The sequence below is a fragment of the Hyphomonas sp. genome (assembly GCF_022844445.1).
In the GTDB taxonomy this organism is placed as follows: domain Bacteria; phylum Pseudomonadota; class Alphaproteobacteria; order Caulobacterales; family Hyphomonadaceae; genus Hyphomonas.
Map to the genome: position 1 here is coordinate 1 of NZ_JALHLS010000018.1, position 55,144 is coordinate 55,144.

Sequence of the window (55,144 nt, forward strand, 5' to 3'; positions counted from 1 at the left end):
TGTCGAGCTGATCAACCCGATCGCCATGGACAAGGGCCTGCGCTTCGCCATCCGCGAAGGCGGCCGCACCGTCGGCGCCGGCGTCGTGTCGGAAATCAAAAAATAAGCTGGAAACAGCTGAACCAAACAAAGGCCGCTTCCGAAAGGAGGCGGCCTTTTGCGTGGGGGCGTATGCAAAACTTGCCGCCCCGGCCGCCTATTCCATCCCCAGCCGCAACAAGCCTCTTAAAGATTATGCAGGGAAGCTTACGCCACACCGACCAAGCTTGAATCAGATAACAGGCGACCGGCCGGGCGCCTCCGCGTCCGGCCAAAGGTGCCGCGTCAAACTTCGCGCGCCCAGTCCCGAAGGTCGGCCACGAAAACATCGGGCACTTCCATCGCCGCGAAATGCCCGCCCTGTGAGAGCTCCGTCCAGCGTGTGATGTTGTAGGCCCGCTTCGCCCAGCTCTGCGGGGGCGCGAGGATGTATTCCTCGCCCGGATAGCTTGCAAACGCCGTCGGTGTTTCGCAGCGCTCGCCGTCGGGCAACGCATTGCCGCCCTCCTGGAACAGCGCGTTGTAGTACCAGACGCTTGTCGCGATCGCGTCATTGACGAGATAGATCATTACGTTCGTCAGGAGCTGGTCGCGCGTATAGACCTCCAGCAGGCTACGCGTCCTCAGGTCGCTCCAGCCGTTAAACTTTTCGAGAATCCACGCCGCCGTGCCCATCGGCGAGTCCATAAGCGCCATCGCCAGCGTCTGCGGCTTGGTCGCCTGTTGCATCAGGTAAGCGCCTTCCATCTGCATCATCATCTGCGAACGTTGCAGCCAAGCGGTTTCCTCCGGGCTCTGAGGAATGGCCGGCGTCGGCCGCATCGCCATCATGTTGAGGTGAATGCCCCGGCAGCCGCCCTTGCCGTCCACTGTGCCATGGTTTTTGCCGAGCCAGGATGTCACCATCGAGCCCCAGTCGCCGCCCTGCGCGAGATAGGCCGGATAACCGAGCACCTCCCGCATCAGCTTGTCCCATAGCTGCGCCGTCGCCCGCTGGCCCAGCGGCGAGACAGGCTTTCCGGAGAAGCCGTAGCCAGGCAGGGACGGTATCACGAGATCGAACGCATCCTCCGCTTTTCCTCCGTGCTCGGACGGAAAGGCGAGCGGCCCGATGGCCTGCCAGAATTCATACACGCTGCCCGGCCAGCCATGCGTGATCAGCAGCGGGCGCTTGCCCCTGGCTTCGCCAACAACGTGCACGAAATGGATCAGTTGATTGTCCACCTCCGCGGTGAACTGCGGCCAGCGGTTCAACTCCGCCTCGGCCTTGCGCCAGTCATAGCTGTCCAGCCAGTAGCGCTGAATGTCCTGCATCACCGGCGTCGACATGCCATAGGCAAAGCCCTGCTCGTTGGCCGGGGCGGGGAACCATCGGTACGCCTCCACCCGAGCACGGATGGCAGCGAGCTTTTCGTCGGGTATGTGAATTGTGAATGGTTTCGGCGCGGTCATGGCGGTTCCCTATTTTAAGGAACCCTACCTGACCCTGCGCGCCCGGGGGAGGTGGTGCCCTTGCGTCAGACCGAAAAACTGGTCCCGCAACCGCACCCCGAAGTCGCGTTCGGGTTCTTGATCTTGAAGGCCGCGCCGATCAGCTCGTTGGCGAAGTCGATTTCAGAGCCCTTCAGGAATTCGAGGCTCATCTCGTCAATCAGCACCCGCGCGCCGTCGCGCTCGACCACCAGGTCGTCTGCATTCGCCGACGGGGCGAAGTCGAACTTGTAGGAAAAGCCCGAACAGCCACCCCCTTCGACAGACACACGCAGGAAGGCCGCGCCGTCCTGTTTGGCGAGAATCGCATTAATCCGCTTCGCAGCCGAGGCTGTAAGGGTCACATCCGGTGTAGAAACGTCGGTCATGGGCAATAACATAAGGACGAAAACGGCCATGGAAAAGAGAGCCCCGTTCGCAACCCGCTTCGAGGAGACCCGCGGGCGCTTCGTCGAAGAGGCGCCTTCTGCGACCCGCACGCCGTTCCAGCGGGACCGGGACCGCATCATCCACGCCACTGCTTTTCGCCGCCTGAAGCAGAAAACCCAGGTTTTCGTGGCGCATGAGGGCGACCATTTCCGCACAAGGCTCACTCACTCACTGGAAGTCGCCCAGATTGCCCGCACGATTGCCCGCACGCTTGGCTTGGATGAAGACCTCGCTGAAACGCTCGCCCTCTGCCACGATCTTGGCCATCCCCCCTTCGGCCATGCCGGGGAGGACCAGCTGGATGCCTGCATGCAGCCGTATGACGGGTTTGACCACAACGCCCAGTCCCTGCGTATCGTTACGCGGCTGGAGCGGCGTTATCCGCAGTTCGACGGGCTGAACCTCAGCTGGGAAACGCTGGAAGGCCTCGTCAAGCACAACGGCCCGTTGCTAGGGCCCGATACGATGGTCAAGGACCTGCCAGCCGCCTTCCGGGACTATCCCCACCTCGAAGCCCTGGAGATCGACCAGTTCGCCGGGCCCGAGGCCCAGGTTGCCGCGCTGTCGGACGATATCGCCTACAACAATCACGACATCGACGACGGCATTGCCGCGGGCCTTTTCACGATCGAAGACCTGATGCAGCTGCCCGTGGTGGGTGACGTGTTCCGGGGCGTGAGGGTTGAATATCCTGCCATCGACGACCGGATGGTGACCTATGAGGCGGTCCGTCGCCTGATCGGCCTCTGGATCAACGATCTCGTCAACGAGACCCGCGCCCGGGTGAAACTGCACAGGCCGAAATCAGCGGCCGACGTCCGGGCAATGGACGGGCCGCTGATCGCCTTCTCCGAGGGGCTGGAGGCGCCCCAGCGGGCCCTGCGCACCTTCCTTTATGCGCGCATGTACAAGCATTACCGGGTCAACCGGATGCGCTCGAAGGCGAAGCGGGTGCTCGCTGACCTGTTCGATGTTTTCCTCGAGGAGCCCCAGACCCTGCCGCCGCCCTGGAACGGGGTGGCCCAGCCGGCGGAAAAGCCTCTGCGGGCCCGGATCGTCTGCGACTATATCGCCGGAATGACTGACACTTTTGCCCTCGAGGAACACCGCCGGCTGTTCGATTCCCGCACGCTCACTTGAGCCCCGGATCCCCGGTAAGGACGGGCAGAGGCGCCTGTCTTCAACGCTCGTTAAGGAAACGGGCCTACCTGTTAACTCCAAGAATCTGTTCAGGGAGCGAGCAATGGGCCGGAACAGCTCACAAGGGGAAGAATACGCCCCTTTTGACGATGATTATCGCGGCTTTGACGTGCGCGAGGAAGAAACCGCGCGCGGTCCGCTGATCCTTGCGCTCGCCATCGGCGTGCTGCTGATCTTCGGCGCGGTCGTCTGGAACACCTACCGGCAGGGTATCCGGCCTGAGGGCGAAGGCCTGCCCAGCGTTCTGGCCGAGGACGGGCCCATCAAGACGGCCCCCGCAGATGCGGGCGGCGCGACCGTCGCCAATACCGAAATCCGCTTCTTCGACGAGATGGACGCCTCCAGCCGCGACCAGACCACCGAGCTGCCGAAGCCCGTTATGGAGCTGGCCGGGGCAGGCGCCGTCAGCGACGGCGAGCCGACCAACCTGTTGCGCGGCCCGGTCGAGCCTGTGACCGAGCTTGACGGAACCATTGCGCCCCCGCCGCCGCCCTCGGGCGCGCCGCGCGAGGCAGCGCAGCCGACGGACACGGTTGCCGTCGCCGCTGAGCCCGTCGCCGTGCCGGAAGGCCCCCAGGGGCCGAAAGTGCGCTTCGCGTTCGCCAGTGGCGGCGAGTATCTGGTGCAGATTGCCGCGCTGCGCTCCGAGGAAGCTGCCGAGACCGCCTGGAAGCGGGTGACCGCTTCGGCGCCGGAACTTTACTACGGCGCCACGAAAATCATCCAGCGGGCCGACCTCGGCTCGGAGGGTGTATTTTACCGGTTGCGCGTCGGGGCCTTTGCCGACAGATCGGAGGCTTCGGCCTTCTGCGACGCGATCAAGGATGCCGGTGCCAACTGCATCGTGGTGAATGGATAGTGGTCAAAGCCTGCATTCTCAGCATATCCGGGCCGGAGCTGACTCCGGCTGAGGCGGCCCTTTTCCGGGCCGAAAATCCGTGGGGCGTGATCCTGATGGGTCGTTCCTGCGTGAGCCGGATGCAGGTGCGCAAGCTGGTGGCTGATATCTGGACCGCCACGGGCCGCGAGACGCTGATCTTCATCGATCAGGAAGGTGGCCGGGTTGCTCGTCTCAAGGCGCCGGAATGGCCTTTGTTCCCACGCGGGGCCGACTATGCGGCCATCTATGCCCGCGATCCCGAACTCGGCCGCGAGGCCACCTGGCTTGGCCACAGGCTGATCGCGGCTGAACTCGCGAGCCTCTCGATCCACGCCGATTGCGCGCCGGTTGTCGACCTGTCAGTTCCCGGCGCCCATGACATCATTGGAGACCGCGCCTTCGGCACCGATCCCGCCGCAATTGCAGACCTCGCCGCAGCCGCCCTGGCCGGCCTTGCTGCAGGCGGTGTGGCCGGCGTTATCAAACACATTCCCGGCCATGGCCGCGCCTTTGCCGACAGCCATTACGAACTGCCTCGAGTTACCGCTGGCAACAACGAACTCGCGAAGGACTTCGACGCCTTTACCCGCGTCGCGCATGCGCCGATGGCCATGACAGCGCACATTTCCTATGACGCCTACGATCCCGGCAGGGCGGCCACCGTCTCCCGCATCATGATTCAGGACGTCATCCGGGGCCGAATCGGGTTTGATGGCCTCCTGATGACGGATGATCTGGGCATGAAGGCCTTGGGGGGCACACTCACGCAGCGCGCCGATGCCTCGATCGCGGCCGGTTGCGACGTACTGCTGCATTGCTCGGGCTTCCTCAAAGACCCCGCCGAAATCCTCGCCGAGATGACCGAAGTGGCGCAGGCCGCGCCACACCTCGATGGCAAGGCTGAAGACCGCGCCGATGCTGCTGATGCGATCGCGCGCCGGTATGAACCGTTCGAGGCCGCGAAAGGCTGGCGCCGGTTTCACGAACTCTTCCCGCAAGCGGGGACGATGGCGTGAGCGGCGAGACGATCTCGATCGATGCCCTTTCGGCAGATGTCGCTGAAGCGGATGGCGTGAACCTCTTCTCGGTGGACGTGCCCGGCTATGAAGGCCCGCTCCACCTTTTGCTCGAACTCGCTCGCCGCCAAAAGGTGAACCTCTTACAGATTTCCATGTTGCAGCTCGCCGAGCAGTACATGGGCTTTATCGAGGATGCGCGCGCCAAGCGGATTGATCTGGCGGCGGACTATCTGCTGATGGCCTCATGGCTCGCCTTCATGAAGTCGCGCCTGCTGCTGCCGAAACCCGAAGCGTTGAACGAGGATGAGCCGAGCGGCGAGGAAATGGCCGCGCGGCTTGCCTTTCGCCTGAAGCGCCTCGACGCAATGCGTGCAGCAGTGCGCGAACTGGAAGCCGGGCCAGTGCTGAACAACGTCGTGTTCCTGCGCGGCGCGCCGGTGCAGCCGAAGGTCGTCAAGCTCACCGAGTATACCGCCACACTGTATGATCTCACCTCCGCCTTCGGTTTCATCCGTGATCGGAAGGAAAAGGAACGCCCGCACCGTATCGAGAAGCAGCCCGTCATGGCGCTGGAACAGGCGCGCCACACGTTGCGCGGTCTGCGCAAGCAGCTCGAGAATTGGTCAAGCCTCGACGATATCCGCACAGCTCTGTGCGAAAATACGCCAGAACTGCCGGGGCGCTCCGTTACGGCGAGCGTCTTCTCCGCCGCCCTTGAACTGACCCGCGATGGCGAGGTCGACATGCGCCAGGATGCGCACTTCGCCCCCATCTATCTTCGCAACGCGGTGCCCGCCGGGGAGGCCGCCGATGCAACCGTCTGAGATAGTGAAGATGACCCATGACATGGCCGATGAGCGGCGCACTGCAATGAGCCAGCTTTCGGACGCGCAGGCCCGTGCCGAGGCCGACCTGCTGGGCGGGCGCGATGCGCAGCTGGCCGAAGGCGTGCGCCGGGCGGAAGCCGTTCTGTTTGCCGCCGGCGAACCTCTGTCTGCGGAGCAGATCGCCGAAATACTGCCGCACGGCATCGAGGCGGGCGAAGTTTTGATGGCGCTGCGCGCGGTCTATTCCAAGCGCGGCGTGAACCTCGTGGAAGTTGCCGGAAAGTGGCGGTTCCAGACGGCGCAAGACCTGTCCTACCTCTTCGTCGAAGAGCGCCAGGTACAGAAGAAGCTTGGCCAGGCTGCGTTGGAGACGATGGCGATTATCGCCTATGGCCAGCCGGTGACGCGCGCGGAAATCGAAGCCGTGCGCGGCGTAGCGGTGGCAAAGTCGGTGATCGATACGCTGCTGGAAACCGGCTGGGTGCGCGTGCGCGGGCGCCGCAAGACGCCCGGCCTCCCGATTACCTATGGCACCACCGACAAGTTCCTCGAGCATTTCGGTATCGAAAGCCTCGACACGCTGCCCGGCAAGGCGGACCTTGAAGCCGAGGGGCTGCTGACGGACGTGATCCCGTCCGGCTTCCAGATGCCGGATGAAGAGGCGCTGTCAGAAGAAGACATGCTGATCGGCGACCTCGGCAATATCGAGGATGTCGAAGCTTTCGTCACCGACTTCATGGGAGATGAGGCTGTTGCTCCGCCGTCGGAGGAAGCCGCCGCCCCGGTGGCCGAAGCCACAGATTCGCAAGACAACGAAGCCGGGTCGGAGGGCGGCCTCAGCGTTTTCGCCTATACCCGCGCGCCCAGGCCGGAAGAAGACCCCGAAGCTTTCGACCGGGAAGCTATCCAGGCCGCTGTGCGCAAACTGCGCGGCGAGACGCGCATGCCGCAGCAGCCAATGCATACCTGGCGGGAAGACGAGTAGTCATCAGTTTGGAGTCTGGTGCGCATGACTTTTGACGCCCGCGGCCATCGAGAGTGATGCTGCGGCGGTGCAAGATCAAAGTCCAGGCGGTACGAACCTGAACCGCCGCGGCATGTCATAATCAGCGTACAGCTCATCTTCCCGTGTGCCGCCGCCGATATTGTGGATGTACATCGCGCGGCCGGTGAAGGCGTCATGGCCGGAGAAGATGGCGATATGGGGCAGGCGGCCGCCGAGTCGCATCGTGACGAGATCGCCGGGTTGCCAGTCGTCGCGCTCGCCGGGGGCGTCGCGTTCTAGGTTCTGGCGCTGGAAGAAGCGCTCAAGGTTGGGCACGCGGCGATGGTCGATGTTGCGGTCGGCGCGCGTCAGACCCCAGGTTTTCGGATAGCTTGCGAAGGAGGCGTTCATGTCGTCGTGGACGAGCACCTGAAGGTCGACATCGAACGCGTCGCGGTAGGCGCGGATCACGACGTCCGTACACACACCGGTTTCGCGCGGCACGTCGCCGCCCGGATAGGTCAGCGTCACATAGGCGGGATCGTAGCCGGTGGTGACGCCGATCTGCTTGCGGGCGGCCCGTACCAGTTTCTTCGTCCAGGTATTCTCCGCTTCGACCAGCGGCAGGGGCGGCAGCAGCGGCAGCCCGAGGGCGGAGATGAAGAACGACCGGCGTGTCCACATGGAGCGATAGAAGCGCGCCCTTGCGGCAGGATTTTGTCCGAAATCAGAAACCCCTGAACTCGGCGATTTCGTCGACCGGCGCGCGCTCCGCATAAAGGTTGTTCGCCTTGTCGGACTTGTCCGGCTTGCCGACGGCGAGGCCGCACCAGATCATTTCCGTCGGGCCAAGACCGAAATGGACCTTTAGCGTCGGACGCAGGATGCCCCAGCATTCCTGCATGCAGGTGCCCCAACCGCGCTCCTCGGCGAGCAGGGCGAGGGTCTGCAGGTACATGCCGGTGTGGCCCCACTGGCCATAGCCCATACGCTCATCGATGACGATGAACACGGCAAGCGGCGCGCCGAAGAAGCGGAAATTGTTGGCGAACCAGCGCATCCGGCCAGCGCGGTCTTCACGCGGGATTTCGAGTGCCTCATACAGCATCTCGCCGACGCGGCGGCGGCGGGCTTCATGGGGTTCCCAAAGGTCTTTCGGGTAGATCGGCCGGTCGGTCGGCTCGCCGGCCGGGTTGGTGGCCAGCTTCGCCTGTGCAATTTCGATGACCTTGTCCTTCTCGGCGCCGGTGACAACGATCACGCGCCAGGGCTGGGTGTTGCCACCGGAGGGGGCGCGCTGGGCGGCGGTCAGCCAGTCCCGGACCTCGCTGAGCGGCAGCGGATCGGGCAGGAAGCCCCGTGTGGAAATGCGCTGCGCAACGGCCTTGGATACGTCCATGAAAAAACCTCCCGACATCTCTGCCGGGAGGTTTAAGCCGGGAGGAAGGCTGTAACCAGTCCTTACTTCGGGTGAAGCACGACCGGCATCCAAGTGTAGCCGCGCACGAACGCGCCGGACGTGAAAGAGGGTTCGGCCAGCACTTCAATGTGCTCGTAGCGGGCCATCAGCTCTTCCCAGAGGATCTTCAGCTGCAGTTCGGCCAGGCGGTTGCCGACGCAGCGGTGGATGCCGAAACCGAAGGAGAGGTGCTGGCGGGCATTCTTGCGGTCGATGATATAGTCTTCCGGCTTGTCCCAGAAGGTCGTGTCGCGGTTGCCCGAGACGTACCACATGGCGACCTGCTCGCCTTTTTTGATCGTCTTGCCACGGATCGTCACGTCTTCCAGCGCGGTGCGGCGCATGAAGGAGAGCGGCGTCTGCCAGCGGATCGTTTCCGAAACCATATTGGGGATAAGTTCCGGATCGGCCTTCAGCTTCTTGTACTCTTCCGGGTATTTGTTCAGCGCGTAGACCGAGGCGGTCATCGTGTTGCGGCTGGTGTCATTGCCGCCGACGATCAGCAGGATCACGTTGCCGAGCAGTTCCATCGGCGTCATGTTTTTCGTCTTGTCGCCATGCGCGAGCAGGCTGATCAGGTCACCGGTTTCCGGCGCCGCGCCGCGTTCCTGGAAAAAGCCCATGAACGTGGTCAGGCACTGCATCATTTCCTGCTTCCACTGGACTTCACCGCCCGGGCAGATGTCAGGATTGTGCATGTTGGTGGCGATGTCCGACCAGCGGGTCAGCTCGCGGCGGCGTTCCTGAGGATAGCCGAACAGGGTAGCCAGCATCATGCCAGTGAGTTCGATAGAGACGCGGTCAACCCAGTCAAACGGCTCGCCGACTGGCAGGCCGTCGAGCACAGCCTGTGTGCGCGAGCGGATCAGCGGCTCGTATTCCTTCAGCATGTTCGGCGCGACGGCCGGCTGAACGGTCTTGCGCTGCTCGGAGTGACGCGGCTCGTCCATGGCGATGAACATCGGCATCTCGAAATCTTCCAGCGGCGGCCCGAGAGTGATGCCGCCATGCTCCCAGCTGGACGAGAAGCGCTTATGGTCCGTATCGACGGCCATGATGTCTTCGTAAAGGGTGACCGACCAGTAGGGTCCGACGAAGCTGTCCGGCGTGTAGTGGACCGGGTCTTCCTTGCGCAGGCGCTCGAGGCGGTCCCAGAACTTGCCCTGGCGCCACATTTCGGGGTCAACGACGTCGAGTGTCTCCAGCGGCAACTCGGAGGCGGGTCTCACCTCGCCGAAGGTCGGTGTATAGCCCGGGTGCATCGGTTCGCGAGGGGTGACTTTCGGCCGCTCGAGCGCGGGGTGATTCTCGAAGGAGAAGGTGTCGGCTGCCATGAAAGATCCTCCGGACTTTGGCCCGTCTGCGCGGGCAATTGAACGTTCGGGATATTATTTAGCACAGACGGATTCAGAAATCCATGACGCATGCGTCATTTTTGTGTGAACCAACGCATCAAGCCGGCAGGCGCTCGGATCGGGCGGCAATGAGGGCGCTGCGAAGGGCCTTGGCGAAGCTCTGGCGCTCCTCGACGGTGAGGAAGCGGCCGATCACCCAGGCGGTGCGGCCATGCTCGATTCGCAGCCAGCTGGCGGCGGTGGCGGGTTCGTCCAACTCGATGCGCGCGAAGGCGGTCGGCACCTCGGCCAGCTTCTGCCGGCCCTTGGCGTCGGTATGCTGCATCCGTATGTGCCGCGCGGTTACGGTAATCTGTGTCTCCTCCCGAAGTTTCCTGAAGGAAAGGCGGAAGGCGAGCCAGATGGCCAGCATGTCTAGCCCGAAGAAACCGAGGATCGGGGCCGCGCCCATCGACCAGAACATGAGGCCGGTCAGGAAGAAGACGACCGCCACGATAGCCATCCCAATGGCGAAGCCGCGCTCGCTGAGGGAGCGGTTGGGGGTCAGGCGGGCGTCGAGGTAGACGGTTTCGGCCGGCTCGGTCATGGCCTTCGAACTAGCATGCCCTTGCGCCGGAAAAAGGGCGCTCTATGCCTCACGGGATGGTCAAAGCAGCGCACCCGAAATCGAAATTCACCCGGGCGAAGGCGGGCGAGCTGTTCGCGGCGCTCGCCGCCGACCGGCCGGACCCGCGCACGGAGCTGGACTTCGTCAACCCCTTCACGCTGGTCGTCGCGGTCGCCCTCTCGGCGCAGGCGACTGACGTAGGGGTGAACAAGGCGACGAAGAAGCTGTTCGCGGTGGCCGACACGCCGGAGAAGATGCTGGCTTTAGGCGAGGAGGGCGTCGCCTCCTACATCAAGACGATCGGCCTCTGGCGCAACAAGGCGAAGAACGTCATCGCCCTCAGCCGCAAGATCCTCGAGGAATTCGGCGGCGAGGTGCCCCGCACGCGCGACGAGCTGACGACCCTGCCGGGTGTCGGTCGCAAGACGGCGAACGTGGTGATGAACGAGGCCTTCGGCGAGCCGACGATCGCCGTCGACACGCACATCTTCCGCGTCTCCAACCGGACCGGCATCGCGCCGGGAAAAACGCCGGATCATGTCGAGGCGGGGCTGGAACGGATCACGCCGCTGGAGTTCAAGAAAGGCGCACACCACTGGCTGATCCTGCACGGGCGCTATGTGTGCAAGGCACGCACGCCGGAATGCTGGCAGTGCGCCATCAGCCATCTGTGTGCGTACAAGCCGAAGACACCGGATCCGGCGACGGTTGGGAAGTTGGGGCCGAGGCGCGGCTCTAAACGCTGAGCCTTCTGGCGACACCCGCCGCCATCCGTTCACCCAGTTCCGGGCCTTCGATCGGATAGAGATAGGGCTCGATCACTTCAAGTTCCATCAGGAGCAGGCTACCGTCCGGGCCGCGGAGCATGTCGACCCGGCCGTAGAGCGGGGCTTCGTCCAGTGTGCCAATGATGGCGCGGGCGGCAGCGAGATCGTCCTTGGACGGCGTGATCTTCTCTTCGCGTCCGCCATAGGTGGACTGGATGCGATAGTCCCCTGGCTGGGCGCGCTTGACGAGGGCATGGCAGAACTCGCCGTCAATGAAGATGAAGGAGAGTTCCCCTTCGTCCTGGATCATCTTCAGGAAGGGCTGTGCCATCATCGGGTGGCGCATCTCCGGCACCGGCTCGCCGCGCTTCAGGCGGTGCTGGTCCTTGGCGCCGGCGCCAACCTGGCGCTTGAAGACGAGATCGTCCGCGCCGAGCGTGTCGAAGGCGGCCTTGGCGGTGGCTTCATCGGCGACGTCCAGCCACAGCGTCGGGATCAGCCTCGCACCCTTGGTTTCCAGTTCGCGCAGGTAGGTCTTTCGGGCGTTCCAGCGGACCAGGTCTGAACCGTTGAAGAGGCGCGTCTGGCCCTCGATCCGCTCCAGCGCGGCGAGGAACTCGTCCAGGCGGTCCCAGTAGTCCCATGTCGTGCCGATGATGACGGCGGCATAGCCGGCCCAGTCAGTCTTCGCATCGTCCCAGGCGACATCCACGACCCGGAAGCCGCGGGCCTCGAAGGGGCCGCTCAGGGCGTCCATCATGAAGTCGTGCTCGAAGGCATCCGTTCGGCGGATTGGCGAACCCGGCAGGGTCACGCGGCTGGCAAGATAGGCGATTTTCTTCATGGCGGGGGCTGTAATGAGGTCCGGGCCTTGTGTCCACGCCCCCCGTCTGGCAAGGCGCGATCCAGCAGCAGCGAGCAGGGATCAGGGCAGCATGAGCGGCGCGAAATACGATGTTGTGGGCCTCGGCAACGCGATTGTCGACGTGCTGGCGCCCTGCGATGACGCGTTTCTTGCCCGCCACGGGATCGCCAAGGATGCAATGAACCTGATTGAGGAGCCGCGCGCAAAGGAGCTCACGCGCCTCGCCCTGAACCCGGTGATCACCTCCGGCGGATCGGGCGCCAACACGATTGCGGGCCTTGCAAGCTTTGGCGCCTCGGCCGGATATATCGGTAAGATCGCGGACGATGAACTCGGCCACCAGTTCATGCGCGAAATGATGGCGACCGGCGTGCCTTTCCATACGCGCCCGCTGGCCGAAGGTCCGGCGACCGCGCGCTCAATCATTTTCGTCACGGATGACGGCCACCGCAGCATGAATACCTTCCTCGGCGCCTCGGTGCTGTTTTCACGCGACGACGTGGACGCCGAAATGGTCCGTGCCGGGAGCATCCTCTATCTGGAGGGCTACCTGTTCGACAAGGATGAGGCCAAGGCCGCGTTTGTGCATGCTGCCGAGATCGCCAAGGCGGCCGGCCGCAAGGTGGCCGTGACGATGTCCGACAGTTTCTGTGTGGACCGCCACCGGGCGAGTTTCCGCCAGCTGGTTCGCGGTTTTGCCGACATCGTTTTCGCCAACGAAGCGGAGCTGCTCTCGCTCTACGAGACGAGCGATTTCGATGCGGCCCTGAAGGCGCTGCAGGCAGACTGCGCCGTGGCGGCGGTGACGCGTAGCGCGAAGGGGTCGGTTGTCGTAGGAGACGGCGCCCCGATTGCGGTGGCGGCGGAGCCTGTAGCGCGCGTGATCGACACGACGGGTGCGGGCGACCAGTATGCGGCAGGCTTCCTCTACGGCGTCGCGCGCGGTTTGCCGCTCGTCACCTGCGCGAAGCTTGGCCACATCGCGGCGGCCGAAGTGATCGCGCATTATGGTCCCCGCCCGGAGCAATCCTACAAGGCGCTGGCAGAGAAGGCCGGCATTTTCGCTTAGGCGAGCGCCCGCTCCACATAGTCCAGACGGTCGTGCCCGAAGAAGAGGTCGCCGTCGACAAAGAAACTGGGCGCGCCGAAGATGCCGCGCTCGACCGCCTCGTCCGTGTTTGCCTTCAGTTTTTCCTTGTTGGCCGGGTCGCTCGCCATTGCGGCGATCTTTGCCGTGTCGAAGCCGTGCTTCTCGCAGAGCTTCGCGAGGTGCGCGGGATCGCCGAGATTCAGCGGTTCCGGCACGCTCCAGCTTTCGTTGAAACAGGCCTTGGCGAAGCGGCGCATCTCCGCGGTGTCGGCAAAGCCCATGGTGGCCCGCAGGGCGGCCAGCGTGTTCACCGGGAAGGCGGGGTTCATGTAAAAGGGGATGCCGACATGCTCGGCGCAGCGCTGGATGTCACGCGCCATGTATCGGCCCTTGGCGGGCACGGTGCCGGGCGGCTTGTTGCCCGTGGCCTGCATCACGCCGCCGAGGAACATCGGCCGCCAGCGCGCTTCGGCGCCAGTGCGCTTCTCGATAGCCTCGACCAGAGGCACGGCTAACGGCGCCGTTGCACTGGTATAATCGAAGAAGAATTCGAACGTCTTTGGCATGCCGGCCTCCCATAAAGTTTTGTTTTGGAACTTATTACAAACTGCGCTAGAACTGTCACTCATGAAATGGTCCGAACTTTCCGATAACTGGTGCCCGGTCGCGCGAACGCTGTCTGTCGTCGGCGACCGCTGGACGCTGCTGATCCTGCGCGACTGCTATCTCGGCAAATCGAAGTTTGAGGAATTTGCCGAATCGAGCGGCATGACGCGGCATATCCTGGCCGAGCGGCTGAAACGGCTGGTTGAGGAGGGGGTGCTGGAGCGGCGCCTCTATTCGGCAGCGCCCAAGCGCTATGACTATGTGCTGACCGAGAAGGGCGAGGAGCTGCGTCCGGCCCTCAGGATCATGAAGGACTGGGGCAAGAAGCACATGCCGGTGCGGCGGGAAGCGAAAGCTTAGCGGCAAAGACTACGCGTCCGGCGCTTAAACCCAGCATCATCTGGACAGACATCGAAATCCGGCGCTCAATGCCTGGAGATCGGGAGGAGCGCTGCGCGATGAATATGTCAGACTTTTCGAATTTCGATGGCCTCGGTCTTTCGGAGCTCGTGCGCACCCGCCAGGTCACACCCCTTGAACTTCTCGACGCCGCGATTGCGCGGATCGAACGCCACAACCCGTCGCTGAACGCCGTCGTACATACGGCTTTCGACGAAGCGCGCGAGACGGCGAAAGCCCCGCTCGCGCAAGGGCCCTTCACGGGTGTGCCTTTCCTGATCAAGGATCTCGGCCAGCGCGTCAAAGGCTGGCCGCGCACTTCGGCGAGTTTCTATGCCGAAGTCGCCGCCGATGCACAGGACAGTGAACTGGTGCGCCGATACCGCGCCGCCGGGCTTGTTCTCGCCGGAAAGACCAATACGCCGGAGTTCGGAATTCCGGGCGTCACCCAGTCTGCCCGCCTTGGTGCCTGCCGCAACCCTTGGAACCCGGAGCATGTCTCGGGCGGCTCGTCCGGCGGCGCCGCTGCGGCGGTCGCCTCGGGAATGGTGCCGATTGCGCATGCCAGTGACGGGCTTGGTTCGATCCGTATCCCGGCGGCCTGCTGCGGACTCGTCGGTATGAAGCCAACGCGCGACCGCAATCCGAATGGCGGCGAGGATACCGACCGCGCCATTGGCCTGTCGGTTGATCACGTCGTCTCGCGAACGGTCCGGGACAGCGCCGCCATGCTGGATGCCACGGGCTATCCCGAGCCCGCCAGTCCCTATGCCTATCCGTACAAGGAGCGTCCCTATCTGGAAGAGGTGAGCCGTTCACCCGGCAAGCTGAAGATTTTCTGGTCCGGTGCGACCCCGAGCGGGCGTCCGGTCGATCCGGAAGTCCAGTCCGCACTCGAACGCACCGCGGCCTTGCTCGCCCAGCTTGGCCACGACGTGCGCGAGCAGGCGATCGCGCTTGACTGGCGCCAGTTCTACCGGGCCCAGGCCATCGTTTCCGGTTCGAATTTCGCCGCCACCATGGCCCGCCTGGTCCAGGCGATTGGCCGCGAGCCCGCCGGCGATATCGGCCCGCTCGCCCGGCGCGGTTATGACCGGGGCCGCGAGATCACGGGTCAGCAGGCCATGTGGGCCTGGCAGCAGCTGCGCGTCATGAGCCGGCAAGTGATGGCTACATTTGAAGATTGCGACGTTCACCTCACGCCGGTCCTCGGTACGGCTGTCCCGCGGGTCGACTGGCTTGATCCGCTCGCCCTCGAGATCAAGGAATATGACAAGCGCTCCGCAAAGACGTATCCGTTCACGCCGCCTTACAACATCACCGGCCAGCCATCGCTTTCCCTGCCGCTCTGGCAGACGTCGGATGGCCTCCCGCTCGCCATGATGTTCTCCGGCCGGTATGGTGATGAAGCGACGCTCTACCGCCTCGCCGGACAGCTCGAGAAAGAATGTCCGTGGAAGGGCAGACAACCGGTTGTTTGGAATTGAGGGCTGCAGCGTCGCTGGAGCGGCATGATGCGACGTTGCCTCGCCGCGCGGCTGAAGTGGCTGGTGGATAAATGGGTGCTGCAGCGGCGCCTCTGTTCGGCCGCGCCGAAGCGCTATGCGTTGTGCTGACCGAGAAGCGCGAGGCGAAGGCCTGAGGGCGCCGCTGCGATTGAATTTCCGGAAGAAATACTTTCGCCGACCCGGTGACAGCGGCGCGACGGGCGTGATAGCGCGGCGGTCATCCGGCGCCGCTGAAAAGGATTCCCGCCCCATGAAAACACCTCTCCTTCCCCTCGTTCTGGCTGCAGCCCTGACAGCGTGCGGGCCTGCCGCCGAGGCGCCGGCGCCTGCCGCCCCGGCCGAAGTTGCCGAAGAAGCGCCTGTGGTGGAGCCCGAAGCGGCCGGTACGGCGGGCGAACTGGACGTGATGTTCGAGCTTGGCTTCACCGAGTATGCGAGCATGCGGCTTGCCGAGCTGGGCGAGACGGTCACCGTTTCAGGCATGTATTACGGCGAGCCTGTGCCGGAGGTTGAGGCGGCGATGACTGAAGCCGACGGTCCGGTCTACGTGGTCGGCACCTTTGAGACGACGGTGAACCCCGTGAACCAGACCGTCACGGTCTCCGGCGCGGGCATCGACAGCGCAAAGCTCACCAACCTCGTTGCGGGTCCGAAACTCAACGTCAACATCTTCACCGCGCGCACCAAGCATCCGGACAACCTGATCACCTGTACGCTGGTCGACGAGGACGTGGCCGAGCTGCGCGCCAAGCCGCCGGCGTCGCTGTGCGAGATGCTCGACGCTAACTGAACATCCCGCACATCCCTGCCAGCGCGGGGATGAGTGGTGTACGGATGATCACAGAATGAACTTCGACAGGTCGGCATTGCCCGCGAGCGTGCCGACTTTTTCGTCGACATAGGCGGCGGTGATCGTGAACGTCTCGCCGGCCTTTTCCGGGGCGTCGAAACTGATCTCGTCGAGCAGGCGTTCGAGCACGGTCTGAAGGCGGCGGGCGCCGATGTTTTCGACAGATTTGTTGACCGCTTCGGCCAGGTCGGCGAGGCGGTCGATGGCGGCGTCCTCGAACACGAGCTTCACCTTTTCGGCGGCCATCAAGGCTTCGTACTGGCGGATGAGGCTTGCCTCGGGTTCGACCATGATGCGGCGCAGATCGTCGCGTGTCAGTGGATCGAGTTCCACACGGATCGGCAGGCGGCCTTGGAGTTCGGGCAGGAGGTCCGAGGGCTTCGAGACGTGGAAGGCGCCGGAAGCGATGAATAGGATGTGGTCGGTCTTTATGGCGCCGCGCTTGGTGGAGACGGTTGTGCCTTCGATCAGCGGGAGGAGGTCTCGCTGCACGCCTTCGCGGCTGACATCGGCGCCGCCGCGATCCTTGCGGGCGGCGATCTTGTCGATCTCGTCGAGAAAGACGATGCCGTCTTCTTCAACAGCCATCACGGCTTCGCGTACGACCTGTTCCTCGTCAACCAGCTTGTCGGCTTCTTCGGCCAATAGCGGCTTGTAGGCGTCCTTTACGGTCGTCCGTACACGCTTGGTCCGGTTGCCCATCGCCTTTCCGAGCATTTCGGAGAGGTTGATCATGCTCATCGAGCCTTGTTGGCCGGGAATGTCCAGCATCTGCATCGGGTTGTTCCCGGTGTCGGCAAAGTCGAGATCGACTTCCTTGTCGTCCAGCATGCCGGCGCGCAGCTTGGTGCGGAAAACGTCGCGGGTGGAGCGCTGGGCTTCCGCGCCGACGAGGGCGTCGAGCAGGCGCTCCTCGGCCTTGTCCTTGGCGGCCTGGGCGACACCGGCGCGTTTCTGCTCGCGCACCATGCTGATTGCGGCTTCAACGAGGTCGCGGACGATCTGCTCGACATCACGGCCGACATAGCCGACCTCGGTGAATTTCGTCGCTTCGATTTTCAGGAAGGGCGCGTTCGCGAGCCGTGCGAGGCGGCGGGATATTTCGGTCTTGCCGACGCCCGTCGGCCCGATCATCAGGATATTCTTCGGCGTGATCTCGCCGCGCAGGTTTTCCGGCGCCTGCTTGCGGCGCCAGCGGTTGCGCAGGGCGATGGCGACAGCGCGCTTGGCGGCGTTCTGGCCAATGATGTGGCGGTCAAGCTCGGCAACAATTTCGCGGGGCGTCAACTGGGTCATGCGGCAGGTCTCAATATGTCTCGGACTGATATGGGAGCGTGCAGAAACCGGAGTAGTCCACTCGCTGTCTTATGGACGGTTTCTGGACGGATTTTTCAGGCAGGCTCGGGCGGGAAGATCCGGGCGGCGATGCCGGTTTTGGGCACCCAGCCGAGCACCCGGCGCCGGGCCGTGTGCCAGCCGCCGCCCAGCAGGATGATGCCGGTGCCGAGCAGCAGCGTGGTGGCGATGAAGCTGGTCGAGCCCCCGCCGCCGACCGCATCGACCACCTGGCCGAGGGCCAGCCAGAAGCTGAAGAGGCTGGAGACGACGAGCGCGCGGCGGTTCAGGGCGAGCGAGAGGAGGCCGAGGCCGATCAGGCTGGCCAGGAGGATCATTGCTTCCGGCGTGCTGGGCGTGGCGTTGGGCGCTCCCATGATCATGCCCCGCAGGCCGAGGATGATCTGCGGCGCCGCCGCCACGTGCAGCCAGAACGCATTGTCCGACAGCCGCGTGATGCGGCCAGGGTCTTTCTGGTCGAACCAGATGGCGGCGCCGAGGGTGGCGAGGCCGATGAGGATCGACAGGAGGCCGCCGAAGATCAGGCCCGCATCCCCGAAGAAGCCCGCGAAGGTGTAGGCCGCGGCGGCCACGGAGGCGGCCATCAGGAACATGCAGAAGGGCAGGCGGAAGCGGACCCAGGCGAGGGCGGCAGCACAGCCGCAGCCGACGAACGTGCCCATGCCGGTATTGCCAAGCGTATCCCAGGCCTGCGTCAGGCTGGTGATGGTCTTGGCATTGGCGCCTGTGAGGCCGCTGGCGATCATGCCGAAGGAGAGGCCGGAATAGAGCGTGAAAATCGTGATGGCGGCCATCGTGGGCAGCAGCATCCGGCGGCGGCGGCCGAAGTATTCGGCCAGCAGCCACATGACGCCCGCAACCGGCATCAGGATGATGGCGCCAAACGCGCCGGCATTGCCGCCGGTGACCATCGACCAGAAGTTTGGCCCGAAGAAGAGGCCTGTAATGGCGGTGAGGCCCATCGCCAGGATGACGATCCCGATGGTGATGAAGATGTCGTTGAAGTTGTTCAGGAAGCGCAGATTCTCGGTCTGCTCCGGCATGGTGCGGGTGACTGGGTCGGCGCGGGCGGCGAGGAAGGCTTCGAGGCGGCTCGCCTGATCGCGGGTGATGATGCCGGCATCGGCGGCGGCGCGGATGTCGGAGCGGTCAAACATCCAGTACTTCCACCGTAAAGTGCCCGTTGGTGTAGACACAGATATCGGCAGCGATCTGCATGGCCTTGCGGCCGATCACTTCGGCGTCCTGCTCGTAGTCATAGAGGCCCCGGGCAGCGGCAAGGGCGAAATTGCCGCCGGAGCCGATGGCGACGACATTGTGCTCGGGCTCCAGCACATCGCCGGCGCCGGTGATGACGAGGGTGCTGGTCTTGTCGGCGACGATCAGAAGGGCTTCGAGCTTCTGGAGGTAGCGCTCCGTGCGCCAGTCCTTGGCGAGTTCGACGGCCGCGCGCTGCAACTGTCCTGGGAAGCGCTCCAGCTTCTGCTCGAGACGCTCGAACAGGGTGAAGGCGTCCGCCGTAGCACCCGCGAAGCCAGCGAGAATCGAGCCGTCCGCGATGCGGCGCACCTTGCGGGCGTTGCCTTTCATGATGGTCGGTCCCATCGACACCTGGCCATCTGAAATCATCACAAGCTTGCTCGCCTTGCGAACCGCAATGACGGTGGTGCCATGCCAGGGCAGGCCGGAATTTTCTTGCGTTGTCATGGGTTTGAAATTGGCGGAGTTGGCCCTGCGGCGCAAGGGAGCGCAGGTCGATGCGGAAATGTGACAGTTCTGTCACTGAACTGTCACACACCGCTCCTAAGGGAAGATCGAACGGACCAACGGGATCGACATGTTGCAACAGCTCGGCCAACTGCCCATGGGCTGGCTGCTGATCGCCCTGATCGCGGTCTTCGGCTCGGCGGCGTTTTTCATAGGCCGTGTGCGAGCCGAGCGCCTATTGCTGTCCACTACCGGGCGGATGCATTCGCGCCCCAACTATCACGGCTATTACGTTGCGATGTGGTCCGCGGTGCCGGTCATGCTGGTGGCGGCGGGGTATGCGATCTTTGCCGAACAGCTGACGCGCACCCAGCTGACGCGGGAGCTGCCATCGTCATTCTCTGCGTTGTCGGCGGCGGAGCTGCAAAGCTATCTGGAATCAGTGCGCATGGCTGCCGGAACGGCTGCGAGCGCTGGGGCTGACCGCGTGTTTCAGGCGGTGACCAACCGGTATCTCGAACTGCGCGGCCTGGTAAATGCGGGCACGCTGGTGCTGCTGGGTATCCTGGCGTCGGCCGGCATGTTCTGGGCGCAGCGCCGCCTGAAGCCTTCGTTTCGCGCTCGGGCGCTGGTCGAGAACGGCATGGAACTCGTGCTGTTCGTCTGCGCCGGTGTCGCGATCGCGACGACGGCCGGCATCGTGCTCTCGCTGCTGTATGAAAGCCTGCAATTCTTCCAGAAGGTTTCGGCCTGGGACTTTTTGACGGGCACGCGCTGGAACGCCCAGACAGAAGCGGAGTTCGGCGCGCTGCCGCTGTTCTTCGGCACGTTCATGATCGCGCTTATCGCCATGCTGGTGGCCGCGCCGATCGGCCTGTTCTCTGCGATCTTCCTTTCCGAGTATGCCTCGCCCAAGGCGCGCGGCTGGATCAAGCCGATCCTTGAAATTCTCGCGGGCATCCCGACGGTCGTTTATGGCTTCTTTGCGCTGCTGGTGGTGGCGCCCGCTATCCGCACGGCGGCGATCTGGGTGAACGAGACGGCGATCCAGCTTGGCCTTGCAAGCGAGCCGATCCTTGCCGCGCAGCCGACGAGCGCGCTGGCGGCGGGGCTCGTGATGGGCATCATGGTGATCCCGTTCGTCTCGTCGCTGTCCGATGACGTGATCAACGCCGTGCCCCAGACGCTGCGCGATGCGGCCTATGCGCTGGGCGCGACGAAATCCGAAACCGTCAAGCAGGTCGTTGTGCCGGCAGCGCTCCCGGGCATCATCGCAGCGCTCTTGCTGGCCGTGTCGCGCGCCATCGGCGAGACGATGATCGTAGTAATGGCGGCGGGCAAGAGCGCGCGCATCTCGATGGACCCGACCTCGGATCTGACGACCATCACGGTACAGATCGTATCCCTCATGACCGGCGAGACGGGCTTCGATGATCCAAAGACATTGTCAGCCTTTGCGCTCGGCCTTGTGCTCTTCATTGTAACCCTCGCGTTCAACGTCGTCGCCCTGCGCGTCGTCAAGAAATACCGTGAAAAATATGACTGATACGGCGCGCACCTCGACCCCCAGCGCGGCTGCGGCCAAGCACCTGAAGCGCCGCCGCGCGGCGGATGGCAGGTTCCGGTATTACGGGCTGATCGCGATCCTTGCCGCACTCGGCGCGCTGGCGGTCCTGGTGCTGACCATCGGCTCGCAGGCGCTGTCGGCGGCGACCTATCATGTCGTGCGCTATGACGTGACGCTTGATCCCGCCGTGATTGCGCCAGAGGGCGCAAACCGCCCGGCGGACATCGCGCGCAATGTTGACGGCTTCTACGGCCTCGTTCGGGACAACCTGCTGGAGACCTTTCCGGAAGCCGAATCGGACCGCGTGTCGCGGCGCGAGCTTTCCGATTTCGTGACGCGCCTCGCCGTACTGCCGACGGCGAAGATGATTGCAAACAGCCCGGAACTCGTGGGCGGCGACATCGCTATGACGGCGCCGCTGAATGACGATCTTGACCTTTACCTGAAGGGGCAGGGTGTCCGCGAACGGAAGATCAAGGCTGGCCAGATCACCGCTGTGGCGGCGGACGGCCAGGCAGGCTACCGTGTGACTGGCGCCGGAGCGTTTGACGCGCTGATGGCGGGACTGGCGGTCGCCAATGTCGGCCGCGCGAAAGGCGCCGCGCAGGTGGATGTTTTGCTGACTGCCGGCGTATCGACCGGGCGGTTGACCGACATCACATCCGGATCGGCGCGGCTGGAGCTTCTGACCGGCAAAGCTGCGGATTTCTCGAATTCAAGGCCGGCCGCACGTATCATCGTCTCGCCGGAAGCCGAGCGGACGATTTCCGACCGGCAGATTGCCTGGGTTCTGGCCCTTAAAGAAATGGGCCGGGTCGAGCGGGTGCCGCGCTGGACGTTGCTGACCAATTCTGACAGCACGTACCCGGAGCTTGCAGGCGGTCTTGCAGCCATCGTCGGCTCCCTGCTGACCATGCTGGTGACTGCGATGGTGGCGATGCCCATCGGAATCCTCGCGGCGGTCTATCTGGAAGAATTCGCGCCGCGCAACCGCGTGACCGAGTTCTTCGAGGTGAACATCAACAACCTCGCCGCGGTGCCGTCCATCGTGTTTGGTCTGCTCGGAGCGGCGCTCTATATCAATTTTCTCGGCATGCCGCGATCGGCGCCGTTGGTTGGCGGGCTCGTGCTGGCGCTGATGACTTTCCCTGTCGTGATCATCGCTTCGCGTGCGGCGCTGAAGGCGGTGCCGCCTTCGGTGCGCTCTGGCGCGCTGGCTGTGGGCGCTTCGCAGATGCAGACTGTGTTTCATCATGTGGTGCCGCTGGCCGCGCCGGGCATCCTGACGGGGGCTATCCTCGGCATGGCGCGGGCGCTCGGTGAAACAGCGCCGCTGCTGCTGATCGGCATGGTGGCCTTTGTCGGCGACGTGCCGAGCGGTCCGACGGACGAGTCGACGGTGATGCCAGTGCTGATTTTCAGCTGGTCGAACAATGCCGAACGGGCCTGGGAGCCGCTGACATCCGCCATGATTGTTATCCTACTGGCCTTCCTTTTGCTGATGAATGGCCTCGTGGTATTCCTGCGGCGCAAATACGAACGGAGATGGTGATGGATACGGGACAGGGTACGGCCATGATCGATGACAGCCTCACACTCCCGCGCGCCGCCGAAGCTGCGCCGCGGATCGATTGCCGGAACATCAAGGTGTACTACGGACAGGCTCAGGCCATTCACGATGTGTCGATGACCTTCCCGGACCGGGCGGTGACGGCGCTGATCGGTCCGTCGGGCTGCGGCAAATCCACCTTCCTGCGCTGCCTCAACCGGATGAACGACACGATCGAGAATTGCCGCGTCGAGGGCGAAATCCTGATGGACGGCGAGAACATCAACGATGCCGATATCGATCCGGTGCTGCTGCGCTCGCGCGTCGGCATGGTGTTCCAGAAGCCGAATCCGTTCCCCAAATCGATCTATGACAATATCGCCTATGGCCCGCGTATCCACGGCCTCGCCAATGGCCGCGAGGACCTCGACGCCATCGTCGAGAAAAGCCTTCGCCGTGCCGGCCTCTGGGAAGAGGTGAAGGACCGGCTCACGGCGCCCGGCACCAGCCTTTCGGGCGGCCAGCAGCAGCGCCTGTGCATCGCGCGCGCGATTGCCGTGCAGCCGGAAGTGATCCTGATGGATGAGCCGTGCTCGGCGCTTGACCCGATTGCCACCGCGCGCATCGAGGAGCTGATCGACGAGCTGCGCAACCGCTACTGCATCGTCATCGTGACCCACTCCATGCAGCAGGCCGCGCGCGTGTCCCAGCGCACGGCGTTCTTCCACCTCGGTCATGTGGTCGAGCTGGGCGACACCAACCAGATCTTCACCAACCCGCGCGAGAAGCGCACCGAAGACTATATCACCGGCCGGTTCGGCTGAGCGAGGCAAGCATGTCTGACCATATAGTTTCTGCATATTCGGAAGAGCTCGAGCGGTTGTCTGCCGAGATCATGAAGATGGGCGGGATCTCTGAAACCATGATCGTAGATGCGACCCGGGCCCTCTCGGCGAATGACTTGGAACTTGCCAAGGAAGTTGTACTGCGTGACCCGCTTGTGGATGCCATCGAAGCTGATGCTGAGCGCCAGATTGTTTCCCTGATCGCTCGCCGCCAGCCGATGGGCCACGACCTCCGGATGATCCTCTCGGCGATGAAGATTTCAAGCGAATTGGAGCGGATTGCGGATCTTGCTAAAAACATAGCGAAGCGCGCGCAGCGCCTTGATGAAAACGTCAATGATGAAATGCGCAACGCCATTGTCCGGATGTCGAAGCCCGTTTCACGTCAGCTCAACAACGTTCTGAACGCCTACGCCTCTGCAAGCGCTGACAAGGCCAAAGCAGTCTGGGAGTCGGATGACGATATCGACAACCACTACAACTCCGTTTTCCGAGAGATGCTGACGTATCTCGTCGAAGATCCGCGCCGGATTTCGGCTGGAGCGCATATGCTGTTCATGGCGAAGAACCTTGAGCGGATTGGGGATCACTGCACGAATATTGCAGAGTTTGTCTATTATCAGGTTATCGGGGACTACCTGTCTGAACTTGAACGACCGAAACAGGACCAGGTTTAAGCCCGTGACGGGCCGCGCCAATAGAATGGAGCCGACCCCATGAAGCCCTATGTGCTGATCGCAGAAGACGAGAAGGCCGTATCGGAGCTGCTGCTCTACAACCTGCGCAAGGAAGAGTACGACGTCGGTATAGCCGGAGACGGCGAAGAAACGCTGATCATGCTGGACGAGCGCACGCCGGACCTTCTGCTGCTTGACTGGATGCTGCCGAAAGTGAGCGGCATCGAAATCTGCCGACGCGTGCGCACCGGCGGAACAAACCCGAACCTGCCAATCATCATGCTGACTGCGCGCGGCGAGGAGAGCGACCGGATCCGCGGGCTTGATACGGGTGCGGACGATTATGTGACGAAGCCCTTCTCGACGACCGAGCTGATGGCGCGCGTGCGCGCGGTGCTGCGCCGCATCCGGCCGGGCCTGAAGGATGACCGCATCACGGTGGGCGATATCGAGATCGACCGCGTGGCACACCGCGTCGCGCGCAGGGGCATGGACATCCATCTTGGCCCGACGGAGTTCCGCCTGCTGGACTATTTCATGCAGCATCCGGGGCGCGTGTTCTCGCGCGAACAGCTGCTGGATACGGTGTGGGGCTCGGACGTATATGTCGAGGCGCGTACCGTGGACGTTCATGTCGGGCGGTTGCGCAAGGCGCTGCGGCAGGCGGGCGGGGAAGATCCGATCCGCACGGTGCGCTCGGCTGGCTACGCGTTGCGCGAGGATTGACGGGCGCCGCGAACGGCGCCCGTCTTTACTGGATCAGGCAAAGACTTCCGCGAGGAAGGTTTTCAGGTAGGCGAAGCTGCGGCGATCGGTATCGGCATGATATTGCGTCGCGTCGCCCGTGGCGCCGACGGTCGTGAAGGCATGAGTGGCGAGGCCGTGCGCGTGCAGCTGCCAGTCGCTGCCGGCAAACTCCCTGGCGATGGCCAGCACGTCGTCCGGCGTGGCCATCGGGTCATTCCAGCCATGCTCAATCAGGACCTTCGCCTTGATCCTCGGCTGCGGGATGTTCTCGGCCGGGCGGAAGAGGCCGTGGAACGAGCCGACACCGAGTACGTCCATGCCGGCCCGGGCCATGTCGAGCACGCAGAGGCCGCCGAAGCAGAAGCCGATGGCGGCGGTCTTGGTGGCGCCGGTGTGAGCCTTGGCGGCCGCGATACCGCCTGCGAGGCGTTTCTGCAGCTCAGCGCGGTTGCCCACCAGCGGATACATCAGGCCTTCATTCTCGGCCTGCGTGGTGCCGCGCTTGCCCTTGCCATACACGTCGAGGGCGAAGGCGTTGTAGCCGAATTCCTTTGAGATGATCTCGGCCTTCTGTTTCTCGTTGGCGCCGAGGCCGCCCCAGGCGTGACAGATGATGACCAGAGGGGCATTCGTCCTGCCGGCGGCCGGCAGGTACCAGCCCTCGTAGGCCTGTCCGTCGATCTGATAGTCCACTGCGCTCATCGCGGTCTCCTCTGCTTTGGTTGCCGGGCTTCGATAGAGCGCAAAGGGGGCGTAGTTCAAGGCAAACAGCGATTAGTATGCGCTTTCTAGACTTTTTCCCTAAATCGGGCGGCATGAGTTCACCGTCTTCCCGAAAGGAGCCCCCCATGGCGAAGAAAACCACGAAGACCACGAAAACGGCTGCCCGTGCAAAAGCAGCAGCGGTTGGCAAGCAAGTCGAAGCCCAGTCGACCGAGATGGCCTACAAGATCTGGCTGGCCGGCGTTGGCGCGTATGGCAAAGCCTACGACACGGCGCTCGCCGGCGCGAACGTACTGAACAAGCAATCGGCCGAAGTGTTCGAAGACCTCGTCAAACGCGGTTCGGAAATCGAGCATGATGTGCGCGCCAAGCTGGCCGGCGACGAGCGCGTTGCCGGCGCCTCTAAGCAGGTCACGAAAACGCTCGAGACTGTCCGCGAAATGCAGGTCCAGGCCCGCGACCAGTTCGACGCCCGTCTTGAGCGGATGCGCGACCTGCTGGGCGTGAAAGGCTTCGGCGACGTGCGCCAGAAGTTTGCCCGCCAGATCGACAAGCTGGAAGACGAAGTGGCGGCTGTCACCTCGAAAGCCCGCGCGAAAGTTGGCGATGCTGACCTGAAAGCCCGCCTTGCGCGCCTGACGGCCGAGATCGAAACCGTTGCCGGCGAGACCGGTGCGGAAGTCGCCAAGACCGCCAAGAAAGCCGCCCGCAAGACAACGAAAGCCGTGAAAGCCGCTTTCGCCGCTCCGGAAGGCGCTGACGACCTGACCCAGGCCACCGGCATCGGCCCGGCGCTGGCGAAGAAACTGAACGCGGAAGGCCTGACACGTTTTGCGCAGCTGGCCGCGCTGAAGAAGGCGGAACTGGAAGCCCTCGACGCGAAAGTCGGCGGCCGCGGCCGCGTGGCGAAAGCCGAGTGGTCGAAACTGGCGAAAGCCGCCGTCTGATCAAAACGGGAAGAGCGGGCCGGATGGCCCGCTCTAACCCTTCGTATCCTCGAAATGCCGGATCATCTGGCTGAGCGCAGCCGGACCTGTGTCGCCCATGTAGGGCACCATCAGGCACATCACCTGGAACACCGTCTTGTGGATGAGGGCAGGGCCGTCATGGACCTCTTTCGTGAGCGCGTCGCCGGCGAGCCAGAATGTCAGTGTCGTGATGATCTGGTCGACCAGCGGCTCTTTCAGGCGCTTGTCGATGGACAGCATGCCGAGCCGGTCGAGGTCATCAAGTATGCGGACGATCGTCTGGCGCTTGCCGGCCACAAGGCTGCGGAAGCGCACGGCGAGATCGGGATAGCGGGCGAGGAGGCCGGCGAGGTCGCGGTAGAAGAAGCGGAAGTCGTAGATCTCTTCCAGCAGGATGTAGATGTAGACCCAGTTGTCCTCGACCGAGGCGAGTCCGCCTTTCGAGCCACGGAGGATGACGCGCATTTCCTCCTCGAACCGCTCGTACAGGGCCCGGATGATCGCGTCCTTGCCCTTGAAATGGTAGTAAAGGTTGCCGGGGCTGATCTCCAGCGCATTGGCAATATCGACAGACGACAGCCCGCTTTCTCCTTCCTCGTTGAAGAGAAGGAGGCTGACTTCAAGTATCCGGTCGCGTGTTTTCATGGCCAAGGTAGCAGTTTGACAGCTAAATCTGACTGTGGAACGAATTTTGCGAGTAAATTTACCACGGTCTTTTTGCCGGATGGCAAGGGACCGGGATTAGACCGGCCACTGGCGGACAGCTGCCAGGAGAGCCCGGCGGCACTCGGGAGGGACTGAAAATGAGCACACCCAAGGACGAAATCGCCCAGAATGCGGCGCAGAGCACGACGGCCCTTAACCCGTTGCTCGGCGGTATTAACCGTCAGGAGCTGCTGGGCGCGGTGGCGATGATGCTGCGCTCATCGGTGACCAATCCGGTGACGACGGCCAAGGCGGCCCGCAAGATCGTTGCCGAGAATACCGAGATCCTGCTCGGCAAGTCCAAGCGCGAGGCTGACAAGAAGGATCGCCGCTTCAAGGACCCGGCCTGGGAGCACAACCCCTTCTACAAGCGCGGCATGCAGGCCTTCCTGGCCACGCAGGAACACCTCCATGACTGGGTCAGCGACATCAAGATGAGCGAACTGGAGCACGCCCGCGCCAAGTTCGTGATGGGGATGATCACCGATGCGCTGGCGCCGACCAACACGCTGATCGGCAACCCGGCCGCCACCAAACGCGTCGTTGATTCCGGCGGCCTGTCGCTGCTGAAGGGTATGAAGAACCTCTATGACGACCTGACGAAGAATGGCGGCCTGCCATCGCAGGTCGACAAGCGTCCGTTCAAGGTCGGCGAGAACCTTGCGGTGTCGAAAGGATCGGTCGTCTGGAAGAACGAGATGCTGGAGCTGATCCAGTATGCGCCGACCACGGAGAAAGTTTACAAGACGCCGATCCTGATCATTCCGCCACAGATCAACAAGTTCTATGCGATGGACCTGACGCCGATGACGTCGATGGTCCAGTTCCTCCTCGCGATGGAACAGCAGACTTTCGTGATCTCCTGGCGAAACCCGCAGAAGGAGCATCGCGCCTGGGGCCTCTCGGATTATATCGACAGCCTGATCCAGGCGAGCGAAGTCATCCGCAAGATCACCAAGTCGCCGAAGCTCAACGTGTCCGGCGCCTGCTCGGGCGGCATCACCACGGCATCCTTCGCGAGCCTTCTGGCCGCCGCCGGCGACAAACGGATCAACGCCGTGACTTTCATGGTGTGTGTGCTGAATCCGCAGAAGGAAGATAGCGATATCGGCCAGATCGTCTCCGATGGAAGCCTTGAGATTGCACGGAAAATGTCGAAGGCGCGCGGTATCCTGAAGGGCGACGATCTCGCCCGGATGTTTGCCTGGATGCGCCCCAATGACCTGATCTGGAACTATGTCGTCAACAACTACCTGATGGGTGAAGACCCGCCGCCGTATGACGTTCTTTTCTGGAACAACGATACCACCAATCTGCCGGCGCAGCTGCACTCTGACTATCTCGACATCGCGCTGCACCAGCCGTTCGATCATCCGGGTACGGTGGAGGTGGCCGGGCACAAGGCAGATCTGACGAAGGTGACGGCGGACGCGTTTGTCGTCGCCGGCCTCACGGACCACATTACGCCTTGGAAAGCCTGCTACCGCACGCCGGGCCTGCTCGGCTCGAAGAATGTCGAGTTCATCCTCTCGTCCAGCGGCCACCTTCAGTCACTGATCAATCCGCCGGGAAATCCGAAGGCGAAGTATTTCCGCTCCACCAACATGAAACCGACCCCGGACGAATGGGCTGCCAGCGCCGAGGAGCATAATGGTTCCTGGTGGCCGCGCTGGGGAGAATGGTTGAAGGAGCGCGCGGGCCCGCTTAAGGCGGCGCCGGCATCGGTGGGCAATGAAGCCTTCCCGCCGCAGTATGCGGCGCCGGGCCGGTACGTATTCAACGAGTAGACGACCCGAGCAAGGACCGCCCCATGGCCAGCTACACGCGCAAGCCGGAAATTACGATGCAGGACGTGGACGGCATCCTGCTGCGCACGGCGTACTGGGAAGCGCCGGAGGACAATGGCGAACTGCCGCTGCTATTCTTCAACGGCATCGGGGCGAACCTTGAACTGACTCTCGGTCTCGGCGACATGTTCCCCGGCCGCGAGATCATTACCTTCGACGTGCCTGGCGTGGGCCTTAGCCCCGTGACCCAATGGCCCTACCGGCACTGGATGCTGGCGCGCTGGGTGCGCAAACTGATCGACCGCTACGGCATTGACGTGGTGGACGTTATGGGAGTTTCGTGGGGCGGGGCGCTGGCGCAGCAGTTCTCGTTCCAGTACCGCAGCCGCGTGAGCCGGCTGATCCTGTGCGCAACCTCTTCCGGCATGACGATGATCCCCGGCAAACCGGCCTCATTGTCGAAGATGGTGGACACGCGCCGGTATACCGATCCGGAATTCATGCGCGAGAATTTCGCCAAGCTCTACGGGGACGCAGCAGACGAGTCGGCAGGCAGCCATGTCGACGGCCTCCTGCCGCCTGACCCGAAGGGTTACGTCTACCAGCTGCTCGCCTTTGCCGGCTGGTCGAGCCTGCCCTTCATCCGTTTCCTGAAGATGCCGACGCTGGTGATGATGGGGGACAAGGACAGCATCGTGCCGCTGGTCAATGGTCAGATCCTGACCTGGGCGCTTCCGGATGCGCGACTGCATGTGGTGGAAGGCGGCGGACACTTGTTCCTGGTGACCCGCGCGGCCGAGACGGCGCGCGTGATCAACGAATTCCTGAACGGTCCTGATAACGCTTCCGCCCAGGCCGCCTAGTCGTTCATCAGGCGTTCGGCCTGGATGCGTACTGCGCCATAATCGACCTTGCCGGTGCCGAGCACCGGGATCTCGCTAACGCGGAAAACCCGTCTCGGTACGGAAATCTCGGGCACACCATGGCTTTGGGCCCAGTTGAGGATCGGCGTGCGAGCCGCTTCAGGCGCATCGCTGAGCAGGATGACCTGTTCACCTTTCTTCGGATCGGGCAGGGTGACCGCGGCGTGCATATGGTCCGGCCAGACGGCGGCGGCGCAGTTTTCCACGACTGCCAGCGAGACCATCTCCCCGCCGATCTTGGCGAAACGCTTCACGCGGCCGAGGATCTTGATGAAGCCTTCGGCGTCGACATCGACGATGTCGCCGGTATCGTGCCAGCCATCGATCAGTTTCTCGATCATGCCGGGGTTGGAAGGCCGCAGGTAGCCCAGCATGATGTTCGGGCCGCGGATGTGGAAACGTCCACCTTCCGGCATGCCTTCCACGGGAACCAGCCTGTAGTCGATATCGGCCATCAGGCGCCCGACAGTGCCAGGCTTGTTGTGTTCCCACTGGTTGGCCGCGACCACCGGCGAAGCTTCGGTTGCACCGTAACCTTCGAGGATCTCGATATTGAACTTGCGGCGCACATAGTCACGCGTCTCGTCCTTCACCCGCTCGGCGCCGCAGACGGCGAGGCGGATGGAGTCCATGTCGCCGTCGGCGCCGGTGCGCGCGTATTGCGAAATGAACGTATCGGTGGCCAGGAGGATCGTAGCGCCGGTCTCGCGGATCCGGCGCACGATTTCCTTGGGCTGGAGCGGTGAAGGATGGAAGACGACCTTGATGCCGGCGATGAGGGGCAACAGCGCGCCGACCGTGAGGCCGAAACAGTGGAAAGTCGGCAGCGGATTGAATACAATATCCGTATCCGGACTGAGGCCGATATGGGCGCGCACCTGCTCGATGTTCGCCATCACGTTCTCATGGCTGAGCACGACGCCCTTGGGCTCGCCTTCGGTGCCGGAGGTGAAGAGGATGACGCCGGGTTGTTTGTGGCTCAGCGCGGCGCCCACGAAAGTCGGTAGGACCGGGCCAGCGAGGGCGGAGAGCTTATCGCCGATCGAGAGCTTCTCGCGAACGTCTTCCAAGTACACGATCTCGACGGCTTTGGAGAGTTCGGCGACCAGGTCTTCCAGGCCGCCCAGCTCGACAAACTTATGGGCGGTGATCAGCCGCTTGACGTTTGCCGCGCGCATGGCGGACTTGAGGTTCTTGGAGCCTGCCGTGAAGTTCAGCATCGCCGGGACGCGGCCATAGGCCGTCAGTGCGAAGAAGCCGATCACCGAACCTGCGCCGGTCGGAAGCATGACGCCGACCGCTTCGCCGCGCTTGGTGCCCTTCTTCAGGGCTGAGCCCAGGCCGAAGACAGCCCGGATGATTTCCTTGTAGGTGAGGATGCGCTCATCCCCGTCCACAAGGACTGGCTTGCCCGCGCCGAATTCGCGCGACGCGCGGAGCAGGGCGGTGAACAGGTTAACGCGCGTGCGTTCCGGCTTGTACGCCAGTGGAGCCGGCACAAGCGGCTGGAGGGATTGCTGCATCGGGTTCGCCCTGACTCGTTTCTTCCCGTAGTTTTTGTAACATTCTGTCATCTAGCGTCATGCAAGCAAGCGATATTGCAAGTCTGCATATGCAGCCTTCGCATTGAGCGGCTTGCTGAATCGCGCGGCGGGCGCCATTTTGCCGGGAATGGCAAACCTCATCGACCTGAAAAACAACGCGCCCCGGCCCCGTCACCCCGAGAAACAGGGGCGTCCGGATACACCCTTGATGCGAAAACCCGACTGGATTCGCGTCAAGGCGCCGACCTCGGAGGGCTATGCGGCTACCCGGGCGATTGTCAAATCCAAGGGTCTGGTGACCGTTTGCGAGGAAGCTGGCTGCCCCAACATCGGCGAATGCTGGGACAAGAAGCACGCGACGATGATGATTCTCGGCGACGTATGCACGCGCGCCTGTTCGTTCTGCAACGTAGCGACGGGAAAGCCGAAACCGGGCGTTGATGCAGACGAGCCCCGCCGCGTCGGCGAGGCGGTGGCCGAGATGGGCCTCAGCCACGTGGTCATTACGTCAGTGGACCGCGACGACCTGGAAGACGGCGGCGCGATGCATTTCGTGCACACGATCCGCTCGATCCGCGAGCGTGCGCCTGGCTCGACCATCGAAATCCTGACACCGGACTTCCTGCGCAAGGACGGCTGGGAGACCCATGTCATCGATGCGAAGCCGGACGTGTTCAATCACAATCTCGAAACCGTGCCGCGCCTCTACCTCTCGATCCGACCCGGCGCGCGCTATTTCCATTCCCTGCGTCTGCTTCAGAAGGTGAAGGACCGCGATCCGTCGCAGTTCACGAAGTCCGGCCTGATGGTCGGCCTTGGCGAGACAAAGGAAGAAGTGATGCAGGTGATGGACGACATGCGTTCGGCGGGTGTCGACTTCATCACCATCGGTCAGTATCTGCAGCCAACGCGAAAGCACGCCGCGATTGATCGCTTCGTCACGCCGGACGAGTTCAAGGCGTATGAGGAAATCGCGCGGGCGAAGGGCTTCCTGATGGTGTCCGCCAGCCCGCTGACGCGCTCTAGTCATCACGCCGGCGAAGACTTCGCTAAGCTGCGTGCCGCGCGTGAAGCGCAGCTTGCCGCGCGCGCCTGAGGCATGCCGCGTTTCTCGAAAACCCTCCGTGTGCCCTACGGGCCGGCTGAATGTTTCCAACTGGTATCGGACATTGCGCGGTATCCGGACTTCATCCGCTGGATCACCGCGATGCGCGTGACGGGCGCGCGGGAACTGCAACCGAGTGTGAACGAATGCCAGGGTGAGGCGGTGGTCGGCTTCAAGGGCTTCACGGAGCGGTTCACCACGCAGGTGGTAGCAGATGAACCCGCAAAGCGCGTGACAGCCGCGCTTGTACGCGGGCCGTTCCGCAAGCTGTTTGCCGAGTGGCGCATCTTCGAAACCGTCGGCGGCGCGACGGATATCACGCTCGAGATCGACTATGAGTTTCGCAATCCGGTGATTGGCTTCCTCGCGGCAGCCAACCATGACCTTGCGACGGATCGCATTCTCAATGCGTTTCTGGTTGAAGCGCAGCGGCGGTTCGGGAAGAGTGCCGTTCCATAGGGGCAACCCGGATGATCGGCCAGAATGCTGTCGCGCATATCCAGCCGACCGTGAGCGGCCGGAAGCGCAGCTGGGGCGTCCATCACCGTATCCTGCTCCAGTCCTTCGGCATGACGATCCGGAGGGATGAGGCGACGACGTTCTACTGTATCGGCAGGCGCGCCGGCATCGCAATCAGCGAGATCAGCGACACGGGCCGGGGCGTGGCGTTTGATCAGTGGTGCTTTGCGCTGCACCCTTTCTGCTTCCGGCTTCGCTCGGGACAGGACATCCCAAGCCTTCGCGAGGTGTTGGCCGACATGGGGCCTGATTGTCCGGCCGCCGGAGCCCGGCGGTGGGCTCCAGGCTATCCTTTCGTGCGGCGGGAAGACCCGGCCGGGATCCGCCTGGACGCCGTGTTCATTCCGGGCGGGGGATATCCGGCGGTGATCAGGGACAAGACACTCATCCCGTCCATGACCTAGCGCATCTGCACCTGAATAAGTTTCAGCGCGGTCTCCAGTGCTTCCATGCGGATGGCCGAGCGGCCGATGTCGCCGAGTTGCAGCACTTCGTGGACCACGGCGCGGTTCTCCCGCGCGCAGGCGACGTGGACGAGGCCGACCGGTTTCATCTTGGTGCCGCCGCCGGGGCCCGCGACGCCGGTGATGCCGACCGCTATGTTCGCCCGGCTGTTGGCGAGCGCACCTTCTGCCATCATGCGCGCGACCGGTTCGGACACGGCGCCATAGTCTGCCAGCACATCGCCCGGCACGCCGAGCATCTCTTCCTTCGCTTTGTTGGAATAGGTGACGAAGCCGCGCTCAAACACGCTGGACGAGCCGGGAATGTCGGTAAACAGCGCGGCGACGAGGCCGCCGGTGCAGCTTTCGGCGGTCGCGATCTTCAGGCGCGCCTGTTCGGCGTCGTCGAGGATCAGCATGGCGAGATTTCGGAGGCGGTCTGGAAACATGGCGCGAGCCTACAGGGCGCCTAACGGCCCGTGAAGACCGGATCGCGCTTCTCGATGAAGGCGGCGGCGCTTTCCTTGGCGTCTTCGGTCTGCATCAGCTTGCGTATCTCGGTAATCGCCCACCTGCCGGTTTCACGCCAGTCGGGATCGAGCGTGCGGCGCAGGCCTGCCTTCAGCGCGCGGACAGCCTGGGGCGGATTGGCGGCAATCTTCTCGGCGATGCCGAGCGCAGTCGGCAGCAGTTCCTCCTGCGATACGACACGGCCAACAAGGCCGATCTCCTTGGCTTCCCGCGCGGTGATGATGTCGCCGGTGAAAAGCAGTTCGCTCGCCTTTTCGCGCCCGACGATCTGGGCAAGGCGGCCAAGGCCCGGCGCGTCGCAGCAGAGGCCGCGCTTGACGAAGATCTCCCCCCACTTCGCGGTGTCTGCCATAACGCGGATATCGGCCATGATGGACAGCTCCGCGCCCCAGCCGAGCGCGAAGCCGTTGATGGCGGCGATGACCGGAATGTCCGTATGCAGAAGGGCGTCCGCCGCAGGCGTCAGGCCACCCGTGTCCTTCGCCTTCGCAGCCCGCTCCGGCGTGATCGGCGCGCCTTTGGAGAGGATTTTCTTGACGTCGTCGCCCGAGCAGAAGGCGCGCGTGCCGGAGCCGGTAATGACGATGGCCCGCGCGTCCGAGGTGCGGACCGCGTCTTCCAGCGCATCATAAAGGTCATAGTCCAGCGAGTTCATCGCTTCGGGCCGGTTGAGCGTCAGCAGGGTGACGTGCCCGTGTAGCTCTTTGAGCAGGATGTCAGACATGGCGGTTCTCCCCGATAGTTTGCCGTAGGGTCTCACGAAGCGGGCGCCCTGAAAATGCTGCCGCCGGGTCAGCGCCCAATCAGTACAAGGGCATCAGCACCGCTATCGCTTCAGCGGCGATGCCTTCGCGACGGCCGGTGAAGCCGAGGCCTTCGGTGGTTGTGGCCTTCACGCTGACGGCGTCGAGCGGCAGACCGAGGAGTTCGGCAGTACGTGCCCGCATCGCTTCGCGGTGGGGCTTCACCTTCGGCGCTTCGCAGATCACCGTGATGTCGCAGCTGTCGATCCGGTATCCTTTCGATTCTGCGAGAGTCTGAGAATGTTTGAGAAAGATTCCACTATCGGCGTCCTTCCAGCGAGAGTCAGACGGCGGAAAATGATCGCCAATGTCACCCAATGCGACGGCCCCGAGGATGGCATCGGTCAGCGCATGCCATCCGGCATCGGCGTCAGAATGGCCTTTGAGTTTGGCAACGTGCGGAATGGGCACGCCGCAGAGCGTGACGTGATCGCCCGGCTCAAATTCGTGGACATCAAAGCCCTTGCCGACACGGGGTGCGCCCGTTGGCGCAAGGAGGCGGGCGAGCATATCGAAATCCTCGGGATAGGTGATCTTGGTGAGTTTGGCTGAGCCCGTGATGAACTGGACGCGGGCGCCGGCCGCCTCGACTGCGGCAAGGTCATCGACAAGGTCGCCGCCGCTCCGTGTGAGGGCATCGCGAATGGCGCCGAAGCGAAAGGCCTGCGGGGTCTGCACCCTATAGAGGCCAGCGCGGTCAACGGTCGTCAGCACGCCTTCGTCATCGCGCTTCAGGGCATCGGAGACGGGCAGGGCGGGGGCTGCGGCGTCGGCAATGTCCAGCGCCTCGATAAGAGCGGTGATGAGCGCGCCATCAATACCCGGGCGGGCGGCATCGTGGATCAGCACCTTGGTGTCCTTTGGCACCTCCAGAACGGCGAGGCCGCTGAGGACGGACTGGGTACGAGAGGCGCCCGGCTCCGCGCGCACGAACCGCTGGCCCTTGCCGGGTTTGCCCAGCTCGGCGGAGGCGACCACGACGATGTCGGTGACGGCTGGATGGCGGCTGAACACGTCGATCGACCAGTCGATCACGCGGCGGCCGAGCAGCGGCTGCCATTGCTTGGGCGCATCTGCACCCGCCCGGAGACCTTTGCCCCCAGCGACGATAAGAACGGCTACGCGAGTCATGTGGTGCTTCTAAAGCAGCCGTTCCGGTGTGACTATCCTGCCGCAGGAAACTCGCCTTCTGCACGAAAATTGTGCTGCACATCATTTGGGCGCTTGCTCGAGAAGCGGAATTCGTGAAGATAAAGAAATGATTAAATATAAGGCACCTCGGGTTTGGCTGGCGCCGATGTCGGGCGCGACGGACGCTCCGATGCGGCGTCAGGCCGTGCGTTTCGGCGCGCCGGCGGTCGTGTCCGAGATGGTGGCGGGCGAAACGCTGGCGAAGGCCCGGCCGGATGTGGTGCGGCGCACCTGCCGGCATGAGGGCGCCGGGTTCTGGATCGTCCAGCTCGCCGCGCGCCGTCCGGGCGACATGCTGGCGGGCGCCAAGCTGATGGCGGAAGCCGGAGTCGATGTGATCGACATCAACATGGGTTGCCCCTCCAAGGAGGTGACCGGCGGCCAGTCGGGCTCGGCGCTGATGCGCGACCTGGAGCTTGCCGGCGAGATCATCGATGCGGCCATCGAAGGCGCGGGCGCGCGCCCCGTGACGCTGAAGATGCGGCTCGGCTGGGACGATACGCTCCGGAACGCGCCGGCGCTGGCGCAGATTGCCGAGCGCAAAGGCGTGCAGATGCTCACCGTTCACGGGCGCACGCGCTGCCAGTTCTATGCCGGCGCGGCCGACTGGTCGGCGGTGCGCGAAACGGTCGACGCCGTCGCGCTGCCCGTGATCGTAAACGGCGATATCCGCGATGCTGCCTCCGCGCGGGAAGCGCTGCGGCAGTCCGGCGCACACGGCGTGATGATCGGCCGCGCGGCGATGGGGCGGCCTTGGCTGCCGGGTGAGATTGCTGCTGCGCTCGACGGCCGCCGCTGGCGCATGCCGGACATGGCCGCACAGTGCGACAGTCTCGCCGAGCAGGTTGCGGATTCGCTCGCGCTCTACGGCTCCAGCCTCGGCCTACGGATGGCGCGTAAGCATGTCGCGGCGGCGATCGATCATCTCGCGCTGCCGCTGCCTGCGGCCGAGCGCCGCGCGCTGCGATCCGAACTCTGCCGGATTGAAGATCCGGCCGAACTTACCCGCGCCTTGCGTGCGGTCTATCTGGAAAGAATCCCCGAGGAGCTGGTCTGAAATGCCTACGCTTGACCAAACGCGCCCTGCAAACCTGTCGGAGCTGGCGCCTGTCGCCTTGCTACACATCGATGCGCGGCGGCGGATCTGCAATGTGAATGCGGCGGCAGAAGCGCTGCTGCAACTGTCCCGCCGGGCGCTGGTCGAACGCCCGCTGAGCGAAGTGATCTATCACGACTCTCCCTTGTTCGAGCTGATCGACCGGGCCGCGCGCGAGCCCGCCGAGATCACGGCCCCTTCGACTCCTGTATCGGGACCGTCCGTACCGGTGCGGACGATCTGCGATGTGCGGGTCCGCAGCGTGGACGGTGGTGACTTCATTCTGGTTCTCGGAGAAGCGCCGGCGCGCGATCCGTCCGAAGGTATCGCGGGCGCAGCCGGGTTCGGTCGCATTCTGGGCCATGAAGTAAAGAATCCGCTCGCCGGCATCATCGGTGCTGCCCAATTGCTGGAGCGGCAGGGGCATACCGACCAGGCCGAGTTGCTCGACATCATCAAGGATGAAGCCCGCCGCATTGAACGTTTGGTCAACCGTCTGTCGGCGTTCGAGCTGTTCTCGGCGCCGCGCATGCAGGGCTGCAACGTGCATGCGCTGCTGGACAAGGTGATCGCGTCCGAGCGAGCAGCGATGGGGCCGAAGATCGAGTTCAGGCGGGAGTTCGATCCCTCCCTGCCGGATATCCAGGCGGATCCCGATCATCTTCAGCAGGCTTTTCAGAACATCGTTCGAAACGCCGCCGAGGCGGCCTCTGAAGAGAATGGCCGGGGCGAAGTCACCATCCGCACCGCCTACGCTGCCGGGCTCGCGATGCGCCAGGCCCGGCTAGGCTCCGGCCTGCGCCGCGCGATGCTGATTTCCTTCGAGGATAATGGTCACGGGATACCGCGTGAACGCCAAGCGACCATTTTTGATGTTTTTCAGAGTTCAAAGTCCGGTGGACGTGGACTCGGGCTTTCGGTCGTGAGTGAAGTCGTCACGGCGCATGGCGGTCAGATACGCGTTGACAGCCAGCCGGGCGCAACCCGGTTCACAGTTCTCTTGCCACTCGTGGAGGCCGGCTGACATGGCCGACAAGACCGTTCTGCTCGCCGAAGATGACGCGAGCATTCGCCTGATCGTCAACCAGACACTCGTTTCGGCGGGCTATGAAGTGCGTGCCACCAGTTCGCCCGATGCGCTGCAGCGCTGGGTGCGCAACGGGGAAGGGGATGTCGTCGTCACCGACGTTTATCTCGGCGACACGTCGATCTTCGACCTGCTGCCCTCCATGAAGCTGGCGAGGCCGGACCTGCCCTTCATCGTGATGAGCGGGCAAAACACGATCCTCACCGCCGCCTCGGCCGCCGAACATGGCGCGTTCGACTATTTGCCCAAGCCGTTCGATATCGACGTTCTGTCTAGCCTTGTTCGGCGCGCGCTCAAGTCTTCGCCGAACGTCGAGCGGTTGATCCATCCGGAAGCGCAAAAAGCAGTTCAGGACGCTGGCCTGCCGCTGATCGGGCGCTCTGATGCGATGCAGGAAGTCTACCGCCTGATTGCCAAGGTAATGAACACCGACCTCACAGTATTGATCGAAGGCGAAAGCGGCACCGGCAAGGAACTCGCTGCACGCGCCATCCATCAGCTCGGCCATTCCAAGAATGGCAAGTTCATTGGCCTTGATCTTGCGGCGATGCCCGCTGCGGAGATCAACCGCGAACTGTTCGGCGCAAACGGCACCGACGGCGCTGTGCACATGAAGGGCGGCACGCTGTATCTCGACGAGATCGGCGACCTTCCGGCGGAAGCGCAGGCGCAGCTGGTGAAGCTGCTGCGCGAGCCGGGCGGCGCCCGCCTGATCGCCTCGACGCGGCGCAATCTCGGCAAGCTGGTCGAAGAGGGCAAGTTCCGCGAGGATCTCTATTACCGCCTGAACGTAATGCGGCTCGCCATTCCGCCGCTCCGTCACCGAAAGGAAGACATTCCGGAACTTGCGCGCGCCTTTCTCATCCGCGCACAGCGCCAGGGACTGGCCGCGCGGACCTTCGAGAAATCGGCGCTCGACCTGATGGCAGCGTATGACTGGCCGGGCAACGTGCGCGAACTCGAGAACCTCGTGATCCGTCTTGCGGTGCTCAGTTCAGACACGATCATCACGCTGATGGACGTCGAGCGCGAGATGCGCATGGGGGCTTCCGAACAGGCGGGCGGCCATGCCGGCTTCGAGGCTGAAGTCGAGGCGCTGCTGCACCGGTACGTGATGGGGGATCTCGTGTCAGGCGGCGAGAGCGGCGATTCGATGGTGCACAGCTCGGTGATCGACCGGGTAGAGCGTCCGCTGATCCGGCTCGCCCTATCGGTGACGTCCGGCAACAAGGTTAAGGCCGCCCAATTGCTGGGAATGAACCGGAACACGCTTCGCGCGAAGATTAATGCCCTCGGAATTGCAGAAGACTGATTGACGACCCGCCATTCCGTGTCTTTAGTGCATCAGTGTTGCATTAAGGGCACGTAATGTGTGTCCGGATTGCCACGGGGCCGGGGCCCTAACAGAGCCGGATTGCGTGTCGACAGCTACAAACTCAACGGCCACGAAAGCAAGCTGGGCCCTCTTTGAGGGGCTATTCATCATCGCGGCCCTCGTCGCGGTGTTTGCCACCTTCATTGCCATTTCCGGCGCCGCCCCGAATGACCCGACCGCCGGCGCGACGCCGTGGCTGCTCGGGCTGAACTTCGTCCTGCTCATCGTCCTGGCGGTAATCGTGGTGCGCGAGTACCTCGCCATTCGCGGCGACAGCAATGATGGCGGCGGCAAGCTGGCGCGCCGGTTCGTTTTGCTGTTCGGCTTCTCGGCGCTCATCCCGTCAATGGTCGTGGCGGTGTTCATGGGCGCCTTCATCACGCGCGGGCTGGATCGCTGGATCGGCGAGCGCGTCGACAAGCTGATGGAGCAGAACACCGAAATCTTCCGTACATACGTCGACAGTTTCCAGGCGACGTTCGAGTCCGACATGCGGCTTGCTGCGATGGATGTGGAGAATTTCGCCAAGCAGGTTGATCAGACACTCGCAGAGCCCGGTACGCCGGATGTGGCGGCTTACGCATCTGCGGAGTTTTTTGAGGGACTGCGCTCTGAACTTGCGATCCGCGAGTTCCTCACGATTGCCATTCTCGGCCCCGACGGCGTGGACCTGATCGCCGAAGCGAGCGTGCAGGACGCAATCTTGCTGTCACCTCCGAAGGCAGCCTTCACCGAAGCTGACAGCGGCGCGGTGGCGACCACACTCTACGAAGGCCGAGGAATCGCGACTGCGCTGATCCGGATTTCGGCGCCGGTGGATGGTTACATCTACGCGGTGAAAGTATTTGACCGAAACGCAGCGCGCTCCCTGCGCGAAGCGGAGACGGCGCTCGAGGAGTACAACGCGGCGAAACGCAATAGCGGACGGCTGCAGGCGATTTTCGTGATCGGCTATACGCAAATCGTGGGCCTCGTCCTCCTTCTGGCTGGCCGCCTGGGACTTGAGGCAGCAGGGCGCATCACCGGCCCGATCGGCAGGCTCGCTTCGGCGGCGCACGCCGTGCGCGACGGGGACCTTGGTGTGAGGGTCCCTGTGGCCGGCCCGGTCGATGAAGTGCACGCGCTGAGCAGCTCGTTCAATGCAATGACGGAGCAGCTGTCCGGTCAGCAGTATGCGTTGATCCGTGCCCGCAAGGACGAAGAGGATCGCCGCCGCTTTGTTGAGACGCTGCTCGGCGAAATCGGAGCCGGGGTGATCCGGGTAGATCGTGAAGAACGCATCACGCTGGCCAACCGGTCGGCTTGCGAAATCCTTGGCGTGGATGAAGTTCCTGAAGGCGCCTTGCTGGCCGATGTTGCGCCAAGCTTCAGCAAGATCGTGCGCGATACCTTTGAGCGCAACGCTGCGGTGGATGCGAGCCTCGAGCTGACGCGCAAAGGCGAGCCGCGAAGCGTGCGTCTGAAGTCTGCTCCAGAGGCCTCGGGCGGCTGTGTGCTGACATTTGACGACACGACCAACCTGATCTCGGCGCAGCGCCAGCTCGCCTGGCGCGATGTGGCACGTCGCATCGCCCACGAAATCCGCAACCCTCTGACTCCAATCATGCTGTCGACCGAGCGTCTGCGCCGGCGGTACGCGTCCAAGATCGATGACACGGACGGTGTGTTTGATCGTTGCATCGAAACGATCCTGCGCAAGGTCGAGGACATTGCGCGGATGGTCGAGGAGTTCTCGAGTTTTGCGCGGATGCCGAAGCCGAGCATTGCGCCGTTTGACATGCGCGCGGTGCTTCAGGGTGCAAGTTTTGCGCAGAGCGTTGTCTCGCCAGATATCGAGATCGAGCTTGAAACCGAACTTGCCGAAGCGCCCTTCCTCGGGGATGAGCGCTTGCTGGCGCAGGCTTTCGGGAACCTCCTGAAGAACGCCGCAGAGGCAATTGATGGCCAGCCGATTGAGAATGACGTGTCCGGACATATCCGGATCATCCTGACGCGCGACGGCGCCGGGCTCGAGATTGTCATCGAAGATAACGGGCCGGGCTTTCCTGCCGAAGTACGCAATCGCCTGCTTGAGCCGTATGTCACGACGCGCGAGAAGGGTACGGGCCTTGGCCTTGCCATCGTGAACCGCATCATCGCGGACCATGGCGGCTCGATCTCGCTTCAGAACCGGCCAGACGGCCTGCGCGGCGCGCGCGTGCGCGTGCTGCTGCCGGAGGATGGCGCGCTCACAATGCAGTCGGACGAAACGTCCGGCCGCGACCTAGTTCATGATGGCGGGCATGTGCCCTCATCAATCAGTTTGTAGAGGAACGATCGAATGGCACTCGACATTCTAGTCGTAGACGATGAGCCGGATATCCGGGAACTGATGGCCGGCGTCCTGGGAGACGAAGGCTATTCCGTGCGCACTGCGGACACTGCCGAACGGGCGCTGGAAGAAGTTCGTTCACGGACGCCGCGTCTGGTGATCCTCGATGTCTGGCTGCAGGGGAGCGGCATGGATGGCCTTTCCTTGCTCAAGTATCTGAAATCGATCGATCCGATCCTGCCGGTGATTGTGATCAGCGGCCATGGAAACATCGAGACGGCGATTGCGGCCATCCGGCGCGGCGCGTTTGACTTCATCGAAAAGCCGATCAAGGCGGACCGGCTCATGCTGGTCGTGGAGCGCGCAATCGAATCGGCTGCGCTGCGCTATGAGAACGCGGCGCTGCGCAACCGGGCGGGCGACGAAGAGCGGTGGATCGGCAACAGCCAGGCGGCAGCGACGCTGCGCGCCTCCATCGACAAGGTTGCGCCGACCAATTCGCGGGTTCTGATTTCCGGACCGGCTGGGGTGGGCAAGGAGCTTGCGGCGCGCTTGATTCACAAGAATTCCGGCCGGGTGCAGGGGCCGTTTGTTGTCGTCAACGCAGCGACGATAGCGCCGGACCAGATGGAGATTGCTCTATTCGGGGAAGAGGATTCGCAAGGCCGAACAATCCGCGTGGGACTGTTCGAACGGGCACACACGGGAACGCTGCTGCTGGATGAAGTGGCAGACATGCCGATCGGAACGCAGAACAAGATCCTCCGGGTGCTGACAGAGCAGCGCTTCCAGCGCGTCGGCGGCCGTTCGGATGTCAGCGTCGACGTGCGGGTGATGGCGGCAACCACTAAGGACCTGCGTGCCGAAATCGAGAAGGGCAACTTCCGCGAAGATCTGTTCTATCGCCTGAGCGTGGTTCCGTTGCGTGTGCCTTCGCTTTCGGAGCGACGCGATGACATCACGGAGCTGGCCACTTATTTCTGTGAACGCATTGCAGAAACCTCGGGCCTGATCTGCCGGAACTTCACGCCTGAGGCGCTGGCCGTGCTCCAGTCCATGGAATGGCCCGGGAACATCCGTCAGCTGCGCAACCTCGTTGAGCGCATCCTGATTCTGTCGCCGTCCGATTCGACCCGTCCGATCAGCGTCGACGAGCTGCCGCGCGATCCCGGCCGTTCGGCCTCTCCGGCGGCGCAGTCCGGCTCTGCCGACCTCGTTGGCCTGTCGCTGCGCGATGCGCGTGAGCAGTTCGAGCGGGAGTACCTTACACTGCAGATTACCCGATTTAACGGAAACATATCGCGGACTGCGGAATTCATCGGTATGGAACGCTCTGCCCTCCACCGAAAATTAAAGGCTTTGGGCATAACAACCGGCGTGCGGCACGATAGTTGACCCACGGGCTGAAAGGCTGAACTGATGCACGTTCTGATCTGCGGCGCCGGGCGCGTGGGGCAGGGCATTGCCCGCCGGCTTGCGCGTGAGAAGCACGAAATCACCATCATCGACGAAAACGCGGATCTGGTAGATCAGGTCTCGATCGATCTCGATGTGCGCGGCATCGTCGGCCATGCAGCGCATCCGGATGTACTGAAACGCGCGCGGGCGGCGGACTGCGAGATGATCATCGCGGTGACGCACTTCGACGAGATCAACATGGTGATCTGCCAGATCGCCCACACGATATTCTCAGTTCCATTCAAGATCGCGCGCGTGCGCGACCGCTCCTACCTCGACGCGGCGTGGAAGAACATTTTCTCGCGCGAAGGCCTCCCCATCGACATGGTGATCTCGCCGGAAGCCGAAGTTGGCGACGCTATCCTTCAGCGCTTCCGGACCCCTGGCACCATTATGAGCGCAACGTTTGCCGGCGGGCGACTGAAGTTACTGGGCTTTGAACTCGGCGCCGACAACCCGCTGATAGACCTTCCCGTTGACCAGATGCGAGGCGTGTTTCCGGACCTTTCGGCGCGCGTTATCGGCATCGGCCGCGGCACGGAAATTCGTGCACCGCGCGGGCGTGATGTGCTGAAGCCGGGGGATCGCGCCTACGTCGCCGTGCTGGACGTTCACGCCGAGCGTTTGACCTCGATCTTCAACCGCGACCAGAGCCGGCTCGATCACGTTGTGATCGTCGGCGGCGGGAACGTGGGGCTTCACGTGGCCAAGGTGCTCGAGAAGGAAAGCCATATTCGCGTGCGGTTGATTGAGCGCAGCGCGGAACGGGCCAACAAGGCCGTTGCGCAGGTGAAGCGTTCGATTGTCATCCATGGCGATGGGCTCAATCCCGATATTCTCGCCGAGGGCGGGGTAGACCGCGCCGACTTTGTGATTGCTATCACGGATGACGACAAGACGAATCTCCTGATCAGCAACCTGTCAAAGCGAGCAGGCGCGAAGCGTGCGCTGGCTCTGATCAATGCACCTGAGTTGGCAAGCCTTGCCTCAGACATGCGCGTCGACACGGTGCTGGACCCGCGCGCGCTAACCGTGTCGCAGGTTCTGCTGCGCATGCGGCGGGGACGTATCCTTGGCCTCCAGTCGCTGGAAGACGGCATGGCAGAAGTAGCGGAAGGCATTACGCTGGAGTCGTCCTCGCTGATCGGCAAGGCGCTCGGCTATGACGATCTTCCCGAAGGCGTAACCGCCGCGGCCGTTCTGCGTGGAAACCAGATCCTCATGGCAGATTCCGATGTCATCGTGCGGCCAGAAGACCACCTCGTGATCTTCTATGAGGCGGAGATGGTGCGCAGCGTCGAGAAGTTCTTCCGGGTCAATCCGGACTATTTCTAAGCCATGAACTACGCGTCAGTCGCCAGACTCCTGAGCCTGCTGATGCTGATCGTGGCGGGCGCCGCTATTCTGGGCGCCGGCATTGCGGTGGCGGCCGGCGAAACGGTGCAGGTCATCTCACTTAGTGTGACGGCGCTTGGTATCGCCGTTGCGGCAGCAAGCGTCTTGCTGCTCACACCGGCGCCTCGGCGCGGCGCGCGGCCGTCTGACGGGCTCGCCGTCATGATCCTCTGGTGGATCCTGACGCCGCTCGCGACGGCTTTACCGTTTGTGTTCGGTGTCGCTAACAGTTCTGTCATCACCGCCATCCATGAAGCGACGGCGTGCCTGACCACGACCGGACATTCGATCATCCGTGTCGCGGGCGAAGACTGGCCGGCGAGCCTGATCTACTGGCGCGGAGCGTTACACGTCATTGGCGCCTATGCCGTTGTCGTGGGGGCGGCCGGTGTGTTTGCTGCTGTCAATCTCGGCGGTCCGGGTGTCCACCGGACGGTTCTGTTTACGCTGCCGGATACGAGCTTCTTCGATGCCATGCCGCGCATTCTGATGCCGGTGGGGCTGATGTTCGGTCTCGGTATCATGTTCATCTTCATCATGTTGCTGGTTCTCGGCGTCGCGCCGGGCCGGGCACTCGGCGACGCTGTCAGCGTCATCACGACCGGCCTTGTGCATCCGGACGCGCTGGACCGTGCGCCCGCATCGCTCGGCGTATCCGTTGCACTCGGGATCGGCCTCTTTCTCGGGTCGCTGGGGCTCGTCTTCTGGCTTCCGTTCCGGCGGCGTGCCTGGGCAGGCCTGGTCCAGGATCCGGAGATTGTCCTGTTCGCCGGATTGACCGTCCTCTTTGCCCTCTTCGCTGTGCTGGCCGGCCTCGCCGCCGGTGACGCGCTGGGGTGGTCGATCTCCACAATGTCCACCTCCGGCATCCCGCTCGGCTCACCGGAGGCGGCGAAATCCATTCCGTTGACGGTGTATGTCATGCCCTGCCTGATCGGCGGTTCGGCGCTGGCCGCTGCAGGCGGAATCAAGCTGGCGCGTGTCGTCGTCCTTGGTCAGAGAGCCGGTCAGGAATTCCAGCAACTGGGCTACCGGCGCTCAGTCGTCAGCTTCCGGTTTCGTGACAGGGAACTGGATGAGCGCAGCGTAATTGGCGTCTGGGTCTACTTCGTCGCCTATGTCCTCGCGGTGTTCTTGTTCCTCATCGGTTTCAGTTTCATGGGGCTCGGCTTCGACGACTCAATCCGGCTTTCCATCGGTGCGCTGACGTCTTCAGGAGGACTGATTGCGGGCTCTGATGGAAATCTGGGCCTGGGCAGCGAGATTCTCCTGATTGCTGCCATGCTTTTGGGCAGATTGGAGATTTTGACCCTGCTTCCCGCGCTTTCACTGAGCTTTTGGCGGGGCTGACCCTTGCGCGCCTGCAGCAAAGGACTTAGCTCGGAGATAATAACAAAAACAGTAGCAGGAATACAAAAGCCATGTCGTCGGACAAGAAACAGAACCTGCAGGACACCTTCCTCAACGCCGTTCGCAAATCCCGCACGCCGCTTACCGTCTTCTTGGTGAATGGTGTGAAGTTACAGGGTGTTGTCACCTGGTTTGACAACTTCTGTGTGCTCCTGCGGGGAGACGGGCGGCCGCCGCAACTGGTTTACAAGCACGCGATTTCGACCATCGCGCCCAGCGCGCCAGTCCAGCTCTTCGACGAAGAGATGGACGGAGATTGATCCGTATTGACTGACAAATTCGTAGATCGCTTGCCCGCGCCGGAGATTGCCGGCGTGGTTATCCCGTGGTTCACGCCTGCCGATCGTCCGACGCCAGACCGTCTGAGGGAGACTTCCGGCCTGGTTGAAGCCCTTGGGTGCCAGCTCGGATTCGTCCGGCCAGACCAGGTGCGCAAGGTAAACCCATCCTACCTCCTCTCGGGCGGCATCGTGGACCGGATGGCCGCAGATCTCGAAGCAGAGCACTGCACGCTGGAGGTCATCGACGGCGCTTTGACGCCGGTGCAGCAGCGCAATCTCGAGAAGCGTCTCGGCATGAAGGTCATCGACCGTACCGGTCTCATCCTCGAGATATTCGGACTCCGGGCACGGACGAAAGAGGGCCGGCTGCAGGTCGAACTCGCGCGCATCCTCTATGAGCGTTCGCGCCTCGTCCGGACGTGGACCCACCTTGAGCGTCAGCGCGGCGGCTCCGGCTTCCTGTCCGGTCCCGGCGAAAGCCAGCTCGAGGCGGACCGGCGCATGCTGGACGACAAGATCATCCGCCTGCGGCGCGATCTCGACGAGGTCAAACGCACGCGCGCCGTGCAGCGCGCCGGGCGCCGCCGCACCGGCACGCCGATGATTGCGCTCGTCGGCTACACCAACTCCGGCAAGTCCACACTTTTCAACCGCCTGACCGGGGCGGATGTGTTTGCCAAGGACATGCCCTTCGCGACGCTCGACCCGACCATCCGCAAGCTGCAGCTTCCTTCGCTCGGCGAAGCGGCGCTGATCGACACCGTGGGTTTCATTTCGGACCTGCCGACCCACCTGATCGACAGTTTCCAGGCCACGCTCGAAGAGTCGCTGCAGGCCGATCTCCTCGTACACGTCCGCGACCGGTCAAGCGAAGCGGAAGCCGAGCAGGCCGACGACGTCATGACTGTGCTGACGAGGCTCGAGAAAGAATCCGGCCTGCCGCTGCCGCCGATGATCGAAGCCTGGAACAAGATCGACGCAATGCCCGAAGGGCAGGCAGAGGCCATGATGTCGCTCGCCGCTTTGGAAACCGACACACCCGCGGTCGCGGTCTCCGCGCTGACCGGCGACGGAATTGAAGCGCTGCTGGTACTGATCGAGAGATCATTGCTCGGCGGCCAGCAGGAGATCGAACTCGTCCTGGCGCCGGAGCAGGGGCGCGCCCGCGCCTGGCTTCACCAGAAAGGCGATGTGGTCGAGGAGCGCGCGAAAGACGACGGCGCATCACACCTCGTCGTGCGCCTGTCTGTCGAAAGGCTGGGCCAGTTCCGGTCGGAGTTTCCCGGCCTGCTGAACGCGACCGCCTAGGCGCGTTCGGCGCGCTTCACGCGCTGCCAGTAGGCTTCCTGCTCATCCAGCGAGAGCGACAGGAAGTCGACCGCATCACGCGCGGCTTCGCTTTCCATCGCGCGGAAGCGGCGTTCGAACTTGGCATTCGCTTTGCGCAGCGCCTGTTCCGGATCGACCGACAGGCGCCGCGCCAGGTTGGCAACCACAAACAACAGGTCGCCCACTTCATCTTCCACCGCGTCCGCATCGCCGGAGGCCATGGCTTCCTTCACTTCCGCGATCTCCTCTTCGAGCTTGTCGAAGATCGGCGGCGTTTCGGTCCAGTCAAACCCGGTGCGCGCGGCGCGCTTCTGCAGCTTCTCGGCGCGCAGCAGCGCGGGCAGAGCCCGGGCGACTCCGTCCAGCGCGCTCGGCGCGACATTCGCGGCAGACTTTTTCGCCCGCTCGGCGGCCTTCAGCGTTTCCCAGGCCACCGTTTGTTCGTCTGCGGAGCGTCCGTCGCGGTCCTCACCAAACACGTGCGGGTGGCGGCGGAGCATCTTGTCATTGATCGCGGCGACCACATCGGCGAGCGCGAACGCCCCGGCCTCCTCGGCCATGCGGCTGTGGAACATCACCTGGAACAGCAGGTCGCCCAGCTCGTCGCGCAGTTCGCCCATGTCGCCGCGCTCGATCGCGTCGGCCACCTCATACGCCTCCTCGATCGTGTAGGGGGCGATGGTGGCGAAGTCCTGTTCCAGATCCCATGGGCATCCCGCAACCGGATCGCGAAGGCGCGCCATGATCTGCGCCAGCTCGCGGAACGCGGCTGCCGCTTCGGGCGTTCTGTCTTTTCCGATGGCCATGGAGGGGCTCCCGTTGATGCCTTAGGTCTTGCCTCGGGGCTGCCGGGTGCGCAAGCGGCCGGGGCCCAGCGGGGCGCGGGCGATTGACACGGGCAGCCAGCCGGGAGACGGGAGACCGTTCTGAATGCATGTTTCGCCGGAATTGCTTCCGGCAAGGTGAGGGTATGAAGGACAGTCTGGCTCTGATCGGATTCGAGTGGGCCGGGCCGCAGCTGCGTGCCTGGGCTTTTGATGGCGAAGGCGAAATCCTGTCTTCGGTCCAGTTGCGGGAAGAGCCCGTTGCAGGGCATGCTGACTGGGCGGGGCGGCTGCGCTACCACCTGTCTGAATGGCTGGGCACGGCGCCGGACGTGCCGGTGATCGGCAGCGGCGACGTTTCAGCCTCCCTGTTGAAGTCTGGCGGAATCCAGCTCAATGCGCCGCTCCCGCTGGCCCAGCTGCCCGGCCAGCTGGGCATGGCCGGCAGTATCCACCTTGTTCCGTGGATCGGCCAGCTTGCGCCGCCGGACCTGACATGCGGCGCCGAAGCCATTCTATTTGGCCTCGAGGATGCCAATGGTGCCATCTGTATCGTGGGCCAGCATACCCGCCACTGCGTGGTCGAGCATGGCCGCCTGCTGGAGTTCTCGACCGAGATCACCGCGGAGCTGCGCGACCTGCTCCTGTCCCATGGTACGATGTCCCTGCAGGCGCCGGGCCCGCAGACGTTCGACATGCAGGTGTTCAAGGACTGGATCGAGCGGGCGCTCGACACGGACGACTCCCCGCCGGTATTCTCGGTGGAGGCGGCAATCCGGCGTGGCGCCCTGTTGCCAGCCAACAAGGCGGCGGCGCTCGCCGGACTGATGATTGGCGCGGATGTAGCGGCGCACTATGATCCGGGCGACGAGGTGCTGCTGGTGGCGGATGGACCGCTGCTGGAAGCCTACGGATTTGCCCTTGATGCGCTGGGGGCGGATGTCGAGGAAACCTCCGCGGTCGAGGCCCTGCAGGATGGCCTGTTTGAAATCGCCGATCTTGCGGGACTGCTCGGCGAGGACTAAGGCCCGCAGACTACCTGAGGAAATCCACCCTTCGATGATCATCACGCCTGAATGCGTTGCGCCGACCGGATGCCTCATTGGCCAGTCTCCGCTGTGGAGCCATGCTGAAGGCTTCCTGTGGTGGGTCGATCAAAAGCGCGCCAAGCTGCACCGCTACAATCCCCGCACCGGCAATACCCGCCGGTATGAACTCCCGGTCCGGCCGAGCCGGATTGCGCTGTTCGATGGGCTGTTGCTGATGGCCGCCGACCGGGAAATTGGGTTCTTCGATCCGGCGACCGAGATCTACGAGCGTTTGACTGTGGTCGAAGGGGAGCCGGACACCAACCGTACGAGCGATGGCGGCGTCGCGCCGGATGGCTCGTTCTGGTTCGCCACCGAGGATGATTCCGAGCGTGAACCGGTCGGGAACTACTACCGCTATGGACCGGACAAGGCGATTTCGCCGATCCGCCTGCCATCCGTCCTCCTGTCCCGCACCTTCGAGTTCTCGCCGGATGGGCGCACTTTCTACACCTGTGATGCCGCGGAATGCGAAATCCTGGCTCATGACTTCGACCCTGAAACGGGCGCGGTCAGCGGGCGTCGCAGTTTCGCCTTCACGCATGAACTTGGCGGCATGCCGTTCGGTTCGGCAGTAGACCAGGAGGGCGGGCTATGGACCTGCCTGCACGGCGCCTCCCGGGTCGTCCGCTTCACGCCGGACGGGCAGGTGGATCAGGTGATTGTGCTGGCCGCGCCGCTGCCCACGGGCTGCGCCCTCGGCGGACCGGACCTGCGCACGCTGTTCATCACGACCTCGCGTGCCGGTCTCAGCTTCCCTCAACTCGACTCCCGGCCTCTCTCGGGCAGCCTTTTCGCCATCACGGTAGATGTACCCGGGCTGCCGGCCCGCTCCTTCGGCACCAAGCCCTAGGGGCGCGTGTCCATAAGGTTGCGGGCGATCACCATCCGGTGCACTTCGCTCGGGCCGTCATAGATCCGCATGTTCCGGATGCGCCCGGCCATCAGCTGCAGCGGCATTTCTTTCGTCATGCCCATTGCGCCGAAACACTGCATCGCGTGGTCAAGGATTTCCGTGGCCATCTCCGGCGCGTACACCTTGATCATCGAGATCTCGGTACGCACGTCCTTGCCCTGGTCGAGCTTCCACGCGCAGTCATAGGCCATCAGCCGCGCGGCATGGATCTTCATGGCGGCGTCAGCCACCCACCACTGGATCGACTGGCGCTCGGAGAGCTTCTGCCCGAAGGTTTTCCGCTGCGGGGCGTACTCCCGCATCATGTCCAGCGCGCGCTGCGCCGCGCCGATGCACCAGGCGGCCATCTCCATGCGCCGCGTGCCGAGGCGCACCTGCATCGGCCCGAATCCATCGCCCTCCTTGCCCAGAAGTTTCCAGCCGGGCACCCGGCAATCTTCGAGCGCCACTTCATAGGTGAACTCGCCGCCCAGCATGGGAATGCGCCGGAGCACGTTGAAGCCCGGCGTGCCCTTGTCCACGAGGAAGGCCGACATGCCGCCTTTCGCGCCCTTGGCCTTGTCCGTGATCGCCATGAGGATGGTGAAGTCGGCCTCCGAAGCGCGCGTGATCCAGATCTTGCGGCCGTTGATCACCCAGTCGTCGCCGTCTCGCACAGCGCGGGTGAGCATGCCAGCGGGGTCCGCGCCGGCGCCCGGCTCGGAAATGCCGATCGCCGACACCGTCTCGCCGCGCGCGTAGGGTGCGAGGTAGGCTTCGCGCTGGCGTTCGTTTGCGGCCGTCATCAGCATCCGCAGGTTTGGCGAATCCGGGGGCAGGGTGTAGGTTGCCGCGCTCGAGCCCAGCGCTTCGTTGACGGCGACCAGAGCGACATGCGGCAGCGCCAGGCCGCCGAGCTCCTCCGGTGCGTCTAGGCTCCAGAGCCCCATTTCCTTCGATACCCGGTCGAGACGCGCTTTCTCTTCGGCGGTGAGGTAGGCACCTTGCCCGGCTGCATCGCGCGCCAGCACGGCGCCCTCCAGAGGGATCACTTCCTCACGCACGAACCGTTGCACGAGATCGCGCAGCATCCGGTGATCTTCGTCGAGTTCAAATTGCATGGGCGCCTCGTGCATCCTGTCGGGTATGACCAATCTGTAGGGCGCATCGGCCCCAGTGCAATCTGCGGCGCAATGCCTCCCCGGCGGCAACCCGCTCCACGCGGAAATTTTCCGCCTTCGCGGAACCAGCCAGGACGTGCGCCGTCGCCCCTCGAAGCTTGCCGCAACGCCGGTTGTGCTCCCCCCCCGGCATGCGGGGCCGGCCGGTCTGGCGCCCTTTCCAGACTTGAAAGAGCAGACAGATGCAGAACTCCATCACGCTGCACCGTGACTTGCGCACGGGCCGTCCCATCTGGATGGATCGCCGTCGCGAGGCGCTCGCCAGCTCCCCCTCAGCCGGAACATCAGCTGCGCGGCATGATCAACAGAGCCGGAGATCCCGACAGCGATCTTGTCAGCTTCTACAGGGACTTCTGATCGTCCGGCCTACGTAGTTTCCCGATGGTGTTCTTCGCCCGGTTTTCCCTCAGAGTGACGCAAAAAGTCTAACCGGGGAGAGACACTTGGAAGAGGCAACGCCTGCGCCGGCGCCGACGCGACTGCCGGAGATCAACACCCTGCCGCTTACGGCGCCGTTCGGCTGGCTCGCGGCGGGATGGCGTGACTTCACCGCGATCCCCCTGCTCGCCATTTCGTACGGACTGGTTTTGGCGGCGATCAGCGCCGGCATCTTCTGGGCACTCTATTCGACGGGCTCGGCCAGCTGGTTCTTTGTCCTGCTCGGGGGCTTCCTGCTTGTAGGACCAATGCTCGGCATGGGCCTCTATGCAGCGTCCCGTGCGCTGGCCGAGGGCCGCAAGCCAGGATGGCCGGATGTTTTCTGGGTACGGGACGCGGTGCGCCGGGAACAGCTGATGCTCGGCCTTCTTCTCGTATTCCTGTATTTCCTTTGGACCCGGATCGCGCAGGTCATCTACGCGTTGTCTACCTGGCGCATCCACCATGACCGGGCCTCGTTTCTGGATTTTGTGCTGCTTGAGCCAAATGGACAGATGATGGTGCTGGCAGGTCTGGTGACAGGCGGGTTTGTCGCCTTCTGCAACTATGCCCTCGCGGCCGTTGCGGCGCCGATGCTCCTTGATCGGCGCTACGACGTATTCATGGCGCTGGCGACGAGTGTCCGGTCAGTGAATCGCAACTTCTTCCCTATGCTGCTCTGGGCCTTCCTGATCGTGTTCCTTACCGTGATCGGCATAGGGTTCGCGTTTGCAGGGCTGGCTGTCGTTTTCCCGGTTGTCGGCATGGCCAGCTGGCACGCTTACCGGGCGATCGTTTCCTCTTAGGCGCCAGCAATCCTGATGCCGGCATCGAGCATGACATGGAATTCTCGCACGCTAACCGGCGGCGGACGTTTTCCTTTTTGGTGGAGCGTTTCGATACCTAGCCGAACCGCGCCGACAGACTTCATGGCGCAAGCCTGGGCGATGCTTCGTGGTTCGGGTCCGGGATCCGCTTACGCTGCGCTGCCAGCATTGCATTTTCGTTCTCGACCTATGTCGCGTGCTTGCGCAGCTGGACCGCTTCGCTGGATCGCCTCAGCCGGTGGATCGCGATCATTTCCGTTGCCGGAAGGACTTCACATACCTGGATCGCCATCACTCGGTCCCTTGCTCGGTCCGGAAATCGTAGGCCTGGCGTGCACCGCGGCAACGAAGGCACAGCTGCCGGACGGGCTTGGGCACGCCTTGCTCCTTGCCCATGCGCCAGGATACTGAACGGGTTCTGCAGGTTCATCGCCAACCGGCGGATCGCCGCATCCCTCCGATAGGAGCGAGGCTCTACGTCAAGTCTTTTGGCTCTTGCGGCCAGTGGCGAGCCCGCCCACATCCGCAAGTGTGGCGTCCGAATGCACATTTGCCGTGGACGCCGGGGCTCAAACGGGTTATCCGCCCGCGTTTCAAGAATGAGTGACAAGATGGCCGAAAAGCCGACCAAGGCGCCGAAACCGCCTCAAGAGAAGAAGAAACGGGTTGGCCCGCTGACTTTCTTCGCGCAAGTGCGTGCGGAAGGGAACAAGGTGACCTGGACGACCCGTCAAGAAACGATCCAGGCAACGATTTTCGTGGTCATCATGGCAATCGTGATGGCGATCTTCCTGTTTGCGGCTGATTACCTGATTATGTTGCTCGTGAACTTTATCCGGGGCGCCTGACACGTGGCCTTGACCCCGAAATCCAATTCCGCAGGAGCGCGCCCGGCCCATGCCTGATGCCAAATGGTATATCGTCCACGCCTACTCGAACTTCGAAAAGAAGGTCGCCGGCTCGATTCGCGAGCAGGCAGAGCGCAAGGGGCTGACCCACCTCATCGAGGAAATCGAAGTGCCGACCGAAGAGGTCGTCGAAGTCGCGCGAGGCAAGAAGAAGACGGTCGAGCGCCGGTATTTCCCCGGCTACGTGCTTATGAAAGCGCAGCTGACCGACGACATTTACCACCTCGTAAAGGATACCCCGAAGGTATCGGGCTTCCTGGGTGCTGAAGGGGGCAAGAAGCCGCTTCCCGTGCGCCAGCGCGAAGTTGACCGGATTCTCGGGAAATCGACCGATGTATCGGCCGAGCGTCCGCGTCCCCGCATCAGCTTCGAGATCGGCGAGCAGGTTCAGGTCAACGACGGCCCGTTCCAGGGCTTCGAGGGCGCTGTCGAGGAGATTGACGAAGCCAACGGCCGCCTCAAAGTCACGGTTTCGATCTTTGGCCGCGGAACCCCGGTAGACCTCGAGTTCGACCAGGTCGTCAAAGTCTGAGATTCTCGTCCTGCAGGCAGCGGCCCAGCCTTGAAACCGCCGCGCCCCGCCTGTATGCGAAAACCTTGTTGCCGCCTTAGCTCAGTTGGTTAGAGCGCTGGTTTGTGGAACCAGAGGTCCCCCGTTCAAGCCGGGGAGGCGGTACCATCCTCCCCCCACAAGAACACTGCCAGTGGTCTGGTGTCGCGCCCCGACATTATGGCGTCCAGCGATGTACTTTTTTGGCGGATCTACCTCAGGTATATCTGGGTTGCGGTGAAGTAATAATCTCGCAATCAAGGAAAGAATTTCGGCAAGAGGCCGGCACTTCCAGGAAAAAACGGAAAACCTGGCCCTAAACGGGAACCTTTGGCTGAGCCCGGTGTTGTTGTCATGGCCGTCAATCCCGTTTGAAAACCTTGGTTTGACGGCCTCCAAAACCTGTTGCAAAAGGGTCGCGGTATGCGGACTTTTCCACGCAAAGCGGTGATTTCATCCTGAAATTCGCTCGCAGATTCTGGAAAAACGGATTACCACCCGAATATGCGGTTTTATCCGTATGAACCTAGCGGCCGAAGACAATTCCGTCGATCGGCACACAAAAGGGGATAGATTATGAAGAAAACTCTGATGTGCGCGACCGCCGCGGCCGCCTTTGCGTCTGCCGGTCTTACTGCACACGCTG

General features: G+C 63.3%; 55 protein-coding genes, 1 tRNA gene and 1 pseudogene (1 of these 57 cut by a window edge). 38 read left to right on the top strand and 19 right to left on the bottom strand.

What is annotated here, in order from left to right; translation table 11 throughout:
- A pseudogene (locus Q0C17_RS15955) lies at positions 1-106 on the top strand (elongation factor Tu); the annotation flags it as partial.
- 218 nt (positions 107-324) lie between these two features.
- Here the strand turns inward: Q0C17_RS15955 and Q0C17_RS15960 are convergent.
- On the bottom strand, positions 325-1,491 hold the full coding sequence (locus Q0C17_RS15960) for an epoxide hydrolase family protein (protein WP_291208399.1): 1,167 nt from the start codon (positions 1,489-1,491) through the stop codon (positions 325-327).
- A 65-nt stretch (positions 1,492-1,556) separates the two neighbouring features.
- Entirely contained in the window at positions 1,557-1,898 is a 342-nt protein-coding gene (erpA, locus tag Q0C17_RS15965) for an iron-sulfur cluster insertion protein ErpA (RefSeq protein ID WP_291208402.1), read from the bottom strand.
- Positions 1,899-1,926: 28 nt separating this feature from the next.
- On the opposite strand from erpA, the gene Q0C17_RS15970 reads away from it, so the two are divergent.
- The 5 genes from Q0C17_RS15970 (at position 1,927) to scpB (ending at position 6,870) form a co-directional block, all read left to right on the top strand.
- Complete coding sequence (locus tag Q0C17_RS15970; protein WP_291208404.1) at positions 1,927-3,099, top strand: deoxyguanosinetriphosphate triphosphohydrolase; 1,173 nt, start codon at positions 1,927-1,929, stop codon at positions 3,097-3,099.
- Positions 3,100-3,202: 103 nt separating this feature from the next.
- Positions 3,203-4,018, top strand: a complete 816-nt coding sequence (locus tag Q0C17_RS15975; RefSeq protein WP_291208406.1) for an SPOR domain-containing protein — start codon at positions 3,203-3,205, stop codon at positions 4,016-4,018.
- On the top strand, positions 4,018-5,055 hold the full coding sequence (nagZ, locus tag Q0C17_RS15980; protein ID WP_291208408.1) for a beta-N-acetylhexosaminidase: 1,038 nt from the start codon (positions 4,018-4,020) through the stop codon (positions 5,053-5,055). The genes Q0C17_RS15975 and nagZ overlap by 1 nt, the downstream gene beginning before the upstream one ends.
- Entirely contained in the window at positions 5,052-5,882 is an 831-nt protein-coding gene (locus tag Q0C17_RS15985) for a ScpA family protein (RefSeq protein WP_291208410.1), read from the top strand. Before nagZ ends, Q0C17_RS15985 begins: the two co-directional genes overlap by 4 nt.
- A gap of 10 nt (positions 5,883-5,892) precedes the next feature.
- On the top strand, positions 5,893-6,870 hold the full coding sequence (gene scpB, locus Q0C17_RS15990) for an SMC-Scp complex subunit ScpB (RefSeq protein ID WP_291208412.1): 978 nt from the start codon (positions 5,893-5,895) through the stop codon (positions 6,868-6,870).
- Between the two features lie 75 nt (positions 6,871-6,945).
- On the opposite strand, the gene Q0C17_RS15995 is transcribed toward scpB, so the two are convergent.
- The 4 genes from Q0C17_RS15995 to Q0C17_RS16010 all read right to left on the bottom strand — a co-directional run bounded on the left by Q0C17_RS15995 (position 6,946) and on the right by Q0C17_RS16010 (position 10,270).
- Positions 6,946-7,554 carry a DUF1287 domain-containing protein gene (locus Q0C17_RS15995; RefSeq protein WP_291208415.1) on the bottom strand — a complete coding sequence of 203 codons (609 nt, stop codon included), beginning with the start codon at positions 7,552-7,554 and terminating at the stop codon, positions 6,946-6,948.
- Between the two features lie 43 nt (positions 7,555-7,597).
- Positions 7,598-8,269 carry a nitroreductase gene (locus Q0C17_RS16000; protein WP_291208418.1) on the bottom strand — a complete coding sequence of 224 codons (672 nt, stop codon included), beginning with the start codon at positions 8,267-8,269 and terminating at the stop codon, positions 7,598-7,600.
- 62 nt (positions 8,270-8,331) lie between these two features.
- Positions 8,332-9,663 carry a cytochrome P450 gene (locus Q0C17_RS16005; RefSeq protein WP_291208421.1) on the bottom strand — a complete coding sequence of 444 codons (1,332 nt, stop codon included), beginning with the start codon at positions 9,661-9,663 and terminating at the stop codon, positions 8,332-8,334.
- A 118-nt stretch (positions 9,664-9,781) separates the two neighbouring features.
- Positions 9,782-10,270, bottom strand: coding sequence for a DUF2244 domain-containing protein (locus Q0C17_RS16010; RefSeq protein ID WP_291208424.1), 489 nt, complete (start codon positions 10,268-10,270; stop codon positions 9,782-9,784).
- 56 nt (positions 10,271-10,326) lie between these two features.
- Between Q0C17_RS16010 and nth the strand changes: the two genes are divergently transcribed.
- Positions 10,327-11,037 (top strand): endonuclease III, encoded by a 711-nt coding sequence (gene nth / locus Q0C17_RS16015; RefSeq protein WP_366914852.1) that lies wholly within the window; start codon positions 10,327-10,329, stop codon positions 11,035-11,037.
- Here the strand turns inward: nth and Q0C17_RS16020 are convergent.
- Positions 11,027-11,902 carry a hypothetical protein gene (locus Q0C17_RS16020; RefSeq protein ID WP_291208429.1) on the bottom strand — a complete coding sequence of 292 codons (876 nt, stop codon included), beginning with the start codon at positions 11,900-11,902 and terminating at the stop codon, positions 11,027-11,029. The two genes, nth and Q0C17_RS16020, sit on opposite strands and share 11 nt — an antisense overlap.
- 91 nt (positions 11,903-11,993) lie before the next feature.
- On the opposite strand from Q0C17_RS16020, the gene Q0C17_RS16025 reads away from it, so the two are divergent.
- The gene (locus Q0C17_RS16025; RefSeq protein ID WP_291208432.1) at positions 11,994-12,992 is read left to right on the top strand and encodes an adenosine kinase; all 999 of its coding nucleotides are present in this window, start codon (positions 11,994-11,996) and stop codon (positions 12,990-12,992) included.
- Here the strand turns inward: Q0C17_RS16025 and Q0C17_RS16030 are convergent.
- Complete coding sequence (locus tag Q0C17_RS16030) at positions 12,989-13,579, bottom strand: 2-hydroxychromene-2-carboxylate isomerase (RefSeq protein ID WP_291208435.1); 591 nt, start codon at positions 13,577-13,579, stop codon at positions 12,989-12,991. The genes Q0C17_RS16025 and Q0C17_RS16030 overlap by 4 nt on opposite strands.
- Before the next feature lie 61 nt (positions 13,580-13,640).
- Between Q0C17_RS16030 and Q0C17_RS16035 the strand changes: the two genes are divergently transcribed.
- The 3 genes from Q0C17_RS16035 to Q0C17_RS16045 all read left to right on the top strand — a co-directional run bounded on the left by Q0C17_RS16035 (position 13,641) and on the right by Q0C17_RS16045 (position 16,316).
- Positions 13,641-13,979, top strand: coding sequence for a helix-turn-helix domain-containing protein (locus Q0C17_RS16035; RefSeq protein WP_291208438.1), 339 nt, complete (start codon positions 13,641-13,643; stop codon positions 13,977-13,979).
- 98 nt (positions 13,980-14,077) lie between these two features.
- Entirely contained in the window at positions 14,078-15,505 is a 1,428-nt protein-coding gene (locus tag Q0C17_RS16040; protein WP_291208441.1) for an amidase family protein, read from the top strand.
- A gap of 271 nt (positions 15,506-15,776) precedes the next feature.
- Positions 15,777-16,316 (top strand): hypothetical protein, encoded by a 540-nt coding sequence (locus Q0C17_RS16045; protein WP_291208444.1) that lies wholly within the window; start codon positions 15,777-15,779, stop codon positions 16,314-16,316.
- 48 nt (positions 16,317-16,364) lie between these two features.
- Here the strand turns inward: Q0C17_RS16045 and hslU are convergent, their stop codons facing one another.
- The 3 genes from hslU to hslV form a co-directional block, all read right to left on the bottom strand.
- On the bottom strand, positions 16,365-17,672 hold the full coding sequence (hslU, locus tag Q0C17_RS16050; RefSeq protein ID WP_291208447.1) for an ATP-dependent protease ATPase subunit HslU: 1,308 nt from the start codon (positions 17,670-17,672) through the stop codon (positions 16,365-16,367).
- A 95-nt stretch (positions 17,673-17,767) separates the two neighbouring features.
- On the bottom strand, positions 17,768-18,889 hold the full coding sequence (locus Q0C17_RS16055) for a hypothetical protein (protein WP_291208449.1): 1,122 nt from the start codon (positions 18,887-18,889) through the stop codon (positions 17,768-17,770).
- Positions 18,882-19,439, bottom strand: coding sequence for an ATP-dependent protease subunit HslV (gene hslV, locus Q0C17_RS16060; protein ID WP_291208450.1), 558 nt, complete (start codon positions 19,437-19,439; stop codon positions 18,882-18,884). The genes Q0C17_RS16055 and hslV overlap by 8 nt, the downstream gene beginning before the upstream one ends.
- A 130-nt stretch (positions 19,440-19,569) precedes the next feature.
- Between hslV and pstC the strand changes: the two genes are divergently transcribed.
- The 5 genes from pstC to phoB are packed head-to-tail and all read left to right on the top strand — an operon-like array spanning position 19,570 to position 24,803.
- A complete protein-coding gene (pstC, locus tag Q0C17_RS16065) occupies positions 19,570-20,985 on the top strand; it encodes a phosphate ABC transporter permease subunit PstC (protein ID WP_291208451.1) in 1,416 nt (471 codons plus the stop codon).
- On the top strand, positions 20,978-22,558 hold the full coding sequence (pstA, locus tag Q0C17_RS16070; RefSeq protein WP_291208540.1) for a phosphate ABC transporter permease PstA: 1,581 nt from the start codon (positions 20,978-20,980) through the stop codon (positions 22,556-22,558). The genes pstC and pstA overlap by 8 nt, the downstream gene beginning before the upstream one ends.
- Positions 22,559-22,581: 23 nt before the next feature.
- A complete protein-coding gene (gene pstB, locus Q0C17_RS16075) occupies positions 22,582-23,379 on the top strand; it encodes a phosphate ABC transporter ATP-binding protein PstB (protein WP_291208543.1) in 798 nt (265 codons plus the stop codon).
- 11 nt (positions 23,380-23,390) lie between these two features.
- Positions 23,391-24,077 (top strand): phosphate signaling complex protein PhoU, encoded by a 687-nt coding sequence (gene phoU / locus Q0C17_RS16080; protein ID WP_291208454.1) that lies wholly within the window; start codon positions 23,391-23,393, stop codon positions 24,075-24,077.
- Between the two features lie 39 nt (positions 24,078-24,116).
- Positions 24,117-24,803 (top strand): phosphate regulon transcriptional regulator PhoB, encoded by a 687-nt coding sequence (gene phoB / locus Q0C17_RS16085; protein WP_291208457.1) that lies wholly within the window; start codon positions 24,117-24,119, stop codon positions 24,801-24,803.
- A 33-nt stretch (positions 24,804-24,836) separates the two neighbouring features.
- Here phoB and Q0C17_RS16090 read toward each other — a convergent pair whose 3' ends face one another.
- Positions 24,837-25,526, bottom strand: a complete 690-nt coding sequence (locus tag Q0C17_RS16090; RefSeq protein WP_291208459.1) for a dienelactone hydrolase family protein — start codon at positions 25,524-25,526, stop codon at positions 24,837-24,839.
- 146 nt (positions 25,527-25,672) lie between these two features.
- On the opposite strand from Q0C17_RS16090, the gene Q0C17_RS16095 reads away from it, so the two are divergent.
- Entirely contained in the window at positions 25,673-26,494 is an 822-nt protein-coding gene (locus Q0C17_RS16095) for a phasin family protein (RefSeq protein WP_291208462.1), read from the top strand.
- A 33-nt stretch (positions 26,495-26,527) separates the two neighbouring features.
- Here the strand turns inward: Q0C17_RS16095 and Q0C17_RS16100 are convergent, their stop codons facing one another.
- Positions 26,528-27,160, bottom strand: coding sequence for a TetR/AcrR family transcriptional regulator (locus tag Q0C17_RS16100; protein WP_291208465.1), 633 nt, complete (start codon positions 27,158-27,160; stop codon positions 26,528-26,530).
- 158 nt (positions 27,161-27,318) lie between these two features.
- On the opposite strand from Q0C17_RS16100, the gene Q0C17_RS16105 reads away from it, so the two are divergent.
- Positions 27,319-29,007, top strand: a complete 1,689-nt coding sequence (locus Q0C17_RS16105) for an alpha/beta fold hydrolase (RefSeq protein ID WP_291208468.1) — start codon at positions 27,319-27,321, stop codon at positions 29,005-29,007.
- 23 nt (positions 29,008-29,030) lie between these two features.
- A complete protein-coding gene (locus Q0C17_RS16110) occupies positions 29,031-29,870 on the top strand; it encodes an alpha/beta fold hydrolase (protein WP_291208471.1) in 840 nt (279 codons plus the stop codon).
- Here Q0C17_RS16110 and Q0C17_RS16115 read toward each other — a convergent pair.
- Positions 29,867-31,453, bottom strand: coding sequence for an AMP-binding protein (locus Q0C17_RS16115; RefSeq protein ID WP_291208473.1), 1,587 nt, complete (start codon positions 31,451-31,453; stop codon positions 29,867-29,869). The two genes, Q0C17_RS16110 and Q0C17_RS16115, sit on opposite strands and share 4 nt — an antisense overlap.
- A 148-nt stretch (positions 31,454-31,601) precedes the next feature.
- Here Q0C17_RS16115 and lipA point away from each other — a divergent pair, with 148 nt between their 5' ends.
- The 3 genes from lipA to Q0C17_RS16130 are packed head-to-tail and all read left to right on the top strand — an operon-like array spanning position 31,602 to position 33,502.
- Positions 31,602-32,570 (top strand): lipoyl synthase, encoded by a 969-nt coding sequence (gene lipA, locus Q0C17_RS16120; RefSeq protein ID WP_291208476.1) that lies wholly within the window; start codon positions 31,602-31,604, stop codon positions 32,568-32,570.
- A gap of 3 nt (positions 32,571-32,573) precedes the next feature.
- Positions 32,574-33,038 carry a type II toxin-antitoxin system RatA family toxin gene (locus Q0C17_RS16125; protein ID WP_291208479.1) on the top strand — a complete coding sequence of 155 codons (465 nt, stop codon included), beginning with the start codon at positions 32,574-32,576 and terminating at the stop codon, positions 33,036-33,038.
- A gap of 11 nt (positions 33,039-33,049) precedes the next feature.
- Complete coding sequence (locus tag Q0C17_RS16130) at positions 33,050-33,502, top strand: hypothetical protein (RefSeq protein WP_291208482.1); 453 nt, start codon at positions 33,050-33,052, stop codon at positions 33,500-33,502.
- On the opposite strand, the gene Q0C17_RS16135 is transcribed toward Q0C17_RS16130, so the two are convergent.
- From Q0C17_RS16135 to Q0C17_RS16145, 3 genes are all read right to left on the bottom strand, one after another.
- The gene (locus Q0C17_RS16135) at positions 33,499-33,990 is read right to left on the bottom strand and encodes a CinA family protein (protein WP_291208485.1); all 492 of its coding nucleotides are present in this window, start codon (positions 33,988-33,990) and stop codon (positions 33,499-33,501) included. The genes Q0C17_RS16130 and Q0C17_RS16135 overlap by 4 nt on opposite strands.
- Positions 33,991-34,010: 20 nt before the next feature.
- Positions 34,011-34,796, bottom strand: a complete 786-nt coding sequence (locus tag Q0C17_RS16140; RefSeq protein WP_291208488.1) for an enoyl-CoA hydratase-related protein — start codon at positions 34,794-34,796, stop codon at positions 34,011-34,013.
- Positions 34,797-34,875: 79 nt separating this feature from the next.
- Positions 34,876-36,006 (bottom strand): bifunctional 2-C-methyl-D-erythritol 4-phosphate cytidylyltransferase/2-C-methyl-D-erythritol 2,4-cyclodiphosphate synthase, encoded by a 1,131-nt coding sequence (locus Q0C17_RS16145; protein WP_291208491.1) that lies wholly within the window; start codon positions 36,004-36,006, stop codon positions 34,876-34,878.
- A gap of 127 nt (positions 36,007-36,133) precedes the next feature.
- Between Q0C17_RS16145 and Q0C17_RS16150 the strand changes: the two genes are divergently transcribed.
- The 9 genes from Q0C17_RS16150 to hflX all read left to right on the top strand — a co-directional run bounded on the left by Q0C17_RS16150 (position 36,134) and on the right by hflX (position 47,787).
- Complete coding sequence (locus Q0C17_RS16150; protein WP_291208494.1) at positions 36,134-37,123, top strand: tRNA-dihydrouridine synthase; 990 nt, start codon at positions 36,134-36,136, stop codon at positions 37,121-37,123.
- 1 nt (position 37,124) lies between these two features.
- Positions 37,125-38,186 (top strand): ATP-binding protein, encoded by a 1,062-nt coding sequence (locus tag Q0C17_RS16155; protein ID WP_291208497.1) that lies wholly within the window; start codon positions 37,125-37,127, stop codon positions 38,184-38,186.
- Position 38,187: 1 nt separating this feature from the next.
- Positions 38,188-39,561, top strand: coding sequence for a sigma-54 dependent transcriptional regulator (locus Q0C17_RS16160; protein ID WP_291208499.1), 1,374 nt, complete (start codon positions 38,188-38,190; stop codon positions 39,559-39,561).
- Positions 39,562-39,667: 106 nt separating this feature from the next.
- On the top strand, positions 39,668-41,932 hold the full coding sequence (locus tag Q0C17_RS16165) for an ATP-binding protein (protein WP_291208502.1): 2,265 nt from the start codon (positions 39,668-39,670) through the stop codon (positions 41,930-41,932).
- 12 nt (positions 41,933-41,944) lie between these two features.
- The gene (locus Q0C17_RS16170) at positions 41,945-43,330 is read left to right on the top strand and encodes a sigma-54 dependent transcriptional regulator (protein ID WP_291208504.1); all 1,386 of its coding nucleotides are present in this window, start codon (positions 41,945-41,947) and stop codon (positions 43,328-43,330) included.
- 24 nt (positions 43,331-43,354) lie between these two features.
- Positions 43,355-44,728 (top strand): Trk system potassium transporter TrkA, encoded by a 1,374-nt coding sequence (trkA, locus tag Q0C17_RS16175; protein ID WP_291208506.1) that lies wholly within the window; start codon positions 43,355-43,357, stop codon positions 44,726-44,728.
- Between the two features lie 3 nt (positions 44,729-44,731).
- A complete protein-coding gene (locus Q0C17_RS16180; protein ID WP_291208509.1) occupies positions 44,732-46,138 on the top strand; it encodes a potassium transporter TrkG in 1,407 nt (468 codons plus the stop codon).
- Positions 46,139-46,209: 71 nt separating this feature from the next.
- Positions 46,210-46,458, top strand: a complete 249-nt coding sequence (gene hfq, locus Q0C17_RS16185; protein WP_291208511.1) for an RNA chaperone Hfq — start codon at positions 46,210-46,212, stop codon at positions 46,456-46,458.
- 6 nt (positions 46,459-46,464) lie between these two features.
- The gene (hflX, locus tag Q0C17_RS16190) at positions 46,465-47,787 is read left to right on the top strand and encodes a GTPase HflX (RefSeq protein ID WP_291208514.1); all 1,323 of its coding nucleotides are present in this window, start codon (positions 46,465-46,467) and stop codon (positions 47,785-47,787) included.
- Here hflX and mazG read toward each other — a convergent pair.
- Complete coding sequence (gene mazG / locus Q0C17_RS16195; RefSeq protein ID WP_291208516.1) at positions 47,784-48,614, bottom strand: nucleoside triphosphate pyrophosphohydrolase; 831 nt, start codon at positions 48,612-48,614, stop codon at positions 47,784-47,786. The genes hflX and mazG overlap by 4 nt on opposite strands.
- 164 nt (positions 48,615-48,778) lie before the next feature.
- On the opposite strand from mazG, the gene Q0C17_RS16200 reads away from it, so the two are divergent.
- Together Q0C17_RS16200 and Q0C17_RS16205 are read left to right on the top strand one after the other, a co-directional pair.
- Positions 48,779-49,657, top strand: coding sequence for a 2-dehydro-3-deoxygalactonokinase (locus tag Q0C17_RS16200; RefSeq protein WP_291208519.1), 879 nt, complete (start codon positions 48,779-48,781; stop codon positions 49,655-49,657).
- 34 nt (positions 49,658-49,691) lie between these two features.
- The gene (locus tag Q0C17_RS16205) at positions 49,692-50,573 is read left to right on the top strand and encodes an SMP-30/gluconolactonase/LRE family protein (protein WP_291208522.1); all 882 of its coding nucleotides are present in this window, start codon (positions 49,692-49,694) and stop codon (positions 50,571-50,573) included.
- Here Q0C17_RS16205 and Q0C17_RS16210 read toward each other — a convergent pair.
- On the bottom strand, positions 50,570-51,736 hold the full coding sequence (locus Q0C17_RS16210) for an acyl-CoA dehydrogenase family protein (protein ID WP_291208525.1): 1,167 nt from the start codon (positions 51,734-51,736) through the stop codon (positions 50,570-50,572). The two genes, Q0C17_RS16205 and Q0C17_RS16210, sit on opposite strands and share 4 nt — an antisense overlap.
- A 503-nt stretch (positions 51,737-52,239) precedes the next feature.
- Here Q0C17_RS16210 and Q0C17_RS16215 point away from each other — a divergent pair.
- From Q0C17_RS16215 to Q0C17_RS16235, 5 genes are all read left to right on the top strand, one after another.
- Complete coding sequence (locus tag Q0C17_RS16215) at positions 52,240-53,019, top strand: DUF2189 domain-containing protein (RefSeq protein ID WP_291208528.1); 780 nt, start codon at positions 52,240-52,242, stop codon at positions 53,017-53,019.
- A gap of 632 nt (positions 53,020-53,651) precedes the next feature.
- The gene (secE, locus tag Q0C17_RS16220; protein WP_291208530.1) at positions 53,652-53,888 is read left to right on the top strand and encodes a preprotein translocase subunit SecE; all 237 of its coding nucleotides are present in this window, start codon (positions 53,652-53,654) and stop codon (positions 53,886-53,888) included.
- 49 nt (positions 53,889-53,937) lie between these two features.
- Complete coding sequence (gene nusG, locus Q0C17_RS16225) at positions 53,938-54,480, top strand: transcription termination/antitermination protein NusG (protein WP_291208532.1); 543 nt, start codon at positions 53,938-53,940, stop codon at positions 54,478-54,480.
- A gap of 70 nt (positions 54,481-54,550) precedes the next feature.
- Positions 54,551-54,627 (top strand) — tRNA-His (locus Q0C17_RS16230).
- A gap of 447 nt (positions 54,628-55,074) precedes the next feature.
- Positions 55,075-55,144, top strand: part of the annotated coding region (locus Q0C17_RS16235) for an outer membrane beta-barrel protein (RefSeq protein WP_291208535.1) (this coding region is incomplete at its 3' end). The annotated region continues 666 nt past the right edge of the window; 70 of its 736 annotated nt are in view.

What these genes read in the sequence shown, in the direction of transcription:
- Q0C17_RS15960 (WP_291208399.1), bottom strand. Translation starts at nt 1,491, where the DNA reads ATGACCGCGCCGAAACCATTCACAATTCACATACCCGACGAAAAGCTC.
- erpA (WP_291208402.1), bottom strand. Translation starts at nt 1,898, where the DNA reads ATGACCGACGTTTCTACACCGGATGTGACCCTTACAGCCTCGGCTGCG.
- Q0C17_RS15970 (WP_291208404.1), top strand. Translation starts at nt 1,927, where the DNA reads ATGGAAAAGAGAGCCCCGTTCGCAACCCGCTTCGAGGAGACCCGCGGG.
- Q0C17_RS15975 (WP_291208406.1), top strand. Translation starts at nt 3,203, where the DNA reads ATGGGCCGGAACAGCTCACAAGGGGAAGAATACGCCCCTTTTGACGAT.
- scpB (WP_291208412.1), top strand. Translation starts at nt 5,893, where the DNA reads ATGACCCATGACATGGCCGATGAGCGGCGCACTGCAATGAGCCAGCTT.
- Q0C17_RS15995 (WP_291208415.1), bottom strand. Translation starts at nt 7,554, where the DNA reads ATGTGGACACGCCGGTCGTTCTTCATCTCCGCCCTCGGGCTGCCGCTG.
- Q0C17_RS16000 (WP_291208418.1), bottom strand. Translation starts at nt 8,269, where the DNA reads ATGGACGTATCCAAGGCCGTTGCGCAGCGCATTTCCACACGGGGCTTC.
- Q0C17_RS16005 (WP_291208421.1), bottom strand. Translation starts at nt 9,663, where the DNA reads ATGGCAGCCGACACCTTCTCCTTCGAGAATCACCCCGCGCTCGAGCGG.
- Q0C17_RS16010 (WP_291208424.1), bottom strand. Translation starts at nt 10,270, where the DNA reads ATGACCGAGCCGGCCGAAACCGTCTACCTCGACGCCCGCCTGACCCCC.
- nth (WP_366914852.1), top strand. Translation starts at nt 10,327, where the DNA reads ATGGTCAAAGCAGCGCACCCGAAATCGAAATTCACCCGGGCGAAGGCG.
- Q0C17_RS16020 (WP_291208429.1), bottom strand. Translation starts at nt 11,902, where the DNA reads ATGAAGAAAATCGCCTATCTTGCCAGCCGCGTGACCCTGCCGGGTTCG.
- Q0C17_RS16025 (WP_291208432.1), top strand. Translation starts at nt 11,994, where the DNA reads ATGAGCGGCGCGAAATACGATGTTGTGGGCCTCGGCAACGCGATTGTC.
- Q0C17_RS16030 (WP_291208435.1), bottom strand. Translation starts at nt 13,579, where the DNA reads ATGCCAAAGACGTTCGAATTCTTCTTCGATTATACCAGTGCAACGGCG.
- Q0C17_RS16035 (WP_291208438.1), top strand. Translation starts at nt 13,641, where the DNA reads ATGAAATGGTCCGAACTTTCCGATAACTGGTGCCCGGTCGCGCGAACG.
- Q0C17_RS16040 (WP_291208441.1), top strand. Translation starts at nt 14,078, where the DNA reads ATGAATATGTCAGACTTTTCGAATTTCGATGGCCTCGGTCTTTCGGAG.
- Q0C17_RS16045 (WP_291208444.1), top strand. Translation starts at nt 15,777, where the DNA reads ATGAAAACACCTCTCCTTCCCCTCGTTCTGGCTGCAGCCCTGACAGCG.
- hslU (WP_291208447.1), bottom strand. Translation starts at nt 17,672, where the DNA reads ATGACCCAGTTGACGCCCCGCGAAATTGTTGCCGAGCTTGACCGCCAC.
- Q0C17_RS16055 (WP_291208449.1), bottom strand. Translation starts at nt 18,889, where the DNA reads ATGTTTGACCGCTCCGACATCCGCGCCGCCGCCGATGCCGGCATCATC.
- hslV (WP_291208450.1), bottom strand. Translation starts at nt 19,439, where the DNA reads ATGACAACGCAAGAAAATTCCGGCCTGCCCTGGCATGGCACCACCGTC.
- pstC (WP_291208451.1), top strand. Translation starts at nt 19,570, where the DNA reads ATGTTGCAACAGCTCGGCCAACTGCCCATGGGCTGGCTGCTGATCGCC.
- pstA (WP_291208540.1), top strand. Translation starts at nt 20,978, where the DNA reads ATGACTGATACGGCGCGCACCTCGACCCCCAGCGCGGCTGCGGCCAAG.
- pstB (WP_291208543.1), top strand. Translation starts at nt 22,582, where the DNA reads ATGATCGATGACAGCCTCACACTCCCGCGCGCCGCCGAAGCTGCGCCG.
- phoU (WP_291208454.1), top strand. Translation starts at nt 23,391, where the DNA reads ATGTCTGACCATATAGTTTCTGCATATTCGGAAGAGCTCGAGCGGTTG.
- phoB (WP_291208457.1), top strand. Translation starts at nt 24,117, where the DNA reads ATGAAGCCCTATGTGCTGATCGCAGAAGACGAGAAGGCCGTATCGGAG.
- Q0C17_RS16090 (WP_291208459.1), bottom strand. Translation starts at nt 25,526, where the DNA reads ATGAGCGCAGTGGACTATCAGATCGACGGACAGGCCTACGAGGGCTGG.
- Q0C17_RS16095 (WP_291208462.1), top strand. Translation starts at nt 25,673, where the DNA reads ATGGCGAAGAAAACCACGAAGACCACGAAAACGGCTGCCCGTGCAAAA.
- Q0C17_RS16100 (WP_291208465.1), bottom strand. Translation starts at nt 27,160, where the DNA reads ATGAAAACACGCGACCGGATACTTGAAGTCAGCCTCCTTCTCTTCAAC.
- Q0C17_RS16105 (WP_291208468.1), top strand. Translation starts at nt 27,319, where the DNA reads ATGAGCACACCCAAGGACGAAATCGCCCAGAATGCGGCGCAGAGCACG.
- Q0C17_RS16110 (WP_291208471.1), top strand. Translation starts at nt 29,031, where the DNA reads ATGGCCAGCTACACGCGCAAGCCGGAAATTACGATGCAGGACGTGGAC.
- Q0C17_RS16115 (WP_291208473.1), bottom strand. Translation starts at nt 31,453, where the DNA reads ATGCAGCAATCCCTCCAGCCGCTTGTGCCGGCTCCACTGGCGTACAAG.
- lipA (WP_291208476.1), top strand. Translation starts at nt 31,602, where the DNA reads ATGGCAAACCTCATCGACCTGAAAAACAACGCGCCCCGGCCCCGTCAC.
- Q0C17_RS16125 (WP_291208479.1), top strand. Translation starts at nt 32,574, where the DNA reads ATGCCGCGTTTCTCGAAAACCCTCCGTGTGCCCTACGGGCCGGCTGAA.
- Q0C17_RS16130 (WP_291208482.1), top strand. Translation starts at nt 33,050, where the DNA reads ATGATCGGCCAGAATGCTGTCGCGCATATCCAGCCGACCGTGAGCGGC.
- Q0C17_RS16135 (WP_291208485.1), bottom strand. Translation starts at nt 33,990, where the DNA reads ATGTTTCCAGACCGCCTCCGAAATCTCGCCATGCTGATCCTCGACGAC.
- Q0C17_RS16140 (WP_291208488.1), bottom strand. Translation starts at nt 34,796, where the DNA reads ATGTCTGACATCCTGCTCAAAGAGCTACACGGGCACGTCACCCTGCTG.
- Q0C17_RS16145 (WP_291208491.1), bottom strand. Translation starts at nt 36,006, where the DNA reads ATGACTCGCGTAGCCGTTCTTATCGTCGCTGGGGGCAAAGGTCTCCGG.
- Q0C17_RS16150 (WP_291208494.1), top strand. Translation starts at nt 36,134, where the DNA reads ATGATTAAATATAAGGCACCTCGGGTTTGGCTGGCGCCGATGTCGGGC.
- Q0C17_RS16155 (WP_291208497.1), top strand. Translation starts at nt 37,125, where the DNA reads ATGCCTACGCTTGACCAAACGCGCCCTGCAAACCTGTCGGAGCTGGCG.
- Q0C17_RS16160 (WP_291208499.1), top strand. Translation starts at nt 38,188, where the DNA reads ATGGCCGACAAGACCGTTCTGCTCGCCGAAGATGACGCGAGCATTCGC.
- Q0C17_RS16170 (WP_291208504.1), top strand. Translation starts at nt 41,945, where the DNA reads ATGGCACTCGACATTCTAGTCGTAGACGATGAGCCGGATATCCGGGAA.
- trkA (WP_291208506.1), top strand. Translation starts at nt 43,355, where the DNA reads ATGCACGTTCTGATCTGCGGCGCCGGGCGCGTGGGGCAGGGCATTGCC.
- Q0C17_RS16180 (WP_291208509.1), top strand. Translation starts at nt 44,732, where the DNA reads ATGAACTACGCGTCAGTCGCCAGACTCCTGAGCCTGCTGATGCTGATC.
- hfq (WP_291208511.1), top strand. Translation starts at nt 46,210, where the DNA reads ATGTCGTCGGACAAGAAACAGAACCTGCAGGACACCTTCCTCAACGCC.
- mazG (WP_291208516.1), bottom strand. Translation starts at nt 48,614, where the DNA reads ATGGCCATCGGAAAAGACAGAACGCCCGAAGCGGCAGCCGCGTTCCGC.
- Q0C17_RS16200 (WP_291208519.1), top strand. Translation starts at nt 48,779, where the DNA reads ATGAAGGACAGTCTGGCTCTGATCGGATTCGAGTGGGCCGGGCCGCAG.
- Q0C17_RS16205 (WP_291208522.1), top strand. Translation starts at nt 49,692, where the DNA reads ATGATCATCACGCCTGAATGCGTTGCGCCGACCGGATGCCTCATTGGC.
- Q0C17_RS16210 (WP_291208525.1), bottom strand. Translation starts at nt 51,736, where the DNA reads ATGCAATTTGAACTCGACGAAGATCACCGGATGCTGCGCGATCTCGTG.
- secE (WP_291208530.1), top strand. Translation starts at nt 53,652, where the DNA reads ATGGCCGAAAAGCCGACCAAGGCGCCGAAACCGCCTCAAGAGAAGAAG.
- nusG (WP_291208532.1), top strand. Translation starts at nt 53,938, where the DNA reads ATGCCTGATGCCAAATGGTATATCGTCCACGCCTACTCGAACTTCGAA.